The following is a 57,671-nucleotide window of genomic DNA, read 5'->3' on the forward strand; positions in this document are numbered from 1 at the left end:
CATCATCGCGCAACCCTAAATTTAGAGCAGACCCAATCGCACTCCAATAATGGTTTCCCATCGTTTGCTGAACGGCCTTAGGCTTACCAGTCGTACCTGATGTGTACATAATAGTTGCCGTTTGATTAAACGATAAGTTCTTCTTTTCTTCAAATGACTTTGCCTTAGCCTTCTCTAATTGTTCCAGCCTTAGCACGGAAATATCCAGTAACATTTCGTTTTCTGATATGAGAAAATCAGCCTGAGCATCTTCTAATTGCCACTCTTTTTCCCGATCTGTTAAACGAGTATTCAATAGGACAATTTTGGCGCCAATCAGGAGAAGAGCATGTATCGTAAAGACCATCTCCGGCCGATTCTTCATGTTAATTCCAATTACATGACCTTCCGCAACACCCAACTCCGTCAATTTTTGAGCGTATAAATGGGCCATTTCATATAACTCTCTAAACGTCCACTTCTCTCCCTCAAATGAAAGAGCCGTACGCTCCGGAGTCACATACGCCCGTTGAATCAAAAACTGCGGAACAACCGTATCATGCATCAACATCTTTTCAACCTTCCCTCTGAACTCCTTCATGATCTCTCTGACCATCAAAGCGTTTTTAAGTACAAATACAAATTAACCTCTATCACTCTAACTGATACTTACATGTACATAAAAACAGCCTGACGGTAGGCGTCAAGCTGTTTTTCGTTCTCCATTAAGGGAATCGTGGGAATTGGTCAAAGTCTGGATTGCGCTTTTCTTTAAAAGCATCGCGGCCTTCTTTGGCTTCATCTGTTGTATAATAAAGCAATGTTGCATCGCCTGCCAACTGCTGAAGTCCAGCCAGTCCATCGGTATCCGCATTGAAAGCTGCTTTTAGGAAACGAAGGGCAGTTGGGCTCTTTTCAAGCATTTCCTCGCACCATTGCACCGTTTCTTTTTCAAGTTGCTCCAATGGAACTACTTTGTTTACCAAGCCCATATCAAGTGCTTCCTGCGCATCATATTGACGGCACAAGAACCAAATTTCTTTTGCTTTCTTATGGCCTACGATTCGAGCTAAATATCCTGCACCATAACCTGCATCAAAGCTTCCAACCTTAGGACCGGTTTGGCCAAAACGTGCATTTTCAGCAGCAATTGTTAAATCACATACAACATGCAGTACGTGACCTCCGCCAATAGCATAGCCTGCTACCATTGCCACAACAGGTTTTGGAATAACACGGATCAAGCGTTGAAGATCAAGAACATTCAGACGAGGAATTTCGTCTTCACCCACATATCCGCCATGACCGCGAACCTTTTGGTCACCGCCAGAACAGAATGCCATGTCACCTGCGCCTGTTAAAATAATAGCACCTATTTCTTTATCATCCCTGGCACGGGAAAAAGCATCAATCAATTCCATTACTGTTTTTGGACGAAATGCATTGCGTACCTCTGGACGGTTGATGGTAATTTTAGCAATACCGTTATATCTTTCATATAAAATATCTTCATATGTACGAATGGTTACCCAATCAAAAGCCATTTCTAATTCCTCCCTCTAATAAACTCACTTACTATTCTACCAAATATTTTGGGTTCTTCCACGTGTATTGCATGGCCAGTGTCATTTATTGTTTCAAATTGGCATCTATTAAGGCAATTCTGCATTTTTAAGGCCAATTGAACGAACTTTTTATCCAATGCTCCCGCGAGCAATAAAACGGGAAAATCCACCTCCTTTAATTCACTCCAAAATGAGGGCTGTGAGCCTGTACCCATTCCCATTAAACTATTTTGCAAGCCAATACTGGTATGGGATACTCTCTCCTGCCTAATTTCTGCTTTCTTGCCATTCGACAGTCTTTCTTGTGAAGCAAATAACGGAATCTTCTCCCAATCATCTACAAAACTATCTATCCCATATTCTCTGATACGTTCTGCCAATTGTGCATCACTATGTGCCCTCGACAGTCGTTCGCCTTCATGTTCCAGGCCTGGTGATGAGCTTTCTAAAATGAGAGTCCGAACAAATTCAGGATATAAAACAGCAAACCCCAATGCCAGTCTCCCTCCCATCGAATAACCAAGAATATGTGCACTTTGGATATTTAAAGCGATTAAAATGTCCTTAATATCTTTAGCAGCCTTTTGCATTTCATATCTATCAGGATCAATAGGCGCTTCTGTCAGACCATGCCCTAATAGATCCAGACTGATAAACTGAAAACAATGTTTGTAATCCTGAATAAATGTATTCCACGTATTCATGGAACCCGTAAATCCATGCAAAAGAAGTACAGGCTGTCCTACTCCTTGCAATTGCACGTGATACTTTACTCCATTAATGGATAACATGAGTTTATTCGCCATCATTCATCATTCTTATTTCCCGGGAAACATGCTGAACGACTTCCCTGTATCTTTTCACATCATAGGAACGACTTGTACAAACTTCAACAATACAGAAATCCGGATTGGCTACCCAGTCCTGAATGGAATCAGTCACTTCTTCCCAAGTTTCCGGATTTTTATAGTTTGCTCCATACAAAGCAGCTGTATGATTAAAGTGTAAGCCATGAGGCGTACCAAAAAGCTCTTCAAAATGTTTTTCTTCAGCAGACTGAGGCAGGTAAGAAAAGATTCCACCGCCATCATTATTCACAACCAAAACCAGAAGCTTTAATTGATACATTTTAGCTGCCAGGAAACCATTCATATCATGAAATAAGCTGAGGTCTCCAAGTGCCAGTACAGTTGGTATTTCAGAGGAAGCGCTGATTCCTGCAGCAGTTGAGATAAGGCCATCTATCCCGTTAGCTCCCCTGTTTGCCAATATCCTAATCTGCTTAGTTGTTTGAAAGAAAAATGAATCTACGTTTCGAATAGGCATGCTATTGCCAACTACTAAGTTAGCTTTTTCCGGAAGTAAACTTTCCAATAGAGAAAATAATTTACCTTCCTGCATCCCTGTTTCATCCTGTATAGTCAGCAGCCCTTCTTTCGCCACTTCATTCATTCCTTGCCAAAGAGAAAGCCAATCTCTTCTTTCTGTATTTGCATGTACAGTAAGATTTTCTCTAACCGAGTGACAGAAAGCGGCCTCATCACAATAAACCATATGGGTACTTACTCCCGCTGGCTCTCTCCAGCCGCTGCCCCCATCTACTACAATATGATTTGTCTGTTTACACTTTTTCACAAATTGCAATACTGGTTTAGAAACTGGCATTGCACCAAACCGAATAATTAAATCTGGTGTAATTTTCCCGTGTATTGCTTCTTCCTTCAGAAAAGTATCATAGGTTTCAATTACGTGCTGATTTCCACCTGCCCTTAATTGCGATAAAGGATCAGCAAGAATCGGATATCCCGTTGCTTCAGCGAAATTCAAAACAGCTTCCTTAAAATCAGGTTGGTCAATAGGACCGCAAATAATAATCCCTTTTTCGCTTTCCTTAATTAAACGAAGATATGTATTCAACTGAGAATCAGCCAGCTTACGGTGTCCATGTGCAATATCGATACACGCATTTGAATGGTCCGTTCTACGAATCCACTTTTCCATTTCGCTTAAGATTGGAATGAGTGGCTCTCGTAAAGGGAAATTAACATGAACAGGTCCGGCAGGCTCCAGAATTGTATTACTGATGGCTCTGCTTGCTACAGTGCGTGCATACTGGAGCATCATTTCTCCGGAATCAGGCAGAGACATTTCTACAAACCATTTCACATGCTTCCCATAAAGGTTTATTTGGTCGATGGCCTGTGGTGCTCCAACATCTCGTAATTCATGCGGACGGTCAGCAGTAAGAACAATTAATGGCACTCTTGAATAATAGGCCTCTACGATAGCAGGAAAGTAGTTTGCAGCCGCTGTACCTGATGTACATAACAAAGCGACAGGCTTTCTCTTTTCCTTAGCCATCCCAAGCGCAAAAAAGGCGGCCGATCTTTCATCGATATTAATATGAACATTCATATCCGGATGTTCAGCCATACAATAGGCGATTGGTGTAGATCTGGATCCCGGACTAATGATAACATCATTCACTTCCGCTCGGGCTAGTTCATCTACAAAGGATGCTATAAAAGCAGTTAGCTCTTCTTGGTGATTCATATATTCCTTCCCTCCAAAGCAGAAAGCATGGGTTTAAATTTCACTTTTGTCTCCATATATTCACTTTCGGGATTTGATTTTTCTACAATCCCACAGCCCGCATATAGAGATGCTTTATCCTTCTTTAATAAACCTGAGCGGATTCCTACAGAAAAGTCACCGTTTCCGTATATATCCATCCACCCTATTGGAGCAGCATAAAATCCTCTATCCATACCTTCATATTTTTCTATTTTCTCCATAGCAATATTTCTTGGCGAACCTCCCAAAGCAGGTGTTGGATGAAGCAATTCCACAAAGTCCAAAACAGAAGTGCCGGGCAGACTCACACAATTTACCGGTGTATAAAGATGCTGTATATTTTTTAGCTTCATTAATACGGGAGCATCAGGAATATTAATCTCGATGCAATGCTCTTCCATCGCCTCTTTAATCATATTGACCACAAACTGATGCTCGGATCGATTTTTATCATCATTTAATAATTCATTTCCTAGGGCTGAATCAATTTCTTCATCTTCATTTCTTGGCGTTGACCCTGCCAAACATGCAGAAAATACAGCCGGCCCCTCTTTTTTAATCAGCCTTTCCGGAGAAGCACCTATAAAACAATCATCCCCTGATTCAAGCCCAAAAATAAAGCTTCCGTTTTGCTGAATCATTAAATTCTCAAGTACTTTATAAGATGGAACTTCATCTTCAAATTGCAAACTTAATTCACGGGCCAGGACGATTTTCTCCATCTGTCCGTTTCGGATATCCTCGACAGATTTTAGTATAGCCTGTTTCCACTCTTCCACAATATGTTCTTGCCGTTCTATGATAGCTGGCATTTCTTTTTGGCCAGAATCAGACATAGACAAAAAAGCATCTCTATCTTCGATAAATTGGCGTACCTCTTTATCTGACATATGAGGAGTCAAATATATAGAGGAAGTTAAGTATGAACCATGATTTGTTTCTGTAATTAAAAACTTAGGTATATAAAATAAATAACTGCCAAATTGGCTCCAATTGGAACCCGGCTCTGTATTTTTAGAGTTAAAGGAAAAACCGCCAAAGCATAAAGGTCCTGTGCCTTTTCCAGAGTTAACCCCATTCACAATGGCTGACTCCATTAGGGCAGTCCATTTATCCTTAATATCTTTAAAACGTTTTTCTCCATTAGTAAGAGATTGTAGCTTACGTGCTGTTCCAATCCCGGCTAAATACAATTCATTATCCGGATCTTTCCAGTAAAATCGCTCACCTTTATATAAACACTCACTTGATTGATAGATATCGATCGGTTTCTTATTGGTAACGGCCTCAACATGACTGAATAAGATTGGCATAGCAATCCTTTTTACTGTATGTAAGGCTTCAGTCAATTCCTGTTGAATATCTGTCATTTGCTTTATTGCCATTCAAATCCCTCCGTTGCTCCTATTTCCAATAAACCTATTTAAAGATACACCTGTAGAAATTAAGCTGTCAATTTTTGTAGTTTCTTAATTTTCATTTTAAAGCTTATATTCTCATCATCATTTGATAGCGATTCCATTCCGCTTGCTCCCTGTATGGTATCTTCTATCCACAAGAATGCAGTTTATTCCAATAAACAAACCATCATACTTATTTTCCCTATTAATACGGATCCTTACTATTATAATATCTTTTTCTTAAAGCCTGAACCATTATGACTTTCTAACAGGTCTACTATAGAGGATAAATGTATTGACACTTACTATAACATTTACCTACACTGATTTAGTATAGTAATAATAGTGGGAATGATATGAGTTGTAGAACTCTTAAAATATTATATTTTATACTAATAGTTTAACATATTGATTTACCACTATTCGCTAGTAACTTATAACGTAAAGGGGATTAACAAAATGCAAGATCACTCGCATACTCCTGCGAAGACAGGATTACCCAGAAAAAGTTGGCGGGTTTGGTGGAAATTAACCAGGCCACACACATTAACAGCTGGTTTTACACCTGTGTTGGTTGGAACAGCGCTGGCTCATGAACATATACCTTCGCTGAATATCGGGTTATTTGTGGCTATGATGGCTGCCGCACTGCTTATCCAAATTGCCACGAACCTATTTAATGAATATTATGATTTCAAAAAGGGACTCGATAATGAGGAATCCATTGGGATTGGTGGCGGAATCGTACATGAGGGTTTATCACCAAAGTCGATTCTTACATTAGCACTCGTTCTGTATGGTATATCAGCACTGATAGGTGTTTATATATGCGCAAATAGCAGCTGGTGGTTGGTACTCATCGGATTATTATCAATGTCAATGGGATACTTATATACTGGTGGACCGCTCCCAATAGCCTATACCCCATTTGGCGAGATTACATCCGGTTTCTTTATGGGCTGCCTAATTATCTTGATTTCTTATTTTATTCAAACTGGAAATGTGACATTAGATGCATGGCTCGTAACTGTCCCATTCTTTTTGACTGTGGGTGCTATTTTGTTATCAAATAATATTCGCGACAGAGTCGGGGATAAAAAGGGCGGCCGAAAAACATTGGCAATCCTCATTGGCAAGAAAAATGCCATTATCGTACTGGCAGCCATGTTTGCTCTCTCCTATGTATGGGCATTCGTACTAGTGTTCTCAGGTATTACTTCTCCTTGGACATTACTTGTGCTATTGAGCATTCCAAAAGCGGTACAAGCCGTGAAAGGATTTGTTGGCAATGATACTCCACCGGAAATGATGCCTGCCATGAAAGCAACAGGCCAAACGAACACTTTCTATGGTCTTTTATTTGCATTTGGTATGTATATTGGATTCTTCTTCTAAATCTTTTAATAAGCCTCTTAGTAGAGGCTTATTTTTTTCTGCTCTAATCTTGCTATTTCTCTTAAATGTTTTTCTACTGTGTGATGGGGTAAATGTAACAATACAAGTTACTTATTACAGTTAAGGAAGTGGTAGCATGCTAAGTAAAAATCAACTTCAAGCTATAACAGATAGATTAAAAGAACAAAAAGAAGAATTTCAAAGCAAATTAAATACAAAAAGAAACAGCCGACTCGACCTAAGTGAGCGTGAAGCATCCGGAGAACTATCATCCTATGATAATCATCCTGGTGATCTCGGTACAGAATTATTTGAGCGTGAAAAAGATGTGGCTCTGGAAATACATGAAGAAGAGCAATTGAATGAAATTGAAACAGCGTTGTCTGCAATAGAAGAAGGCACATACGGTGTATGTAAAGAGTGCGGAAAGGATATTCCATACGAAAGACTTGAGGCCATTCCATCCACTCTCTATTGTATCGAGCATTCAAAAAAACAGGAATTAAGCAATCACCGTCCAATTGAGGAAGATGTCATTCAGCCACCAAAGCCAGATTCCCTTCAAAGAACATATGATCATCGAATAGAAGACTACACAGACAGTTATCAAGAAGCCGCCCAATACGGAACCTCGGAAACTCCATCCGATATGGTTAGAGATGCAAAAGGATATGAAGATCTTTATCCAGATCAAACAGAGGATGAAGGTTTTGCAGATGAAGTTGAGTCATTCGTTGGTAATGGTCCAGACGGAGAACGTAAAGTATATCAAAGCGATGCAAAAACCGATTATGAAGAACGCCTGGAAGATGAAAACCTAGAGTCAAATTTAGGAGATATTCCTTACCGAAAAAGAGATAGTTATGTGGACAACAAGAACAAATAAGGCAGCCTATTGGCTGTCCTTTTTTCTTTGCTGCTATATATAACTATAACCTTTCAAGAAGTTCCAGTGAGCTGTTTTTCATTTGATAATTATCTAATTAATAGTTCATAACAGTTACATATGACAAAAAGTAGCTTCTACATATTCAAAACATTACACATGGTAAAAAGGCAACCTATATTCCTTTAATCAATGGAATATAGATTACCTTTATCTATTTTACATAATTTATTTGTTTCTTTGATTTATAGGGTTTACGTTCCAGATGTCTGTTGCATATTCCTGAATTGTTCGGTCACTTGAGAAAAATCCTGAATTAGCAATATTTATTACACTTGATGAGTTCCATTTCTTTTTGTCTTGATAAGATGCCTCTACCTTTTCCTGTGTACTTGCATAGGAACCAAAATCCCTTAATACAAAATATTGATCATTTTCTAATAGCAGAGAATCATATATCATATCAAACATTCCAGATGTATTCGGGAAGAATCCATTAATTAATTGGTTTACAGCCTGATGAATTCTTCGATCAAGCATATAATATTCTGAGGAGTGATAACCTCCATGTGCGTTGTAATTCATAACTTCCTCTGACGATAATCCGAATGTAAAGATATGTTCTTCTCCGACTCTCTCAAAGATTTCTACATTAGCCCCATCCATTGTACCGATGGTCAAAGCACCATTCATCATAAATTTCATATTACCTGTTCCTGATGCTTCTTTACTTGCAGTCGAAATTTGTTCACTTAATTCAGCTGCAGGGAATATTTCTTCAGCCAGAGATACCCGATAATTTTCGAGAAATACGACCTTTATATAATCTTTTGTGTCCGGATCATTATTTACTTTATCCGCCACGGTGTTAATCAATTTAATAATTTTTTTGGCATAGTAGTATCCTGGGGATGCTTTAGCTCCAAATATAAAGGTACGCGGATATGGCTTGAAATTTGGCTCTTCCTTCATTCGATTGTATAAATACATAATGTGAAGAACATTTAGCAATTGGCGTTTATACGCGTGCAAACGTTTGACCTGGACATCAAAAATACTATCTGGATTAACGGTTATACCATTTTGTTCTTTAATCCGCTTAGCCAGCTTTTTCTTATTGTCTGCTTTCACTTTCATTAGCTCTTCTAAAAAGGAAGAATCCGTACTAAACCGCTCCAATTCCTTCATATATACCGGATCAATTTGCCATTTATCGCCGATTGCTTGCGAAATTAAACGGGAAAGTCCTGGATTGGATTTCAATAACCATCTGCGATGAGTAATACCATTGGTTTTATTATTAAACTTTTCAGGAAAAACCTGATAGAAATTGTTCATTTCTCTCTTCTTGAGAATCTCAGTATGCAGATGGGCTACTCCGTTTATACTATGGCTGCCTGCAATAGCCAGATGGGCCATTTTAACCTGATCATGAGCAATGATAGCCATATCCTCTATTCTTTGCCACTCACCCGGATACAGCTCCCATAATTGCTGACAGAACCGCTCGTTAATCTCATTCACAATCATAAAGATCCTTGGCAATAATGGTTGGAATAAACGAATTGACCATTTTTCCAATGCCTCAGAAAGCGTCGTATGATTCGTATAAGATATCGTTTTTGTGGTTACTTCCCATGCTTCTTCCCATGACATTTTTTCTTCATCCAATAAGATCCTCATTAATTCCGGGATGGCCAGAACAGGGTGAGTATCATTTATATGTATTGATACGTATTCATGCAATTTGCTCATAGGAATATTCTTTTTGCGGTATGTCTTTAATATGGTATGCAAACTGGCTGAGACAAGGAAATACTGTTGTTTTAAACGCAGAATTTTCCCGCTGTCTTCTGTATCATCCGGATAAAGAAATTCTGATACCAATTCTGTATCACGCTTGTAACGCATAATATCGCGATGATAAGGAGCCGGGGCAGGCTCAGCATTCCACAATCTGAGTGTATTCACCGTTTCATTCTGATAGCCAACAACCGGTATGTCATAAGGTACAGCCATTATTGGCTCTGTATCAATATGACGGAAACCTAAACGGCCATCAGAATCTGTATAGGATTGTACTTCTCCCCAAAAAGGTACCATTACTGCCTGATCGGCTTTTCGAACCTCCCATACATGTCCATTTTGAAGCCATTGCTCTGGATATTCAACTTGTACGCCATCAATGATTTTTTGCTCAAATAAACCATATTTATAGCGAATACCACATCCATGACCAGGCAATTCCAAAGAAGCAATGGAATCCATGAAACAAGCAGCTAATCGGCCTAACCCACCATTACCGAGCGCAGAATCCGGCTCAAGTGTTTCCAGCTCCGAAAAGCTAATCCCTAAATCCTCAAGCCCGTCTTCCACTACTTTTTGTATGCCAAGATTTAAGACATTACTCCCCATAATTCTACCGAGTAAAAATTCAATTGATAAATAGTAGACCTGCTTTGTCTTCGTTTCTCTATATAATTGATTGGTTTTAATCCAATTCTTACTTATATATTCACGAATCATAATTCCTAAAGTATGATATTGCTCCTGCGGAGTCGATTCTGAAAATGTTTTTCCATAAGACATTTCAAGCTTAGATATAAAGGCTTCCTTAAACAGTTCTTTATTATCAAACATCTAAATCAGATCCTCTCAGTCAAGTCTTTATACAAAACCTCATACTCTGCTGCTGAACGTGCCCAGCTATAGTCCTTCTTCATCGAGTTCTTAACAATCTTTTTCCACTCAGAAGGATTATGATAAAAAGATAATGCCCGACGTATTGTATAAAGCATGTCATGAGCATTAAAGTTAGTAAATGAAAAACCATTGCCCTCGCCAGTAAATTCATTATATGGCTGTACAGTATCTCGCAGACCCCCTGTTTCCCTAACAATCGGCAATGTACCATATCTCATTGCTATTAATTGGCTTAATCCGCAAGGTTCAAATTTAGAAGGCATAAGGAACAAATCAGCTCCAGCATATATTTGATGGGCTAAATCTTCATTAAAACCAATATGAACCCTTAATTTATCCTGATACCATTGGGACGTATAACCAAAGAAATGCTCGAATTGCGGATCGCCTGTACCCAGCATGATCATTTGGATATCTTCCTGCAAAATCTCATGGAATACAGCTCTAACCAGATCAAAGCCTTTCTGAGAGGTTAAACGCGATACAACGGCAATCAGCGGCTTGCTATCATCTACCGGTAAATTGAAATACTCCTGGAGATAACGTTTATTCGCTTTTTTGCCTTTCAGAGAATTGACTGAAAACTCGCTGGCAATCGCAGCATCTTTTTTTGGATTATATAAGTCATTGTCAATTCCATTTAAAATCCCATATAAATCTGAGTCTCTTGCCTGAAGCAATCCATTCAGACGCTCACCGTAATAGTCAGTTTTAATCTCCTCTTTATAAGTAGGGCTGACAGTAGTTATTGCATCTGCATAAACCAGTGCTGATTTCATAAAGTTGACGTTCCCGTCAAATTCCAACTGGTTAAAGTAGTCATCATGAATCCCCAGTACATCATCAAGAAAACTTTTTCCATAAATGCCTTGGAATTGCAAATTATGAATTGTAAATATATTTTTGATGTTTGCTAATTTCGTATTCTGGTGCTGAGTTTTCAATAAGAATGGAATCATTCCCGTATGCCAATCATGTGTATGAATAACATCCGGTAAAAATGGAATATGATAAAGTGCTTCAACAGCCGCTTTACAGAAATAAGCAAAACGTTCACCATCGTCAAATTGCTCATAAAGTTTTGGTCTATGGAAATAATATTCATTATCCATAAAGTAATAAATGACACCATCATATTCAGCTTCAAAAATACCGCAATACTGTCTTCTCCAGCTTAACTGAACTTCAAATTCAGCAATTTTTTTCGCTGAATTAAAAAAATGAGTAGGTATCGTCCCATACTTAGGAAGCAACACTCTTACCTCATGACCTAACTTTTTTAATTCTTTAGGAAGAGAGCCGGCTACGTCAGCCAGCCCTCCAGATTTAGCAAAGGGTACACATTCAGATACTACAAATAATACATTCACGAGTTCATCAACGCTCCTTGTTTTACACCTTTTTGAATAACAATTGGTTGGAATGGAGACCCAATCAGAACTGTTCCATCAGCAATTTCTACATCCTTATCGAGGATTACATAATCGAGTTTGCAATTCTTACCGATTTTTGTTTTTTGCATGATAATGGAATTTTTAATGGAAGTACCTTCATCAATATTAACGGCCCTAAAGATGATACTGTGCTCTACTTCACCTTTTATGATAGAGCCGTTGGCAACCATTGATTGGCTTACATGAGACTTCTCACTATACTTGGATGGCGGCTCATCCTTAACTTTTGTATAGATAGGACATTCCTTCATGAATAACTGACTCCAATTTTCTTCTTTAAGAAGATCTATACTTGATTGAAAATAGGCATTAATAGAATTGATATTCGCCAGATAACCTTCATACTGATAAACACAGATAGCGAAGTCGGAATAATGATCTTCCACAACATCCTTTAAACATTTGTACCCAGTTTGTTTCCGCTCGTCAATTAATTTAACAAGCAGTTCTTTTTTAAGGATGAACATTTCAAGTGATTCTTTATCTTTTTTGATTTCCGTAATATCACATTTGTTTTGTATATGATATTTAAGAACAGCATTAAAATCGATATTGCAAACGGTTTGACTGTTAGCAACAATCACATACTCCTGTTTACTTCTTTCAAGATAGGTCATATGATAAGCAAAGTGATCAAACGCATGAACCTCACCAGATACATCTTCTGTATGAGGCACCGGGAGGAAGAATAGTCCATCTCTTTTTCTATTCAAATCCCAGTTCTTACCTGTTCCCAAATGGTCCATTAACGATCTGAAATGTGCTTGTGGATAAACAGCTACATTAGATATTCCCGAATTAACCATGCTTGAAAGAATAAAATCTATTAAACGGAAACGACCAGCTATTGGTAATGCTGCAACATTCCGACTTTTTGTTAAAATATCCAGTGATTCAAAACTATTCGTGGCATCTATAATACCTAATAGTGATTTACTCATATTTTCAACGCCTTTCACTATATCAAGATAATTTTATAACATTTTCTTCTGTTAACAGTTCAGGATTAACCAATATAACATCTTCATCATCAATAGGTCTGATCACCTGGTTATCCGGTATAACAGCACCTGGAGGAATAATAGCCTTTTCAATATAGACATTCTTTCCGATAACTGCATCTGACATGATTACAGAATCTTTAACATGTGCGTCTTTGCCAATCTGTGCTCCATAGAAAACGACTGATTTTTCCACCTTACCTTCAACTATACATCCTTCGTTAATCAGTGATTCTTTAACCTCTGCTTTGTTAGATAGATATTGTGGTGGTCTGTTCGGATTAACTGAATAAATGCGCCATGAATAGTCATAAAGATTTAATTCACACTCTTCATCCAGTAAATCCATATTAGCTTCCCAATAACTTTTCAGTGTACCAACATCTTTCCAATATCCTTCAAATGGATAAGCATATACCTTTTTATCATCATTTAATAATAAAGGTATGATATCCTTACCAAAATCCCTTGTTGAATCTTCATTTTTAGCATCTTTTATCAAATAGTCTTTTAGAACTTTACGATTAAATATATAGATACCCATAGAGGCTAAATTATTTTTCGGATTTTTCGGTTTCTCTTCAAATTCCATTACAGAATAATCTTCTCTGGTGTTCATGATTCCAAATCTGCTTGCTTCATCCCAAGGAACAGGAATAACAGAGATAGTCGCATCTGCTCCTCTTTCCTCATGGAAGCTCAACATTTTATCATAATCCATTTTGTAAATGTGATCTCCTGAGAGAACAATCACATAATCCGGATCATATTGATCGATATAGTTTAAGTTTTGGTAAACCGCACTTGCTGTACCCGTATACCATCTCATTTCCTTTGAAGCAGAATAGGGAGGTAATACAGTTACTCCGCCATCTTTTAAATCGAGATCCCAGGCACTTCCGTTAGAAAGATAGGAATTAAGCAATAACGGCTGGTATTGCGTTAATACCCCTACCGTATCTATTCCAGAGTTCGTACAGTTACTTAATGTAAAATCTATAATTCTATATTTACCGCCAAATGGGACTGCCGGTTTTGCAACATCAGCTGTCAAAGCCTCAAGCCTTGTTCCTTGTCCTCCTGCCAGTAGCATTGCGACTATTTTTTTCTTTGCCATTTTTATTTAACTCCTTCCGTTTTTTAATGGGACGCAGTACAGTAATTCCAAATGGAGGTACCTTAATCTTTACGTGATATGGTCTCCCATGAAAAGAACCTTCTTCTGCGATGATTTTCTTTTTATTAACATGATCGCTTCCACCATATTGGACAGCATCACTATTTATGACCTCTTTGTACTCCTGTTTATCAGGTACTCCAACTTTATATTCTTCATAAGATATATTTTTGAAATTACACAGTACTATCAATGGATTTCCTTCTCGATCACGACGAATAAATGAGAATATGGACTGATCGGTGTTATGAACATCAATCCACTCAAATCCTTCAGGATAATCATCTAACTCATATAACGGCTTTGACCGTTTGTAAAACTTTAGTAAGTCTGCAAAGAAATGATTTAATGTTTGATGAGAATCATAATTTAGTAGATGCCAATCAACCTGTTCTTTATCCTTCCATTCTGAGAACATCCCCAGCTCTCCACCCATAAATAATAATTTTTTCCCCGGGTGGGTTGTCATAAATCCCATGAGTAATTTCAACTGAGAAAATTTTTCTTCGTAGCTTCCTGGCATTTTATCAAGAAGAGATTTTTTACCGTGGACCACTTCATCATGTGACAAAGGTAAAATAAACCGTTCCGTATAAGCATACATTAAGGAGAATGTTACTTTATTATGAAGATCCTTTCGAGAACACGGATCTGATTCCATGTACTCTAAAATATCGTTCATCCAACCCATATTCCACTTATATGTAAATCCTAAACCTCCCTCACTAGCTGGCTTAGTTACGTTAGGCCAATCAGTTGAGTCTTCAGCCATCATAAGAACTGTAGGATCGGATTCTTTTACAACTTGGTTAAGTTTCTGTAAAAAATCTATAGCATGTGGATTAACGTCACCACTATATGTATTGGGCCAATAAATGATATTTGCGACAGCATCCACTCTAAATCCATCTATGTGAAAATACTTCATCCAATATCTTGCGTTGGATATTAAAAAACTATGAACTTCTGGTTTGCCCAAGTCAAAATTTGCTGTTCCCCATACTGGATTCTCTCTGTGTTTGAGATCAGAGTATTCATAAACAGGTGATCCATCAAACATAAATAAACCATGAGCATCTTTACAATAGTGACCAGGTACCCAATCAAGCAATACACCTATGTTATGCTGATGACATTGATCGATAAAATATTTCAAGTCTTCAGGCCTGCCATATCGGCTTGTTGGTGAATAATAACCTGTACTCTGATAGCCCCATGATCCGTCGAACGGATGTTCAGTTAGTGGCATTAGCTCAATATGTGTAAAGCCCTGTTCAACTACATAGGGGATGAGTTCATCAGCCAGGTCACGGTATGTATAAAATTCCTCAATCTTGCATTCATCGCTCGGTATAGACACTTGGCCTTCCTGGATATGTTTTCTCCATGTTCCTGCATGAATTTCATAAATAAACATGGGGTTCTCATCTTGTTGTTTCTTTGTTTTTTTCTTAAGCCAAGACGCATCATTCCATTTATATGAATCATCTATAGGATATACGACAGATGCCGTATGAGGCCTTATTTCTGAATAGAAGGCATACGGATCACTCTTTAGAGCTATGGCTCCAGATGCTGCTTCAATTTCATATTTGTATATATGTCCGTCCAGGTTTTTATCTACCAGAAGCGTCCAAATACCCTGTTCAGAAACTCTTTTTAATTCATAACCGTTACCATTCCAATTATTAAAAGAACCCACCAAGCGTATCTGACGGGCGTTTGGTGCATATACTGTAAACCTTGTATGTATATCATCATTTACCTTTATCAAATGGGAACCGAACAGTTTATATGCATCATAAAGAGAGCCTTCATGAAACAAATGGACCTGATAGTCTGTTGGGATAGCATTAGGCATATTATCACCCTTTCTCGAATTTTCTCAATATACTAATTAAACTACTTATTCTGTAACTAAATCAAATGCAAAAATTGTTAATTTAGCTCTAAAAAGCTTTTTTTCACTACTTTTTGGAATTAGTAAGATAAATTAACAGGTATCAGTATAATATATCCAAAATATAGTATATAGAAACTTAAATACTATTATTTTTATGTTAAATATTTCATTATATTGAGAAAAATATCAATGAAGTGGTCTACCACTCAAAAACGAGTTAATTAATTAAAATGTTTACTTAATAAAGTTGTGTAAGAAAATATTAAATTATTTGTTTATTATAGTATTTATCTATAGTAAACAAAATATTCTCATAATTCAAGACCAAAAAGGGAACTTAGATACTTTGGCATATAATATATCTTTCAACATAGAACTTTAGGAAATACAATCGAGGAAAGGATGATTGTGTTGAGTTAATTCTTCTGAAGGCTTCTTTATAATCTATTGAGGATTTAAGAATTAGTATATTCTCTATAGGAGAACATTATCCGTGAAATTTTTTAAATACAAACCTTTACAATTACTTTCCATTGTCTCACGGATCTACTGATTAAAGCAAGACTTAAATAAATGATACCCTCTCAGAAAACTATAAGAAGATGTCTATGCGAGCTTCAATTGCTTATTTATGTTGATATATGGATCATATGAAGGTTTATCGTGAGGCATATTTAATAGCAGAATTTAATACTTAATTTAGGTGGAGTGGAGGTTCGAACAGTAAAATTAGTATAGGACAAAATGAGAAGGGCTTATAGCAATATTTCCCCAATTCCCAAATGGGGAAAAAATTCAAGAATTGACTCACACATCTATTCAAATTACAGGTAAAAGTAGATTTTCAATTTGGTTGATATAATCCTTACTAAAGAAATCATAAAATTTTACTTGGTATTCCTCTTAAAAGTACTTGATGATCAGTTCGGCTTTATTCTCGTTCTATTTTAGACTTTAACCGTTATTAGAATTTTACCTTTGCTTCTTATAAGGCGTTTAGGAGACAATGTATTGACGGACTGAGCTCTTTTGGCAGTTATGTTTTAATAATTAAGATTTCATTTATTAAAATAATATATAAAAAAACCATGTACATCATGTACATGGTTTTTATGACCCCTACGGGATTCGAACCCGTGTTACCGCCGTGAAAGGGCGGTGTCTTAACCGCTTGACCAAGGGGCCAAATGGCGGAGAAGGAGGGATTTGAACCCTCGCGCCGGTTACCCGACCTACACCCTTAGCAGGGGCGCCTCTTCAGCCTCTTGAGTACTTCCCCAAATATGGCTCCGCAGGTAGGATTCGAACCTACGACCGCTCGGTTAACAGCCGAGTGCTCTACCACTGAGCTACTACGGAATAATGGTATATGGGCCTAAATGGACTCGAACCATCGACCTCACGCTTATCAGGCGTGCGCTCTAACCAGCTGAGCTATAGGCCCGAAGTAAAATTTGGAGCGGGTGAAGGGAATCGAACCCTCATCATCAGCTTGGAAGGCTGAGGTTTTACCACTAAACTACACCCGCACTCTATGGGGCGGCTGATGGGAATCGAACCCACGAATGTCGGAACCACAATCCGATGCGTTAACCACTTCGCCACAACCGCCGTGCATTGTCTTTTTAAAGTTATGGTGGCTCAGGACGGAATCGAACCGCCGACACAAGGATTTTCAGTCCTTTGCTCTACCGACTGAGCTACTGAGCCGTTTTGTATCTTTGTATTTCTCTGATGCTGCTCAATGTCTTACTGATGAGCTAACATTTTATAAATGGCGGTCCGGACGGGACTCGAACCCGCGACCTCCTGCGTGACAGGCAGGCATTCTAACCAACTGAACTACCGGACCATTTATTGCGGGGACAGGATTTGAACCTGCGACCTTCGGGTTATGAGCCCGACGAGCTACCAGACTGCTCCACCCCGCGACAATAATAATTTGTTTCCATATACTACAAGGTATTTAAGGTATATATGGCGGAGGAAGAGGGATTCGAACCCCCGCGCGGTTTAACCCGCCTCCCGGTTTTCAAGACCGGTCCCTTCAGCCAGACTTGGGTATTCCTCCATATATAGTGGTGGACCTTGTAGGACTCGAACCTACGACCGGACGGTTATGAGCCGTCTGCTCTAACCAGCTGAGCTAAAGGTCCTATTTGGTAGCGGCGGAGGGGATCGAACCCCCGACCTTACGGGTATGAACCGTACGCTCTAGCCAGCTGAGCTACACCGCCAAATATTGAATCCTATTAAAGTTTATAATGGTGGAGCCTAGCGGGATCGAACCGCTGACCTCCTGCGTGCAAAGCAGGCGCTCTCCCAGCTGAGCTAAGGCCCCATAAGTTTTAGATGGTCGGGAAGACAGGATTCGAACCTGCGACCCCTTGGTCCCAAACCAAGTGCTCTACCAAGCTGAGCTACTTCCCGCAAAAAGATGGCGCGCCCGAGAGGAGTCGAACCCCTAACCTTTTGATCCGTAGTCAAACGCTCTATCCAATTGAGCTACGGGCGCATTTTTTGCAAAAAACTAGTGCCGAGGGCCGGTCTCGAACCGGCACGGTAGTCACCTACCGCAGGATTTTAAGTCCTGTGCGTCTGCCAATTCCGCCACCCCGGCATATAACTTGGCATTGGAGCGGAAGACGGGATTCGAACCCGCGACCCCCACCTTGGCAAGGTGGTGTTCTACCACTGAACTACTTCCGCATATAAGTGCGGGTGAAGGGACTTGAACCCCCACGCCGTAAGGCGCCAGATCCTAAGTCTGGTGCGTCTGCCAATTCCGCCACACCCGCATTTTGTAAATGGTGAGCCATGAAGGACTCGAACCTTCGACCCTCTGATTAAAAGTCAGATGCTCTACCGACTGAGCTAATGGCTCGTACTGATGGTGCCGGCAAGAGGACTTGAACCCCCAACCTACTGATTACAAGTCAGTTGCTCTACCAATTGAGCTACACCGGCTTAATAGATTTAAATACTTTTCTAAGACACTTAATTATTATAACTTATGTTTTTTATAATTTCACCAAGTATTTTTTGGTAATTTTTAATTTTATAATGGTGGAGGATGACGGGATCGAACCGCCGACCCTCTGCTTGTAAGGCAGATGCTCTCCCAGCTGAGCTAATCCTCCATTTTATTGCCTGGCGACGTCCTACTCTCACAGGGACTCGCGTCCCAACTACCATCGGCGCTGAAGAGCTTAACTTCCGTGTTCGGAATGGGAACGGGTGTGGCCTCTTCGCCATCGTCACCAGACGATTTTGTCAGCGACATTTATTATTATATCGTATTTCTGACATTTTTCAAGAGAAATTTCAAAGAAATTTTATCTTTTTTTCGTTCTCTCAAAACTGGATAATGTAAGTTTGGCAAGTATGCTTGATTCATTTGGTTAAGTCCTCGAACGATTAGTATCCGTCAGCTCCATGTGTCACCACACTTCCACCTCGGACCTATCAACCTGATCATCTTTCAGGGTTCTTACTAGCTTGCGCTATGGGAAATCTCATCTCGAGGGGGGCTTCATGCTTAGATGCTTTCAGCACTTATCCCGTCCGCACGTAGCTACCCAGCTATGCTCTTGGCAGAACAACTGGTACACCAGCGGTGCGTCCATCCCGGTCCTCTCGTACTAAGGACAGCTCCTCTCAAATTTCCTGCGCCCACGACGGATAGGGACCGAACTGTCTCACGACGTTCTGAACCCAGCTCGCGTACCGCTTTAATGGGCGAACAGCCCAACCCTTGGGACCGACTACAGCCCCAGGATGCGATGAGCCGACATCGAGGTGCCAAACCTCCCCGTCGATGTGGACTCTTGGGGGAGATAAGCCTGTTATCCCCGGGGTAGCTTTTATCCGTTGAGCGATGGCCCTTCCATGCGGAACCACCGGATCACTAAGCCCGACTTTCGTCCCTGCTCGACTTGTAGGTCTCGCAGTCAAGCTCCCTTGTGCCTTTACACTCTGCGAATGATTTCCAACCATTCTGAGGGAACCTTTGGGCGCCTCCGTTACTCTTTAGGAGGCGACCGCCCCAGTCAAACTGCCCACCTGACACTGTCTCCCACCCCGATCAGGGGTGCGGGTTAGAATGTCAATACAGCCAGGGTAGTATCCCACCGATGCCTCCACCGAAGCTGGCGCTCCGGCTTCAAAGGCTCCTACCTATCCTGTACAAGCTGTACCAAAATTCAATATCAGGCTGCAGTAAAGCTCCACGGGGTCTTTCCGTCCTGTCGCGGGTAACCTGCATCTTCACAGGTACTATAATTTCACCGAGTCTCTCGTTGAGACAGTGCCCAGATCGTTACGCCTTTCGTGCGGGTCGGAACTTACCCGACAAGGAATTTCGCTACCTTAGGACCGTTATAGTTACGGCCGCCGTTTACTGGGGCTTCAATTCGCACCTTCGCTTGCGCTAAGCGCTCCTCTTAACCTTCCAGCACCGGCAGGCGTCAGCCCCTATACTTCGCCTTGCGGCTTCGCAGAGACCTGTGTTTTTGCTAAACAGTCGCCTGGGCCTTTTCACTGCGGCTCTTCGAGGCTATAAACCTCTAATGAGCACCCCTTCTCCCGAAGTTACGGGGTCATTTTGCCGAGTTCCTTAACGAGAGTTCTCTCGATCACCTTAGGATTCTCTCCTCGCCTACCTGTGTCGGTTTGCGGTACGGGCACCTTCTTCCTCGCTAGAGGCTTTTCTTGGCAGTGTGGAATCAGGAACTTCGGTACTATAGTTCCCTCGCCATCACAGCTCAGCCTTATGTGATGAGCGGATTTGCCTGCTCATCGGCCTAACTGCTTGGACGCGCATATCCAACAGCGCGCTTACCCTATCCTACTGCGTCCCCCCATCACTCAAATGGAAGAGAGGTGGTACAGGAATATCAACCTGTTGTCCATCGCCTACGCCTTTCGGCCTCGGCTTAGGTCCCGACTAACCCTGAGCGGACGAGCCTTCCTCAGGAAACCTTAGGCATTCGGTGGAAGGGATTCTCACCCTTCTTTCGCTACTCATACCGGCATTCTCACTTCTAAGCGCTCCACATGTCCTTCCGGTCATGCTTCACAGCCCTTAGAACGCTCTCCTACCACGCATACCATACGGTATGCATCCACAGCTTCGGTGATACGTTTAGCCCCGGTACATTTTCGGCGCAGAGTCACTCGACCAGTGAGCTATTACGCACTCTTTAAATGGTGGCTGCTTCTAAGCCAACATCCTGGTTGTCTGGGCAACTCCACATCCTTTTCCACTTAACGTATACTTTGGGACCTTAGCTGGTGGTCTGGGCTGTTTCCCTTTTGACTACGGATCTTATCACTCGCAGTCTGACTCCCGAGTATAAGTCTTTGGCATTCGGAGTTTGTCTGAATTCGGTAACCCGATGAGGGCCCCTAGTCCAAACAGTGCTCTACCTCCAAGACTCTAAACTCGAGGCTAGCCCTAAAGCTATTTCGGAGAGAACCAGCTATCTCCAGGTTCGATTGGAATTTCTCCGCTACCCACACCTCATCCCCGCACTTTTCAACGTGCGTGGGTTCGGACCTCCATCCAGTGTTACCTGGACTTCATCCTGGACATGGGTAGATCACCTGGTTTCGGGTCTACGACCACATACTGCAAACGCCCTATTCAGACTCGCTTTCGCTGCGGCTCCGTCTCATCAACTTAACCTTGCATGGGATCGTAACTCGCCGGTTCATTCTACAAAAGGCACGCCATCACCCATAAAAGGGCTCTGACTACTTGTAGGCACACGGTTTCAGGATCTCTTTCACTCCCCTTCCGGGGTGCTTTTCACCTTTCCCTCACGGTACTGGTTCACTATCGGTCACTAGGGAGTATTTAGCCTTGGGAGATGGTCCTCCCGGATTCCGACGGGATTCCTCGTGTCCCGCCGTACTCAGGATCCACTCGGGAGGGAACGAAGTTTCGACTACAGGGTTGTTACCTTCTCTGACGGACCTTTCCAGGTCGCTTCATCTACCCCGTTCCTTTGTAACTCCACAATGAGTGTCCTACAACCCCAGATGGCAAGCCATCTGGTTTGGGCTGATTCCGTTTCGCTCGCCGCTACTCAGGAAATCGCATTTGCTTTCTCTTCCTCCGGGTACTTAGATGTTTCAGTTCCCCGGGTGTGCCTTCATACACCTATGAATTCAGTGTAAGATACTGCCCCATTACGGGCAGTGGGTTTCCCCATTCGGAAATCTCCGGATCAAAGCTTACTTACAGCTCCCCGAAGCATATCGGTGTTAGTCCCGTCCTTCATCGGCTCCTAGTGCCAAGGCATCCACCGTGCGCCCTTATTAACTTAACCGTTAAAAAACTCTTACTCGGTTTTTATTAAAACGCATTTACTTTGCCTTACATTACATTATCCAGTTTTCAAAGAACGATTATTGCGAAGGATTGCTCCTTCAAAACTAAACAAAACTACTGGCCAATAAGTCTATTTTCCTTAGAAAGGAGGTGATCCAGCCGCACCTTCCGATACGGCTACCTTGTTACGACTTCACCCCAATCATCTGTCCCACCTTCGGCGGCTGGCTCCCGTAAGGGTTACCCCACCGACTTCGGGTGTTACAAACTCTCGTGGTGTGACGGGCGGTGTGTACAAGGCCCGGGAACGTATTCACCGCGGCATGCTGATCCGCGATTACTAGCGATTCCAGCTTCATGCAGGCGAGTTGCAGCCTGCAATCCGAACTGAGAGTGGTTTTATGGGATTTGCTCGACCTCGCGGTTTTGCAGCCCTTTGTACCACCCATTGTAGCACGTGTGTAGCCCAGGTCATAAGGGGCATGATGATTTGACGTCATCCCCACCTTCCTCCGGTTTGTCACCGGCAGTCACCTTAGAGTGCCCAACTGAATGCTGGCAACTAAGATCAAGGGTTGCGCTCGTTGCGGGACTTAACCCAACATCTCACGACACGAGCTGACGACAACCATGCACCACCTGTCACTCTGTCCCCCGAAGGGGAACGCTCTGTCTCCAGAGTTATCAGAGGATGTCAAGACCTGGTAAGGTTCTTCGCGTTGCTTCGAATTAAACCACATGCTCCACCGCTTGTGCGGGCCCCCGTCAATTCCTTTGAGTTTCAACCTTGCGGTCGTACTCCCCAGGCGGAGTGCTTAATGCGTTAGCTGCAGCACTAAGGGGCGGAAACCCCCTAACACTTAGCACTCATCGTTTACGGCGTGGACTACCAGGGTATCTAATCCTGTTTGCTCCCCACGCTTTCGCGCCTCAGCGTCAGTTACAGACCAAAGAGTCGCCTTCGCCACTGGTGTTCCTCCACATCTCTACGCATTTCACCGCTACACGTGGAATTCCACTCTTCTCTTCTGCACTCAAGTCCCCCAGTTTCCAATGACCCTCCACGGTTGAGCCGTGGGCTTTCACATCAGACTTAAAGGACCGCCTGCGCGCGCTTTACGCCCAATAATTCCGGACAACGCTTGCCACCTACGTATTACCGCGGCTGCTGGCACGTAGTTAGCCGTGGCTTTCTGGTCAGGTACCGTCAAGGTACCGCCCTATTCGAACGGTACTTGTTCTTCCCTGACAACAGAGCTTTACGACCCGAAGGCCTTCTTCGCTCACGCGGCGTTGCTCCGTCAGACTTTCGTCCATTGCGGAAGATTCCCTACTGCTGCCTCCCGTAGGAGTCTGGGCCGTGTCTCAGTCCCAGTGTGGCCGATCACCCTCTCAGGTCGGCTACGCATCGTTGCCTTGGTGAGCCGTTACCTCACCAACTAGCTAATGCGCCGCGGGCCCATCCCTAAGTGTTAGCCGAAGCCAACTTTCCTTCTAACACCATGAGGTGTTAGAAACTATTCGGTATTAGCACCGGTTTCCCGGAGTTATCCCAATCTTAGGGGCAGGTTGCCCACGTGTTACTCACCCGTCCGCCGCTAATCATTGAGAGCAAGCTCCCTCAGATTCGCTCGACTTGCATGTATTAGGCACGCCGCCAGCGTTCGTCCTGAGCCAGGATCAAACTCTCCGAAAGATGTTTGATCTAGCTAAATTTTAAAGCAAATTGACGAGATTTTAAAAATCTCTTTTTTTAGACTTGCTTGGCGTTTCGTTTTGTTTAGTTTTCAAAGAACAATCTGTATGTCGTGTTAGCGACTTTTATATTATATCAAGATAACTTTTCTTTGTCAACAACTTTTTTAAAAGTTTTTTTGACTTATTTTAACTTGTTATCTCGTTCGCGTTAGCGACTTTTATAATATATCAGAATAACTTATTTTCGTCAACAACTTTTTTTAAAGTTTTTTTAACGAATGTTCAACGAAGTGAACGATAGTTAATATATCATGGACAACTATTAGGATGCAAGTACTTTTTTACTTTTTTTCGCTTTTTTATATTATTTCTACATAACATCATAAAAATCACATATATCCAATACATTGACATACAACTCTTCATTAAGATTAGCAGTGTTCGTTTGCCTAACCATCCTGATCACTAAGCACGCCCTTTAATGTTCATAAGAATAAATTCCTTCAACAATACACTAAAAATCGGAAAAAGTTCAACACCAATTATATTTAAAAAAAACAGAGACATCCTTCTTGGATGCCCTACAATGCAATTAATAGTTAACTTCGCTATTCTCTATTGCGTCTCTTCTTCTATTCATTAATATAAATAAAGATAACCCCACCAATACTAATGATGCACCAAACAATTGTATAGCCGATAGGCTTTCATTAAATAAAAAGTACGCCAATACTGCCGCACCTATTGGTTCAAATAATATAGCCATCGATATTTTTGTTGCACTAACCCATTCAATTGCCCAATTAAAAAGTGAATGCCCCAACAATGTAGGAATGATTGCAAGCAAGATAAATAGGTACCACTCTTTTTTAGGATAATCGAATAACTCCTGGCCGCTCCCCAATACATAGATCAATAATATAATTGCGCTAATACCGTATACAATAAAAGTGTAAGCAGTTAACCCCATTCTTTTACGTACCATTTGTCCAATCAAGAAATAAGCTGTTGCAAGAGCACAAGCTACTAAGGCAAGTACATCTCCGAACAAAGCTCCCTTATTATGCGAAAAATCGCTGGCACTAATCAATATACTGCCTGAAATCGCCACAATAATACTTACGACTCCACCGATAGATACTCGTTCCTTAAATAAAAAATAGGTACCTAAAAAAGCAAATATAGGCTGCATTGTGACTAGGACAGTTGAATTAGCCACTGAAGTATACCGAAGAGACTCAAACCAAAAAATAAAATGAAAAGCAAGAAACGCTCCGGCCGCTGCACATAATACCCAATCTTTTTTATTAATCCTTCCTATCTCTTTAACAGCCTCCCTACAAAAGTACGGAATTAGAATTAAACAGGAAAATAACATGCGGTAAAAAGCAATGACACCAGACTCGGCTTCCGAATAGCGAACAAGTATCGCTGAGAAGGATACAGCAATCACTCCTACAACAATGGCAAGATAAGGTTTAAAAAGTGACTGAGTCATATATTATTCCACCCTTTAACTGTAATTTAAACAAATAAATATTCATAATTCATAATTCTGGAACAGATCCGTCTCATATTCTATTCTATATAGAAGAACTTATAAAGGCAGGTTAGCAATATGGATTTCTCAATTGATATACAGATGATTATTAAATTATGCATATCAGCAGTATTAGGGCTTATCATAGGACTGGAACGGGAAATCAAAAGAAAACCTGTTGGTCTGAAAACATCTCTAGTAATCTCAATCGTTAGTTGTTTATTAACTATTGTCTCTATTGAATCTGCATATAATGCAAAAGGATCAGCATATGGAGTCACAGTAACAATGGATCCGCTCCGTCTTGCAGCCCAGATAGTATCCGGAATTGGTTTTATTGGAGCTGGCGTTATATTAAGGAGAGGCAATGACAGTATATCTGGTTTAACTACTGCAGCATTAATTTGGGGAGCAGGCGGAATAGGGATTACAGTAGGTGCAGGTTTTTATATGGAAGCAATAGCAGGTGTAGTTTTGTTAATCATCAGCGTTGAATTGCTGCCCATGTTATTTAATTATATTGGGCCAAAAAAGTTTAGAGAAAAAGAGTTAAACCTCCATTTAATTATTGCAGAAAAAGACAGTATAGCGCCAATTATAAATTTAATTGAACAAAAAGAGATTTCAATTAAGTCTGTTCGCATAAAAGATCTGACTAACAGTCATCAAATTCGTTTAAGAACCACAATAGACAGCAAAAGGCTAATTACAGATGTTTATTATTCCGTTTCTTCTATCGATGGAGTCATGAGCATTGAAATTGAAAATGCATAATCAATAGGAGCAGGAAAGAAGCATAGGCAGTTTCTTTCCTACTCATTTTTACCCTGCATTATAGCTTGGTTAAGTTAGAAGATTCAGCAAAAATACTTCATACAAGATTGACATTCGTATTAAATTAGTTAAAATAAGGTTGTACATAATTTTATTACTTATTATGGGGCTATAGTTCAGCGGGAGAATGCTTCGCTGGCAGCGAAGAGGTCAGGGGTTCGAATCCCCTTAGCTCCATACCGGAAAACCCTTGTGTAGCAAGGGTTTTTTCTTTTTTTACAGGAGACATCTATGCAAAGAATCGGTTGAGTTGCACAACTAGTGCACAATTTGTTAACTAGGCGTTTGACCTTAGAACTTCAAAGATGACCTCCATAACAATTATGAGTGAAGATGTACTACTGTATAGTTAGAATTTATTAAGTTATTTTCTATTACAGCCATAATGATCAGCGAGTACATTTCCATTCCCCCCAAATAACATAAAAAACAATTAATAATGATTTGTTAAGGAGCTACAGTCGTTGCTCCTTTTTCTTCTGCTTGAAAGAAGGTTTCTGAGAGTCAAATTCAGAATACAGGTTTTAACTCCTAAGACTTTCTAAGCACTTAAAAAAAGACCTTAATTTAAGTTAAGGTCTAAAATTACATATCCATATCCTCATTTATAAATAATTCATCTACTGTTGTATCTAATACAGCAGCTATACTAAAAGCCAATTGTAATGTAGGGTCATATTTATCGTTTTCAATCGCATTTATCGTTTGTCGTGATACATTGCAAAGTTTAGCAAGTTCTTCTTGAGATAGCTTTGCTGATTTTCTTAATTCTCTAATATGATTTTTCAACTTAACCACCATATTTCTTTTTGCAAAATAGTAGTGAGATTAAATACACTAAAGAAATACCTATAAGAGCAGTAAATGGATTTATGCCTTCGTAAGTGTTGTCTGTCCAGAAAGTTACATAAATAGATTCAACAAGATTAATCAATAAATATCCAATAACACCTGCAAATGCAAACGACTGAGCTTTCATCTTAATAAAATCTTTTCTTTCATCACCCAGTTGAGGTAATGACACAAGAGTAACGATGATGAGTAAAACACAAATTGCTAAAATCACAAACAACAGCAAGATAGCTAACCAATCCATTAATGACAGCTCCTTTGAAAATGTAAAAACCTTTTGACATTTTCATTGTATCCATACTCATCATAAATGTCAAAAAGTTTTTACATATCGGACTTCTAAATAATATAGATTATTCAAAGGCAGTGATCTAATGTATCTCAATTCTATAGGTTAACTCCCTGCTATCATCATCACTCTTGCAGTTGTGTTAAAATCAAATCCACTATCTCGGTATGTGTTAAATGACCTGTTACTTTCACTTCATTTTCCACTTCCAAATAATCATTTGGGGTCCACCATTTTCGTAAAGCATCTACACCGAACTCTTCCTTTTTATCACGTGAGAGATGACGTTTTACCGTTTCTTCGAATGACAAGTCAAAATAATAGATATATGCCTTTCCGCCATAGAACTGGATTAAGTCATTTAGCATTTGACCATAGCGACTTTTATTCAGAATTCCTTCAACAATGGTGTGTTCACATCTCCCTTTCCCATACTCAGCAATTTGACGAATCAAATCAATCGAAAGATTCCCTTCTCTATCCTCGACCTTCAACATCTCACGCCGAACATTATCTTGAGAAACTAACAGGGTACCTTTTCCTAACTGATCTTGAATGCTTTTAGCAATGGTTGTTTTTCCACTTCCGGAGTTTCCTCTTAGAATAATTAAGTTTGATTCCATCGATCCCATTCCCTATTATGTTTTTTATTTCTCTATAAGCCTCTTATGAAAATAATAATTCGGTATGATTAATCATTTTCCTTTTTATCATCTAAGTAAAAAAGTCGCCTCCTATAAATTAGGAAAGCGACTTTATGTCTCTACTGCTTAAACGGTCTTTTAAATTTAGATCAAAATCCTTACTTAAGTGAATATGTATAGTCTTTAGATACTCTGAACGAAGCTCACTATTAAATAAACAGCAATACAAACCACAATACTTTGTAAGTAAAGGCCTGCTTCCTTCTTTGCAGATTCATCTTTACTATTTTGATTTTTCACGGAACGTACGGAACCATAAAGAATACCTGCAATAACAGCAATTATTAAGGGAACTGTATTCATAGCATCTGCCTCCTTTGTGATTATTCTAACATAGAAGTTTTTCTTATATTATCTATAATGCTTTTGTGTATCAAATCTATTTACTATCCATAAAATAAGTATTACATTAGTTAATTTACCAAAATCTTCAGTATATATTTTTCGGTGAATATTTAGATACTACCTATTAAATTTGTTACGTTAATAAAAGATTAATTACATCTCAGGGGGTTCATAATGAAAAGTGGTAAACTGCTCTTTCTATTAGTATTGAGTATTATGCTGGTTGCTTGCTCATCAAAGGATGAGGAAAATAAAAATTCCGATAATGTGGATGTCAATAAGGGAATGGTAAATGTTGAAGTGACATTACCTGCATCATTTTTTGAAGACACAGATATGGTGAAACTAAAGAAAGAGGCTAAAGAGGACGGGGTAAAAGAAGTAATTGTAAATGATGATGGATCGGTTACATATAAAATGTCCAAATCTAAGCATAAGGAAATGCTGAAAGAGATGGGAGATACAATAGACACTTCCATTAAAGAAATAGAAGCCGATGAAGACTTTCCTTCAATTAAAAAGATAGAACACAATAAATCATTTACAGAGTATACGATTAAAATGGATCAGGAGCTTTATGAAAACAGCAGTATGGACGGATTTGCCTTCTTCAATTTAGCTTATCAATCACTGTACTATCAATTATTTAATGGTGTAAATGAAGATGATTATAAGGTTACCTTCCAGCTAAAGAACGAAGAAACCTCCAAAACATTTGATACCATCGTTTATCCGGATGATATCCAAACAGATGAGAATAAAACAGAAGAGAATAAGTAAGCCAATTTTAAGCTGTCTTCCCGATGAAGGCAGCTCTTTTCATGAATGAATAGTATTTCCACTATACAAATTCTGCTTTTCGTAAAACAATTCAATTGGTTCCCTCTCTTATACTATTTCCTCTTCGGAGCAATTTATTTTAAAAAAATTTCATCTCGATAAAACACCGAGAATCTTCAGTTAAGGGGAGATAATAACTTATTTTTAAAGAAGGTATAAATAGCCTTTCCCCAGATTTGAATACAATTGATTAATTATCTTTCTTCACTTTTATGACCTACTGCTTGCTCTTCCATAAGCTTTTTATAGAAAATCAGTGTTGTATTCTCATTTAATTTTCGGAGTTCACCGGTATTTATATAACCCATTTTTTCATATAGATGACAATTCCGTTCTTCTTCTTTTATCGTGGCCAGTTCCCAGCTTTTTGCTTTGCAATAATAATCTTCAATGATTTTTATTGTTTCCTGTGCAATTCCCATCCCCTGATATTCAGGTAAAATGAACATGGGACTGATTTTATATTCTTCGGTCCCCTCTCTCCACAGAATATTAATGGCTCCAACTAGCTGTTTATTGAACATAATTTTATAAAATACACCATTAGGATTGTTTAATCGTAGGATCAGCCGATCTACTTTTTCATTTGCAGGATTCGTATCGTAATCCTTATATTTTTCTAATAAAGGCATGAACGATTTGCGTTGGATGGCAAATAAAGCTGCTGCATCCTTTTCATCTGCCTTGAGCAATTCAATACTCAAATTATCACTCTCCACTTGCTTCTAATTATTTAGATATGTATCCTGCCACGCTCTTTTCCTACGCCCTTTGTCTCAGCAAAAACGCACTTCTTCATTTATTTCGAATACGATGATAAAAAAACGGAAGGGACTGTAAGAATGGAATCTGAAAATGACTTAAATATATTGGATTTCGCCCTCCCGCTGCTGGATATTATTGTGATTATGCTGACAGACGAACATCCTGTAAACGGGGTCATCCTTTTAGTGCTATTAAAAGCCGTAACAAACGATCCTTTAATGGAAATATTGTTTATGATATTAGCCATTGTTCTATGGGCTGCCCGACAGAGTGAAGAAGATTGAACTGTTTTTTAATATAAGACAGGCTATCTTGATTCCCACGTTCATCATAGGCTTAAATAACAAAATAATATTCTTGACTGCAAACTTGAAAAAGGCGCTATGTTGTTTAGCCCTTTTTCTTCATATTTAGGTAACATGGTTATGCAGTAATACTACTACACTTTTATAAATATGGGATGGCGTTGATCGGCATGATTATCTAGCCCAAAATGGAACAGATGAAATAAAAACACGGATTTTATTAAATCTAAGTGTTTTTTGAACATATTATAGGAGTATCATATAGTGAAACGACCGACTGCCTCTCACAATTGTTACATACTTTCCGATTTTATTTTCTTGGTGGTAGGGTTTATATAGGATTTATAGGATTTCCAGTAAACAAAAGCAACAAGAATAGATCCGCCTATGGCATTCCCCAAAAAGACAGGTACAAAGTTATTAAAATAATCCATCCAGGTAAAATAACCTTCAAATATTGCTGCCGGAATCACAAACATATTCGCTACTACGTGCTGAAAGCCAATTGCTACAAATGCCATGATTGGAAACCATATCCCTGCTATTTTTCCTGCGATATCGTTTGCACTGTATGAAAGCCAAACACCTAATGCCACAAGCCAGTTACAACCAACACCTGAAATAAGAGCCGGCCAAAAATCAACATCTATTTTATGAGCAGCCACGTCCACCGTTTTTTCGAGAAAGACACCGCTGGCTGTAAACTCTCCTAAGTGGCCAAAGAAATAAGCTACAAAAATAGCACCTGCGAAGTTGCTAATCGTAATCCAAAACCAATTGTGAACTAATCGTGAGAAAGGAATCCGTTTGGCAAGCCAGGCCATTGGCACTGCCATCATATTACCAGTCAATAATTCTCCGCCTGCAATTAAAATTAAAATAAGTCCAAGTGGGAAAACAGATGCACCAATAAATGTTCCAAAGGTCCCCCAGTCTTCAGGCAAGCTTGCGGTTACTCGGATATATAGTAAATAACCCACAGATATATAAGCACCGCCCAAAAATCCCAATAGTAATAAATTTGTTAAAGGTAAACTGGTCTTCTTCACACCTGCTTCTACTGCTGCTATGGCAATTTCCTGTGGAGTTTTGAAACTCATGTATGTTCTCTCCAATCTATGTAATACGTCTTCCACATCATCATATGGAAATAATTATCAATCTATCCAAGTTTATTATATTCGTATTTTAGAAATGCTTAAAGAGAACATTTTATGAATAATTCAAATTCTAATGATGTTAACTAAAAAATCCCCTCCGTTTTTTACAGATGGGGATTTAATTTATATCATTTTTTTATGTTCTTTTAATTCTTCATCAATCATGGAATCGAGTTTTATAATACTGGCTTTCGCTCTTTCATACTCAATCTTCCGATAATGGTGAAGGCCGCCTTCCTCTTCATCTTTTTCATCTGCCCATTTAACAATCTGTTGAAGAGGTGTTCTAACAATATCATTTGAAGGTAAAAAGGAATCTGTATGAAATAAAATTGCGAGGGAGATCGTTTTCGCCTGAACCGGATTTTCACCAAGCCTTATTAATAATTTATGCGCTCTTTCAGCGCCCTTAATTGGATGTATATCGTTCTTTCTATATAAATCATAATCCCATTTACCATTACGGTACCAAGTAAAATGTCCAATGTCATGGAGCAGACCTGCTTTTGCTGCAGAATCGACATCGATATTCTGTTCTTTCGCTAAATGAAAGGCATGGTAAGCAACGGCAATTGCATGTGCCAATCCAGAACGATTTAAATATTTTTGAGCAATGCGATGCTCAAATATATCAAGTAAAGTTACTTCTCTCATAAGGTCTCCCTCCCTGGTTATTTTTGTATATTTATAGAGATAAATATATATTTTTGTGCATTATAGCATGGATACTTCACTGTTTAAAAGGAATTTATTATTCTATAAAATTATCTTGTTTCTGTACTTTTAAACGAAATTTTACAATCAGCCTTCCTTTACACCCTTATTCGCATTCATTCTTTTGCACTTTATGGCTAGTATTATCGCTAATCTTGGAAAACCGTGGCAGCTTGTCAAGATATTAACATGGACCAAGTTATTATTCATTATTGTATGTTCATGCCCTGTCTTTAAAAACGGCAAAATTCGTAGTTGGGCAGATACTAGTTTAGAAAAAACATAAGTATTTCCGAAAAACTCCCACACAAAAATATCCAGGTTGACTTGTTTATCATCATCTAAAAAGGGAATTTTGTGAATACAGGAGGAGGAGTACAAATGAATCAGTATCAAACTTTTTTCTTCGAGGATGATGGTAGGATACCTAATAATCCAAACTTACCAGTCATTCTATATAATCAAGCTGTAGACAGCCCTGAATCCACTATGGAAAGCCTATTTAATGAAAATCAATGGCTAAATAGTTGGACAAATGGGGTATTTGACTATCATCATTATCACAGTAATTCTCATGAGGTACTAGGGGTTATTAGAGGTGAAGCCACCCTTATGATTGGCGGTGAAACAGGAAGGAAGATTCATGTTCAGTCAGGTGATGTGATTATTCTTCCAGCCGGAACCGGCCATAAACGCCTTAGAGCCAGCTCTGACTTTTCTGTCGTTGGAGCTTATCCAAATGGGATGGACTATAACACTAAATACGGGAAAGAAAATGAACGTCCTGAAGTATTAGAGGAAATTAGCAAGGTTCCCATCCCAAAGACTGATCCTATTAACGGTAAGGATGGTCCTCTGATAAAAGAGTGGCAGGTATAATTTCAAAAGAAGATATGCATGTTATACCGTTTGATAAAGTAGTGTGACTTTAAATTGTTCAGCGATTAATCTCCTGATTTTTTAGCGTTCTGCAAAACAATATTTTACTGTCTTTCAAAATGTTTCAAAGACTATTAATAGGGAATAAAGAACTTACTAAAATGAATATATAGGGGAATTATTATATGCCGGATACAAAAACAAATTTAAGTTTATTAGAAAAACAAGATATGACCAATCCACAAATCGTACCACAATGGGTAACAGAAGAATACCAAACATTTCATAACATTGTTACAAACCCAACATTTCCATGTTACTTTGGTATGAAAGCAGAAAATAAAGGAGAACTCCGTTATGCGTATATGACTCATAATGATTGGTCCTCTCTTCCAAAAGCAGTAGAAAGCTTTCTTGAACTATTTAAGAATCCACCTCATATAAGACACGGTTTATTTGTTTTTGTTGAACCTGAAAAAGAGGAACGCGATATCCCTTACTATAGAGATTATTTTTGGAGAATCCTACAGTATTTACACGAGCATGATCCGAAGCTTTGGCCTGAGGATAAACCGAAGGATCCTGAACATTTCCTTTGGGACTTTCACTTTGCCGGTGAACCATTCTTTATCTTCGGCAATTGCCCTGCCTACAAGCAACGGAAAACCCGTGACCTCGGTAATAGTTTAGTTCTTGGCTTTCAACCGCGAATGATTTTTGAAGGACTTGAAGGGACTGAAAAAGGCGGAATCATGTCCAGAGAGAAAGTTCGTGAACGAGTAGAGAAATGGGATCAGCTCCCTAAGCATCCGGATATCAGTCATTATGGGGATCAAAACCATAATGAATGGAAGCAATACTTTATCGGTGATGATATAGAACCAATCGCTGGGAAATGTCCATTTCACCATAAAGATTCATAATCATATAAAAAAGAAGCTGATCATTGAATCAGCTTCTTTTTTATAGAGTGGGAGCTTGTACGCCTTCAAGATTCGATACATTATTTAATAATCTGCTGAACCCGTCCTACCTGGCCATCCGTTAACCGTACTTTAATTCCATTCCTCTTGCCAAAAAAATCGCCACAAACCCTTATATATCAATGTTTGTAGCGATTTTCGAAAAATTGTTTAGTTTGCATAATACCAATTTCAACGCATTAACCCATTCCAGCCGATCCGTTTTACTGGATATTAAACCGAAGTAATGCCAACATGCATGGGAGAAAATTAGAATCCCGGGATAAAGCGATTATCCCGGGATTCTTTACATCCACTCATCATACATTTGCTTTTGGGCTTCGTTATATAAACGTGTATAAATTTGAGTATTCCTTGGTTCTTCATGCCCTAGTAACACTTGAATGTTTGTTAAAGGCATCCCTTTCATGGCTAGGTGGGCAGCAAATGTATGTCGTATTATATGAGGAGATACATAAAAATCAAGTGTTTTACTGTACTTTCTGAAGAAATGTTGAATACCATAACCGTTTGTTGGCCCAGTCTCTGCATGGTTTAAAAATATGAAAGGTATGTCATCCTGTCTATTTTTTAAATATGCATTCAAATACTCCTCACATTCTTTCGTAAAAAGGACGATTCGCTCTCTCTTTCCTTTTCCTTTTTTAATCTGAATAGATCGCTCAGACCAACTAATATCTTCCTTCTTTATCATACACAACTCGCTTACACGAACACCGGTTGCATATAAAACCTCAACTACTGCTTGCTCCTTCAATTTTCCTGAAACATGTTGCCTTAATTGTGTTAATTGCATCCTTGTTAGGTAACGAGGAAGCTCTTCTGGTATTTTTGGTGCCGGAATAGATTGAATGGGATTATTAATTTTGATTAACATTGCCCTTAGTAGCAGTTATTGGATTATTGGTGTATTTATCGCTAATACTCTTTCAATTGCTATGACGACTTCATGGAAGTCACTCTCGAAAGATAATAAGGAGATGATAGGGATGACAATGATAACTATTTTTACCCTGCTAATAACCTTTGCGGCTTCCGAGGAGTTAGTTTAATTGGTAAAACGGTTGATATAGGAACCGAGGTTATTAGCAAAACATAATGAATTTAGAGGCATTATTAGGTTCATCTCCATTAAGAGAGATGGGCCGTTTTTTTACGTCTTATTTGGTCTTCAGCTATCGGGGGCGTTAATCAAGGAGGATGTGTATACACTTTTGAACAAAAAAAAGGGGGAATCCCCCTTTTCACAATTGTTACGGTCTTTATAAGTGTTTTACCATTTATTATCAACCCATTTGAAACCATTATATTCAAGGTTAGCTACATTTGTATAAGCATATGGCAAAATTCTACTAGGTATTCCATATACTCTTGCTGTTGAGTTATAAGCTTTATAACTTTTCCCGGCTTTATAGTAACTATACCAAACTAGTTCGCTACAATAAGTCGAGCTGATGTTAGTTACTCCTGATGTTAGACTATATGGGATTTTTTTATCTTTGAAGTATGTTTTTGCTTTATTTGCAGCCTTTTGGCCTAATGTACTAGAATTTGGTCTAACAACTTTTGATCCTTTTTCATAACGTTCATGCCATTTTGATTCAGAAATAACCCTTGGATACGGTTCTGATTTCCAACCAGAAGTATGTAAAATGTTTGTTGAATCAATATATATCCCTATATGTCCTGTTATGCCACTTGCACTAGTATCACGAGTTATTATTATGTCTCCCGGTTTGTTATTTATTGCTGCTTTTGTTGATGTTAATTGAGTGCTGAAGATAAAAAATGTTACTAATAAAAATGCAAATGCTGTTTTGTAAAATTTACGCATCAAAAATCCCCCTTATATGTTATAGTTAAATTATACACTATTTGGAAAATAATAAATACAAAATTTTTCAAAAATAGAAAAAAGACCCATTTTTATGTCGTGATTGTGAAATAAAGGAAAATGGATGATGTTAAAATCGGTCTTTATTATTGTGAAAGGGAGCTTTGTATGAAGAGGTTAAAGAAGTTAGGGATTACTTTATTAATTCTAGTTAGTTTAATTGGTAGCATATTTCTTTATATTAGTTTTAAAAAAAATAGTTTAGAAAATGATGTAATAGAATATTTAATAGAAGAAAAGAACCTTAGTAAAGATGATATTATTTATAGAGAATCATTTATTTCCAATCTTAGTGGGGACAAAAATTTTATGGTTAGTATAAAAATAAAAGATGATAATAAATCTTACTTTTACTACAAAACTGATGGAAAAATTATTTTAGAATCTTATACTGAAAATGGAGTAGAATATTAGGAGAATCTCCCTTTTTACATACGGTTAATTCCGAACATTTCAGCTAACTACCAGCTGAAAAACGGAGCAGTTTAGCGGAATAAAGAAAGATTCTTATGGAAGTATAGGGGGCAGCATTCCTTTACTAAATGGAAGTGTAGTTCTAGTTTGTGAAGAAACGTACTTAAACTAATGGGGGCTTTAGTTGAAGAAGCGGTACATCCACCAATATTCTGAGGTAGATATTCTCAAACTTAATATAAAATATTTAATCCTAATGAAAAAGCGACGTAGTTAAAACTACGTCGCTTTTTCATGGACATACTAATGGATCTCTAATAACTCTAGCTATTATTTTATCCTTTTCACTTAAAATTATTCATATTTAGGTAACCAATACTCTCCAATCATTTAGCATTTAATAAACAATAGTCTAATCAATTACTGTAAATATAAGAATAATCTATATATTTTAAAAGGAAATCCTAAATGAATCTTGATTCCATTAGCCACTGGTATTTCCAGATTCCCCTATTATCTAATGATATTTTGAACCCGTCCTACCTGACCATCCGTTAACCGTACCTTAATGCCATGCGGATGTGTTGCTGAATTGGTTAAAATATCTTTAACGATACCGCGAGTTAATGCACCTGAGCGCTGGTCTTTTTTTAACACGATATCGACTTCCAGTCCTGCTCGTATATCACTACGATTCTTTCCATTGTTCATTTTTCTAACCTCCCTTATTTATCTCGATCCATAAATACATTCATTGAGCATAACGTAATCTATCCACTAATGGTATAATGGACAAATAGTAAAATCCACTTTTTTGGAGGCAATATGTTAACTTTTGAAGAAAAAATTGCAATTATAGAGTCCTTTAAGGAACTCGAACGTAAAAATGTTTCACTTGGGCGTATCAACTATCAATATCCTGAAAGCAAATTAGATAAATCGAATGTTGTTTATCACCTGCATCCAAACGGTAATGGTTTCGTTTATGCAGAAGGCATTCCTGGGTACCGTGTGGGTCAAAAGGGATTGGTGAATATCAAGGATTTTTCCGCTGAGCAATTAGAAACTATCATAGCTAAATCCATAGAGCTTCTATCTACTGATCCTTATGAAGATTATGCTGGCGATATAGCAGGTGAAGAAGAAATCTGGAGGAATAACGAAGGACATACTCTTACCGTTATAGCAGAAGAGGATATGTGGAATGTATATGCTGGCTTAAACCTAGATGGCACATTCCCATCCTACAATGAAGCAAAATCTTATTTAATGGAAGAAGGATTCCATAAAGTAAAGTAAACGAACCTAACAGCCCGTTGGTAATCCATAATCCAATGGGCTGTTCCTATTTAATCCAACAAATAAACGGACCATGCAGACACTATCTAATTTATTTACCTGAAAACTCTGCCTTTCGCTTCATAAAGAAGGCACTGATTCCCTCCATCGCATCCTCCGAACGGGCTATTTTCAGCATATTCTCTAGTTCAATTGAGATTCCATCTTCTAAGGAAACTTCTGTACCTCTCCCCACAGAATCAAGGATCCCTTTAAGCGCAAGCGGCGGCCCTTCAGCTAAATTGGCTGCAATCGCTAAAGTTTCATACTTCAGCATTTTAGCAGGCACAACTTTGTTGATTAAACCATACTCCAATGCTTTTATCGCCGAAATTTTTTCACCACTTAAGATTAATTCAAGAGCCCGCCTGCGGCCAATCAATCTTGGCAGCCGTTGGGTCCCCCCATAGCCAGGCATAATTCCGAGCTTTATTTCTGGAAGAGCAAACTCTGCTGTGTCTGCAGCTATTACCAAGTGGCAAGCCATTTGCAATTCATTCCCACCACCCAGCGCACGACCGTTTATGCTTGCAATGATAGGTTTAGAGAAAGACTCAATTCGGTTAAATAGATCATGCATCCCTTGAATCGTTGCCCTCGCTTTTTCCGGATCCGCTAAATCTGCAAATTCATTTACATCTGCACCAGCTGAAAAAGATTTTTCTCCTGCTCCGGTTATTATAATAGCTCTAATTGTATGATTGTTTTCGATATCATCCAAATAGGTGCCAATCTCATATAATGTATCTCTGCTCAATGTATTTAGGGGAGGTCGATTGATCGTAATGATTGCCACCCTATCTGTTACTTCCAACAAACAATTTTGCCCCATTACCCTACCTCCCTTTCCAGTATTACGGCAATTGCCTGACCAAAACCGATACACATGGTTGCAAGTCCGAATCTTCCGTTTGTTCTTTCCAATTCATTAAGTAAAGTAGCTATAAGACGAGCTCCGCTTGCGCCCAGAGGATGGCCCAATGCGATCGCTCCTCCATTCGGATTTACTTTATCCATGTCTGGTTTCAGCTCTTTCGCCCATGCTAATACAACTGAAGCAAAGGCTTCATTCACTTCAAAAATATCGATATCATCCATGGAAAGACCTGCCTTATCCAATACCTTTTGTGTTGCCGGGATAATAGCACCGGTAACAAGAGCTACTTTTCCTTCCAGTGAAAATGACATACTAATTAATCTCCTTTCGATTTAGGCAATGACAGGCCAACTGCTACTTCATTAGCAGCTACCTCGATCTCTGCATATGCGTCTTCTTCATACATTTGTTCAATAACTTCTTTATACTTTTCTTCTATTTCTTTAAAACGTACCTTTAAGGACGGAGTCATCTCCCCACCCTCCACAGTCCATTCTTTCGTTACAATGATTAGTTTTTTGGGCTGTTCATAGCGTGCGAATTTATGAGTATTGGATTTTACTTCTCTCGTAATCAATTCCTGTACTTTTTTATTCGTAACCAACTCATTGACAGAACCACGAATGCCCTTCCTTTTGCACCAGCTCTTAAGATTTTCATAATTTAGAGTTAATAAGACGATTACATACTTCTGATTTTGTCCAACCAAAACGGCATTTTCTATATAAATACTTTGGTGAAGTGCATTTTCCACAGGCTGTGGAGCCACATTTATCCCCGAAGTAAGTACTATAATCCGCTTCTTTCGATCCACAATTCTTAAGAAGCCATCTTCATCAAACTCGCCTATATCGCCAGTCTTGAACCACCCATTTTCAAAGTGTTCCTTGGTAGCCTCTTCATCATGATAGTAACCTTTCATGATACTTGGGCCTTTAACAAGTACCTCACCATCATCTGAGATATGGACGTCCAGGTTCGGCAATGGTTTTCCTACTGTTCCAACTTTGGTTCTGGAAAACGGATTTACGCAGATAACGGGGGAGGTTTCTGTCAGGCCATATCCTTCAAGGACCGGAAGATCAACACTCCAGAAAAACTTCCCGATTTCTGGATTTAAAGCTCCTCCGCCTGATATAAAGCCTCTGATTCTTCCACCCAATTGTTTTTTTACTTTTTGGTAGACAAGTTTATCAGCTATTTTCCACTTTCTCCTAAACTCTTTCGGTAGTTCACTTTTACGAACCATTACATCTGTAGCACTGGATAAATAATATTTATATCTTGTATTTCCGACTTTAAGTGCCCAGTCAAAAATTTTTCTGCGAATAGGGGTACCGGATTCGACCATCTTTTGAGCCTGGGCATATACTTTTTCAAATAACAATGGGACACTGACTAGGATGGTAGGTTGTACTTCTAGAAGGTTTTGTTGTACGGTATCAATATTTTCTGCATAAGCAATTGTTGCACCAACTGACAAAGGAAAAAATTGACCTGCCATACGTTCAAATATGTGGGATAGTGGTAAGTGGGATAACATGATGTCGTCAGGCCGGGCTTCCAACACCCAAAATTGAACGCCTTCAACATTTGATAAAATATTTCCATGCGTTAACATTGCACCTTTTGGATAACCAGTTGTTCCCGAGGTATGAATAATCGTTGCTAAATCATCTCTTGTTATTGCCTGGAACTCATCTTCCCAGTTAAATAAAGGATGTTTTTCACCTGCTGACATTAATTGTTCCATTGTCAGCATATCTTCTTTCTTTTCTGCTAAGGAATCACCGGGATAAAAGATAATCAGTTTATCGAGAGTAGAATTAGCAAGAATCTTTTGCAGTTGCTTTTGATTTTCTACAAAAAGAAACTTACAGTCTGCATTACTGAGAATGTAAGAAATCTGATCAGATGGTAAAGTTGAATGGATTGGCACACTGACTGCACCCAAACTCATAATCGCTATATCGCTTATAGCCCAGTAAGGATTATTATCAGATAATATGGCTACATGATCACCAAAGCCAACCCCATAATGTGCCAGTCCGGCAGCCGTTTGTGAAACCTGTATCCAAAAATCCCTGTATGTGATCCCCTTATATTCACCTGCTACTTTAACCAAAAAACCATTCTTTTGTGAATTTTTTTCGGCTGTTCTCCAAACCATCTCTACCAAATTTGCAGGTTTCATAAAACACCTCCCTTAGGCCTACACGTCGCAGGGTCACGAAGACGTTGCCACACGATGTGGCGTTTTTAGTCTTTGGTCCACCTTACATGGTCTCCGTTTTTAGCGAGATCTAGCTTCCGTGGCTAAAAGCTCGGACATAAGCATAGCCTCTGCGGGGAAAGTTCATCCCCTACGAGCCTCTGTCTTATGCTCCTCGCTTTTGAGCAAGCCACTCCAGCCTTTCTTGAGATCTAGCTTCGGCTCCTAGCTCCTCGATTCATAAGTGTAGCCACTGCTGGAGGGAGAACACCTCCCTACGTGACTCCTCTTATGCTTGTCGGAGCTGAACAGTCGCCGCAGCCTTTCTTATAAATATTCCTTTACGTTATATTGTTTCAGTATTCCTTCTAGTTTGATTGCTTTTCCGATGTCGCCTTTGATTTTTAGTTTGCCGGACATGAAGGCTACGGTTCCGTTTAGTTTGCCGAGAAGGAATTGGCGGAAGTTTTCGACAGACATGGTGAGTGTACAATCCGCTGGTGTTTCTTCTCCTTCGACTACCTCTGCCTGACCATCGTGTATATTAAGCTGATAGATTCCTTCTTCGGAACCGGTGATTGTGAATTGATAGCGTGTCGTAATTCCTTGAATTGGCTGAGGATCGTTTTTAAGTGCTTCCTCAATTTTTTCAAAAGACTCTCTTAATGTATAATCTTCAATTGCTTTTCCCATTTTAAAATTCCTCCCTTTATTATTAAAGGATTTTTTTGATTTTTCAGTTTTATTTAGATGCAGCATTTTTGTCCTGTCGTTTCACCACCTCCCGAACGTATTTATAAAATCATTACACACGAAGACCATATGGTTCATACAGATGACGCGCAATAATTAATTGCTGAATTTGATTAGTCCCTTCAAAAATGTCATAAATTTTTGCGTCACGATATAATTTCTCGACTAGATGTCCCTCAAGACCATATGGACCGAGTATTTCCTGACAGGCTGAAGTAACCTCCAAAGCAATCTTTCCACCATAGGCCTTACACATGGCTGCTTCTTTTGCATTCGCTTTTCCCAAATCTGCTTTCCAGGCAGCTTCCCAGGTTAACAGACGAGCTCCCTGAATTTTTTGCTGCATCTCTGAGAAGAGTCTCAGGGCTTGATGATAATGATTGCCGTGCTGAGGATATTCTCTTTTTACAAAATCCAATGTATATTCATAGGACGCTCTTGCAATTCCGGTAGCCATGGCTGCTATTATGGGTCTTGTGTTGTCGAATGTTTTCATAGCAACCCTGAAGCCACCTGATCCATTCGCTTTATTGACATAGGCCTCTTCTCCACCTAAAAGGTTTTCATCCGGAACAAAGCAATCCTCAAACACAAGTTCTGCTGTTTCAGAAGCACGAAGACCCATTTTTTCCGCCAATCTCGAGCATGAGAAGCCGGGTGTACCTTTTTCTATAACAAATGCCCGGTGACCAGCCCTACCTAAATTGCGGTCTACCGTAGCAAATACAACAACCCAGGAAGCTCTTTTGCCATTTGTAATAAATATCTTCTGCCCGTTTATCACATAACCGCCGTCCACTTTAACAGCTGTCGTCTGTAAACCGGATACATCAGAACCTGCCTCTGGTTCAGTCAAAGCATATGCTCCCCACTTCGGTTTCTCATCTCTGGAGAAAATGGATAAAAAACGTTCCTTTTGTTCCGGTGTGCCGCTATGCTGAACAGGCGGACCTCCAAGCCCTGGCCCGGGTAGCGTCAAGGCAATCGCGCAATCTCCCCAGCCTAATTCCTCAGAGGCAATGACTCCCAATCGATTTCCTTGGCGCTCCTTCGCTTTTTTAAAATCTTTTTTCTTTTTATCATCATTGGACTCTCCAAAAGAAGACATGCTTAAAGAAATTCCGAGTAGATTTACTTTATCCAGCCAATCATCCGGTACTTTCTTTAATTGATCGGCAATCATGGATACCGGTCGCATTTCATTTTCAGCAAACCAATGGACCACTTCCTTAACTTGACTTTGATGTGGCGTCAACTCGTATGTGATCATTACTCATCCCCCTCTCCTTACCATACATGATCCAGTTTCCTGCCCTGATTTCTAAATCGCCCTCTTGTTCAAACCAACCGACTTGTGCCTGAGCGTCCCTCATCCACTTCTCAACAGGATGGTCCTGAACATATCCATGCCCACCAAGGAGCTGTACAGCTGAATCTGTTACATATCGAAGCGATTGATGGGCTTTTTTAAGTGCCTGGATACTGTGGAAAACAGCATCAGTTTCACCTTCATCAATTTGTTTTGCCGCATATAAAACAAGATGCCTTGCTGCACCCGTCTGGATAGCCATTTGTGCAAGGTTAAAAGAAACACCCTGGAATTTTGCGATTTCTACCCCAAACGCTTTTCTCTGGGAGGTATATTTAACTGTGTAATCAAGCGCAGCTGCCATAACACCAATTTCTTTGGCAGCCTCTAATGTTCGTACACGGCTCATTGCTTCATTCATCCAAGTTTCAGCATCTATTCCACTAGCCAAAATATTATTATTGGAAACGCTTACTTCATTAAGCTGAATTCTCGAAAAGCCAGCACTCAATAGCCCCAAACGATAATCACCGTCAAGCACTTTCCAAGAATGGTTATTTTCTTGATCTATCCAGAGCAATACCGCTTCACCATTAGTGGCAGTTCCTGCAATTAATAGATATTCAGCCTTTCTGACATTTTTCAGCGGACTCGTTTCTCCATCAACGATGTATCCATTGTCTATTTTTTTTATTTGGAGTTTATGTTGATTTGGATAAAGAAAGGCGACTGTTGGGCAAATTCCCGTTCCACATTGAGTTTGGTAAAAAGAAAATGCATTATGATCCTCTTTTAGTCGAATAAACGATGCTCCCTCCCCGGCTCCTGGAAGCCCCTGAATAGTATCAAGGTCACCATAAGCAAGCGCCTCAACAATCTGTACCTGGGAAACGAGCGGCAATTCCAGGCCACCGAATGATTCAGGCAGTTCCAGATTTAATAATCCAAGGTCACTCAACTTTCTGACCACGTCCTCACTTACCCCCTGATTCTTTTCCGTTTGCCTGGCATAGGGACGAATCTTTTGAATCGCAAAATCCTTAGCTACATCAACAAATGCCTTTTCTTCCTCACTTGGTAAAAAAGAAACCAACTTTCTCCCTCCTTCATATCAATAGTTTATTAATTTGAGAGACTGCTAAATGAACGCATGACCAATCGGTTTAATAATCTAGCAAGATATTCTACATCTGTCTTTTGGTGATTTGGTTCCCGGAATTTTTGAATGACGACCTCATTGATTGCTCCAACCATTGCCTGAGAGATGATCCTAACTTCCTGTTCATTCACATTCTCCGGAAACTCCCGATAGGCAAAAACAAAGATGAGATCTGCGAAACTTTTAAGTGCTTCTCGTCTGACCAGTTCTACTTCGAATGAAACTCCGACTGATTCGAGTAAAATAAAATTGGCAACAGCCTTATTGGAAAAGCAAATTTCCAAATAGCGAAAAATTCCGGCATATGCTTTATAACCAATTCGTGGTTCCCGTAAAGCCGCAAGCTTAATCTCTTCTGCAACTTCTCCAATCAAACTTTCACAAAGCGCAACAATCAAAGTCTCTTTATTGCCGAATTGTTGGTAGAACGTTGTTTTCGAGACATGTGCATACTCAACTATGTCCAGAACTGATGTATTCTTGTAACCTCTTGTAGTGAATAATTGGAGGGCTGCATATAGCATTTTATCTCTTGCTTCGGTCGGCAGGTCATTTACATATAACATTCTTATCATTCCAATCCCATGTGTGAGTACGAATACGTATTGGTATCATCATACCTACTCAAAAGGGAAATTTCAACAAAATTGTTAGAAAATTTAATTTATTTTCTTCGACAAAAAAAGAGCCTCCCAAAGTAAAATGGGCACGGCTCTTAAATGAAAATGTTTATTTAAATATTTCAGGATAGATTTCTTCAGCTATCAATTGCAAGCCTTCTGTTAAACGTGGTCCCGGTCTTGACACTGTGTCATTATCTACATCATAAACCTGCTTATTTTGAACGGCAGGTACCTCGGACCAAGCTTTTCTTCCATATACCTTTTCTTCTGGATTTTCAATATAATAGCCATATGTAGTAAGAATAACATCAGGATTGCGATCAATGACTTGTTCTTCATTCATTGTTACCCAACCCTCTTGATCAGCGGCAATATTCTCTGCCTGAATGATATCAAGCATTTCGTCTATATAGGTTCCGTTAGCCGCTGTATATAAATCCGGTGAGGAAGATACTTCAATCCAAACCTTCTTCTTATCTTTTATAGCACTTGCTTTCTCTTTAATTTCTGCTACTTCTTTTTTCATATCCGAAATAATTTCATCAGCTTTGTCTGATGTTCCGGTTGCTTTAGCAATCAATTCAATTGTTCCATATGCACCATCAAACGAATTGGCGTCAGGTACGATAATAACATCAATACCAGCTGTCTGGAATTGTTTAATGGTATCCTTAGCATTATTAAAATGACTGGCAGAAAGCAATAAAAGATCCGGATTTAATTCCAACACTTTTTCAATATTGATTTCTAACCCGCCGACCTTAGGTTTGTCAGCAGCTTCTGTAGGAAAATTACAATAATCTGATACACCAATGATTTTCTCTCCAAGACCTAGTGCATAGGCCGTTTCAGTATTGCTTGGCAGCAAGGATACGATCGTGTCCGGCTTTTCCTCAATCTTGATGCTTTCTCCGGATCCATCCCTTACCTCAACAGGAAAGGCTGTGGACGTTGATTCAGAAACCTCTTTCTTCTGGTTTGAGTCATCTTCAGTTGACGAACACCCAAACATTAACATAGATAGCGTAAGCATTAGCATAAATAAAAATAAATAGTTTTGCTTTTTTAGCATAGTTATTCCCCTTTCCAACATAATAAAAAAGCCTTAGCTCGAAAAAAGCTAAGGCGAAAATCCACATTAAAATAACAGGATTGGACGCCTACTTTTCCCTCCGAAAAATAGTACATACAAAAGAAAGAGCAGGTCTCCTGGCTGACGCATCAATTTACTCTGATTTACCTTCCCATGCTCTAAACAAAGAGCCGGTGGTTTACAAATCATTTCATCCGCGTATACAGTAGCGGGGGCTGCACCGGATTTGCACCGGTTTCCCTATTATCCTAATAAATAAGGCACTCTTACACTATTCAATATTTATATTTTTTATATAATCAGCTATCTTCATTCTTCTTCATATTCAACATCAGTATGTTCCCTGCAAAATTGTAAAACCATCGATAATTCATCTTCCTCAAGCTCAAAATCCAAAATACTTTGTGTTTCACTTTCTATAAACTCATATTTTGAAATTTGGTCCTGATTTTCATCCATTACATATATAACACGCAACAGAAGACCCTTATCGGTATATAGTTCATCTTCCTCGGGAACGGAAATCTCCAGTACATATTCGAACCTTTCTCCAGAAAGGATACCAAACGGGTCTTCCAGTTTCTCAACTGTATAACTTTGTATCTCGATCATCTTTATCAACCTTTCTAAAATGCTTATGTCTATTATACATGTTCAATCTCTTTATTAAACATTTTACCCAATTATTCAACTCCGTTTAGGAATATTTTTTAACAAGAATCAAAAACTATATTAAAATCACTTAATCCATAGGAGTTTATTATGCGTACTCTATCTGTTCTCACATTGCTCATTATCCAGCTTCTTATTCCGTCTGAAACATTTGCAAAGACAGCCTACCTCAGTTTTGATGATGGTCCCTCAAACATCACACAGGAAATCCTCGATATCCTCAAAGTTCAGGATGTTAAGGCAACCTTTTTTGTAACGGGAACAGCCAGCCCGGGACATATGTATTTATATAAAGATATCGTAAAAAATGGACACGCTCTTGGACTGCATTCCTATTCTCATAATTATTCCAAAATCTATCGATCCAAGGATACTTTTTTTAAAGACATTACTCAACTGGAAGAATTTTTGGAAAGGGAAGTAGGCGTAAGCCCGAAAATCCTACGATTCCCCGGCGGCTCCAATAACTATGTCGCAAAACAATATGCCGGGACTGATTTAATGGATCAATTAAAGACTGAGGTAATAAAAAGAGGATATAAATATTATGATTGGAACTGCGATGCTAACGATGGATTAAATCCTCCAATTCCAGAAAAAAAATTACTTAAATTAATTATGCAAGGGGTAGGTGAAAAAGAAAATCTCTATATCCTCCTGCATGATTTTAACGGCAATACAACAATCGTGGATGGGCTTCCGGAAATCATTCGCCGTCTGAAACATAAGGGATACACCTTTAAAATAATGGATGAGTCCACACCAACTTTTGAATTTTAAAAATGATAAATACTCCTATCAGTTCAAATCGCAAATGCTGTCCATTATTCTGTAACGCTTCTTTTCTAACCTGAAATAAGGTTTACATTATAAAACAAACGCCCTTTCAGGTAGGGGCGTTTTGTTTTTTATTATTCGACTACAAGGTAATTGCCATGTTCCATATTGATTACGTATTCTGGCTTTGGGGGCTTACCTCCGTGCTCCTTGATTTTCGCTTTATGGCCAGCGATATGCTCAGGGCTCTTTTCCCATGCTTTCCATGCTTCCTCTGATTCCCAGCGGATAATCATGACAACTTCTTCTTCCCCACGCGTTGTTTTTTTCACTAATAACTCCCGACTTATAAAGCCTTCACGCTGCTCAATTAACGACGGACCTTGATCTGGCTTCTTTTTGAAGCGTTCCAATATCTTGTCTGAATTTCCCTCTGTCACTATCCACTTACGGATTTGAACAAACATACATAATCGCCCCTTATTAAAGGAGCATGCCCCACTTGAGACATGCTCCTTGTTATGAAGATTATTTTAATTCATTTAAGATTTCATCTAATTTTTCTGCTTCAGTCGTTACACCGTTACTTGAGAAGTACCAGTTAACACCGTCTAAGTAGACAATTTTGCCTTCTTTGTAAGCACTGGTTTTTTTGATAATATCATTTTCAATATCTTTTTTAATTGTTTCTACATCAGAAGCAGTACGGTCGATAATTAACAATACTTCTGGATCAACAGAAAGGATTGACTCATAAGAGAAATCAGAACCGTGGGAAGATGCTTCGATATCAGTTGTTGCTGGCTTGAAGCCAAAGTCATTATATACATATGCGAAACGTGAATCTTCACCATTGTCGAAACCGGAGATTTTCTTGTCATTGTACATCGCTACCAATGCATTTTCATAACCAGCAGCTTTTTCTTTTACTGCATCAACTTTTTCTTGTAATGAAGCTTTCAATTCTTTGCCTTTTTCTTCTTTATCAAAGATTTGAGCTGCTAAATCAACTGTTTCATATACAGCCTCTATGTAATTATCATTGTCAGAACCAATGAAAATAACGTTAGGTGTGATTTCTTTTAATTGTTCATAAAATGGTGTTTGACGACCAGAGATGAAAATAACATCCGGCTCAGCAGCTGCTACTGCTTCAAAATCGATTTGCTTTAGTGTACCAACATCGGCAACACCCTCAGCAACATATTTTTCTTTTAAATGCGCTGGCATATTTCCTTTACCGCCACCAGCAGCTACGCCTACGATTCCTTCAACACCTAATGCATCAAGTGTATCTAAAAAGCCATAATCCAGAGCAATAATGCGTTCTGGCATTTTATCTAATTTTACTTCTTCAAATGTAGTTGTCGTACCCTTTTCTTCATCTTCACGTGATTCTGTTAAGGAAGATACTGTCATTGGAAATTTAGAACTTTCGACAGTTTCTTTTTCTTCTGTTGGTTTTGTCTCAGAAGACTCCCCTGTTGTTGACTCGTCACCTGAGTTACAAGCTGTCAACATTAATGTTAACGCTGCCAAAGCAGTTAAAGTTTTCCATTTCTTCATCCTTTGTTCTCCTCCTAAAATACGCCGTTGGTAATTGAAAACGATTATCATTTTCAATCGACATTATCATTCTAAATGAGAATCACAAAATATGTCAACTCTTTTGAAGTGTTTGATAAATAATTTTATTTTTCCTATCTGACCTAACGAGAATTAGACATGGATGATTTCGTATCATTCTCGAGATATTCTCTCCTTGAAAAGTTAAATATCAGTTAGAAATGTGCTCAGCAAAAGAAATACTATAAAAAAAGACTCCAAAATAACAGCTATTTTGGAGTCTTCGCGAAAACTTAAGTATACGACCCTTAACTTGAACAAGATTTTGCTGCTGTCAATTGTTCCAAAAATATAAGGCCAGAATCTATTTTAGAATCTAATGTGAATTAAAGTATACACATATACGACATCCATCTTGCTCTTGTACAGGAATATGCATGTCATATACATCACGCAAGGATTCTGAGTTAATAATCTCATGCGCTGGACCGTCCTTTATCAGACGCCCATCCTTTAACGCCACTATGCGATCAGAGTATACAGAAGCAAAGTTGATATCATGCAAGACAATTACAACCGTTTTCCCTAACTCATCTACCAGCTTGCGCAGTATTTTCATAATTTGCACAGAGTGTTTCATATCCAGATTGTTTAATGGCTCATCTAATAAAATATAATCCGTATCTTGTGCAATAACCATTGAAATAAAGGCACGTTGTTTTTGACCGCCTGATAACTCATCCAACAGCTTATCCTGCATATCTGTTAAATTTAAATACTCCAGTGCTTGGTCTACAATTCGTTCATCATCTGCATTCAGCCGCCCTTTTGAATATGGATAGCGTCCAAAAGAAACAAGCTCGCGTACGGTTAAACGAATATTCAAGTGATTGGTCTGCCTTAAAATAGCCACCCGCTTTGCAAAAGCATCTGATTTCATTTTCTTAACGTCAGTTTGATCTAAAAATACTTCACCTGTATCAGCATCTAAGAGACGGCTCACCATTGATAATAACGTTGATTTACCAGCGCCATTTGGACCAATAAAAGAAGTGATAGCTCTTGGTTGGATTTGCAATGTTACATTTTCAATAACAGATTTTTTCCCAAAGCTTTTAGAAAGCCCTTTAATATCAATCATCCTGCTTTCCTACTTTCCCTTAGTAATAAGTAAATAAAGTAAATCCCACCGACAAAGTTAATAACGACACTAATCGTTGTATTCAAATGGAAAACATGCTGAACAAGAAATTGTCCTCCGACAAGCGCAATAATACTGATCAAGCTTGCCCCAATGATTAATATCGAATGCTTATATGTAGCCAAATATTGATAGGCTAAATTCGCCACAATTAATCCTAAAAATGTTACAGGTCCAACCAGTGCGGTAGAAGTAGCGATTAAAACAGACGATAGAATCAGCACTTTCAGCACGATTTTATCATAGGCGACACCAAGATTAATCGCGTTATCTCGACCTAGTGATACAACATCTAAATCACGTAATAACCGATAGCCATATATAAAGGCGGTACATAAAATAACAATAGCAATGCTCAGTAATTCCGTCTTCACGTTCATAAAGCTGGCAAACAAGCGAGCTTGCAAACTTTCATATTCCACAGGATCAATTAGAACTTGCATGAACGTTACCAGACTTCCGAGTAATGTTCCAAGTATCATACCTGCTAATAATAGAAGAAAAATTGGATATTTATCTGCCCTGAATAAAAAACGATACAAAATCAATGCGAATACTACCATCGCAATGATTGCTACACTAAAGTTTAAGTAACGGCTTACAACGAAGATTGAAGCCGACCCTGCCGTAAAATAAATGACAGTTTGAACGACTTCATACATCGAGTCGATCCCCATAACAGATGGTGTTAATAAACGGTTATGTGTAATGGTTTGGAATATAACACTTGCATACGCAATTGCCGTTCCGGTAATAACCATAGCAACTATGCGCTCAATACGCTTTGGAAAGGCGTAACTAAAACCGCCCTGAATATTATAGAAAGCAAATAAAGCCATACATCCAATTGCAATAACAGCTAAAATAATTAGCTTTACACTATTTTTTCGCATATGCTTTCCCCCTAAACAACATAATTAAGAAGATCGCACTGCCAATTACTGCAACTGTAGTATTTACAGGTATCTCATATGGATGGACAATCAATCGGCTTAGAATATCACATGCCAATAAGAATGCCGCCCCCATGAATATTGTATGAGGGATTGTTTTACGTAAATTATCGCCCAGATAAAGGGAAACCAGATTTGGTACAATCAACCCTAAAAACGGAATAATCCCTACCGTTAAAATGACTGTTGTAGAAATTACCGCTACGATAACTAGACCAATGTTTAACACTGTACGATAACTTAAACCCAGGTTTTTCGCAAAATCCTCACCCATACCAGCTACTGTGAATTTATTTGCATATAGATAAGCAATGATAATTGCTGGAACCGCTACATACAACAGTTCATAGCGTCCTGAAACGATCAAGGTAAAACTCCCCAAGAAAAACGTATCTACATTTTGCAGAACATCCGCTTCATATCCAATGAATGTTGAAATCGCCCCGATGATATTACCGTACATAATTCCGATAAGAGGGACGAATATGACATCTTTGAATTTAATGCGCTCAAGTAAATTCATAAAAATAAATGTACCAATTAATGCGAATGCAAAACTAAATAGTATTTGCCCCATATAGGACATATTAGTAAAAAACACCATAGAGACAATGACACCTAGTTTTGCTGCATCTAGCGTACCAGCCGTTGTCGGTGATACAAACTTGTTTCGGCTTAAGCTTTGCATAATTAAGCCCGCAATTCCCATTCCTGCACCAGCTAAAATAATGGCCATTAACCGTGGTAATCGACTCATCAAGAAGATTTGCGTCTTGTCTGAATCTAAATCTAGTAAATCACTCGGTTTAATATCAATAGCCCCTATAAATAGCGAAATAAAGGATAGGATAATAGTTACTAATACTAACATCCATAGTCTCATTGCAATCCCCGTCAAATTAGTTTCTCAACAACATTACTGATAATGATAATCATTATTGAGTCGTCTTTAATTATAGTCAATGAAAATAGTAAAATCAACATCTAGTGATAATCATTACCAATGATAAAATGAAAATTCAGGAAAATTGTAACGATTTTAAGCACCTGTAAAATTGCTTCTAAAATAATATTCCTTTAACCCAACGATCGCTGAAAGGTTTCATCAACTTAGGCTTTTGTAATAAAAACTCAAAAAAGGCATTCCTACTAAGTTACAGGTGAAATCCATTTAAACTCCTACTTAAGAATCATTTTTATACAATCTTCCTTTAATTCGTAGTAATCTTATAAGGTTTATTGTAATATACATCTATCCAAACAACGGAGGGATCTCATCATGATACAAATTATTAGTTATGGCCTTATCGTCGGACTTCTCTTAGGCTTTGTCTTACAAAGAGGACGTTTTTGTGTTGTCGGAGCATACCGTGACCTGCTTCTCGCTAGGGATGGACGCATGTTTCTCGCAACCATGATCGTTATTGCCATTCAGGCAATTGGTGTATATGCACTTGCAGCTAACGGAATCATCACCATCCAAGCGGATGCATTTCCGTGGTTAGGAACGATTGTTGGCGGATTTATCTTCGGAATTGGTATGGTTCTAGCCGGAGGATGTGCTACTGGTACTTGGTATCGGGCTGGTGAAGGGTTAATTGGGAGCTGGATTGCATTAGGCGGCTATGCACTTGGTGCCGCAATGACTAAGTTTGGGATATTAAGCGCTGTGGGCGGAAATGTACTATCCTATAGAACCAGCGATACGTATATCCATGAAACTTTCAACCTATCTCCATGGGTACTTGTCATTGCTTTTGCATTACTTATTGGATTTTTCGTATACCGTAACTTAAAACAGCCTAAGCTGCCATCCTTTAAAATGAAACAACAGAAAACAGGGATTGCCCATATTTTATTTGAGAAACGCTGGCATCCATTCATCACGGCGCTGCTCGTTGGCCTCATCGCTATTCTTGCATGGCCTTTAAGTGAAGCAACAGGGCGAATGGCCGGTCTTGGGATCACAACTCCAACCGCACAGTTGTTAACATTCTTTGTTAATGGTGATACATCCCTATTAAACTGGGGAGTTTTCCTTGTACTTGGTATTGGCCTTGGATCCTATATTGCCGCTCGCGGCAGCAATGAATTCAAATGGCGCCTTCCGGATAAAAGAACACTTGCATACAATGCTAGCGGTGGACTTATCATGGGCTTTGGTGCATCGCTTGCAGGCGGATGTACCATCGGAAATGGGCTTGTAAATACTGCTCTGTTTACTTGGCAAGGCTGGGTTGCTGTTGTCTTCTTCTTATTAGGAACATGGACGGCTACTTACTTTACAATTATCCGAAAACAAAAAAAACAAAAAGCAGGTACCGGTAATACAGCGGTGGCCTAATTTAATAGGAGGGTATACATTATGGCAAAAGTACTCGAGACAAACGGAATGGTTTGCCCCTTCCCACTAGAAGAGGCGAAAGTGGCAATGGTAGAAATGGCTGTTGGCGAAGAATTAATCATCAATTTTGATTGCACCCAAGGAACAGAAAGCATTCCGCGCTGGGCCGCAAAAGAAGGTCATGAGATTACTAATTTTGAACAAACAGGCAGTGCCGAATGGCAAATCGTCTTGAAAAAAGGCCAATAAATTAAACAAGGGGCAGTCGCATAAATATATTAGCGACTGCCCCCTTGTTAATTCCCCCACAAAGTCTCTCCTATTAGTAATGCCTTCAATTGTTCTTTCTGCAACTGTCTCCTGCTCCACTCATCCAACAATCGCTCTAATGCTTCTGGTCCTGTATCATCAGCCAATCGATAGGCACCGTAATGCATAGGGATAAAATAGTCCCCCTTCAATTCTAAAAATGCTTTGATAGCATCTTCAGGATTAATATGAGAGCTTGCCATAAACCATTCAGGCTCATATGCTCCAATTGGCATAAGTACATAATTGATTTGGAACTTCTCCGCTATATCTTTAAATCCTCTGAAATAACCTGTGTCTCCAACAAAATAGACCTTTTCAGATGTATTGACTTTTTCAATCACCCATCCTCCCCAGTGGGAAGTATTCATATCAAAAGCCCCTCGTCTTGTCCAATGCTGCGCAGGAACAAAATGAAAAGATACATCTCCATGTACGAATGTCTCCCACCAGTTTGCTTCATGAACTTTCCCATACCCTCTTTTTAAGAAAGCTTTTCCCAGACCAATGGGTACATAATAAACCGGGTCACCCTTCAATTTTTGGATGGTCGGGAAATCCAGATGATCATAATGTCCATGAGAAATTAAAACGGCATCGATTGATGGTAGGTCATCTATCTTCAAACCCGGTTCTGTCAGTCGGGTTTGAACACCCATCCGCCTCGCCCAAACTGGGTCAGTCAAAATATTTATCCCTGCCATTTGAATTAAAAAGGTTGAATGGCCAATCCAGGTTATAGAAGTTCGGGATTGATTTCTTTTTAGCTCCTCAATCTGCGGGTTATCAACACGGCTAATTTGAGTTTTTAAATCCTTTTGTTTTCTCCGCCGTTCTTTATTCCACCGATACATATCCAGAAATGTATGATCATTCCCTACGCGATCAAGATTTTCAAATTTTTTCATCATATAGATACAATCCCTCACTCTTCTTTATAAACCCAGTGAAATGTATTTAATCTCTAAATATTCATCTATTCCATAATGGCTTCCTTCTCTGCCCAGTCCACTCTCTTTAAATCCTCCAAAAGGTGCCTGCGCTGTTGAAGGCAACCCATCATTAACTCCAACAATCCCATATTCCAGGTTTTCAGCTATCCAAACAGCCTCCCGAATATTATCCGAGAAAACATAAGCAGCCAATCCAAATGGTGTATGATTTGCACGTTCTACCGCTTCTTCAACTTGATCAAACACTGAAATTGGAGCAATTGGGCCAAAGGTTTCTTCTTTCATACACAGCATATCATCAGTCGCACCCGAGATAATTGCAGGAGTTATAAAATGTCCCGGCATGTTTTTCGGAACATATCCACCTGTAAGAATGGTTGCGCCCTTTTCTTTCGCATCATCGAGGTGTGACATAACCTTTTTTACAGCTTCCTCATTTATGAGCGGGCCAATATTATTTCCCTTTATCAATCCATTGCCTACCTTTAATTGTTTGACTTTTTCCGTGTATAGATTAGTAAATTCATCCATAATTGATTGTTGGACAAATATCCGGTTGGCGCATACACACGTCTGACCCGCATTACGGAATTTGGAATCGATTGCTCCCTGAACTGCTTTTTCAATATCAGCATGCTTTGTTACAATAAAAGGCGCAAGTCCTCCTAGTTCGAGAGAAATCTTCTTCACCGTATCTGCAGCATCTTTCATTAAAATCTTCCCTACTTCAGTCGAACCGGTGAATGTAATTTTGCGGACTCTTGAATCCTTCTGCCAAACAGACACGATACGCTTTGCATCACCTGTAACAATATTAATGACTCCGGCAGGGATATCAGCTTTTTCAGCCAACTCAATCAATTTCAAGGCTGTGAATGGTGTTTCTTCAGATGGCTTCAGAACAACCGTACATCCTGCTGCCAATGCCGGTGCCACTTTTCTCGTAATCATGGCAGCCGGAAAATTCCAAGGTGTAATCGCTGCTATCACCCCGACAGGCTGTTTTTGAACGAATATCCGTTTATTAGGTGAAGATGCCGGGATTGTCTCGCCGTATACACGTCTACCCTCTTCAGCAAACCAGGTAATAAAACTGTTGGCGTAGCGTAATTCCCCTTTCGCCTCTTCAAATGGTTTACCCTGCTCAAGCGTCATAATTTCTGCTAATTCATCTATATGTACATCTATTAATCTGGACCATTCCCGGAGTTTTGTACTCCGCTCCTCTGCAGTAAATTTTGACCATGCCACTCCACTCTTATAAGCTGCCTCAACCGCATCCTTTGCATCAGATTCAGATCCATTCGGAACGCTTCCTATCACCTCGCATGTAGCTGGATTATATACATTTATTGTATTTTCACTGTCTCTCCATTCTCCATTAATATACATTTGTTGTGGAAAGCATATACTCTTCATCCCTATATTCCCCTCCCTAAAGTAAAAAAGATACTATTTACTAGTTTCCCATTCTTTTTCATCTAAAAACAATCATTTGTTTCGCCCTTGCGAATTGAATATGAAAATAGAACAAAATCAATAGTAATATCCATATTAATCCATTAAAATGAAAATAAGACAGTTTTTATAATTTTTGGAGGTTGAGAGATTGAAGAATCCCCAACGAAAGAAAAAGAAAAAAAAGCAATCCGTTAATACGCGAACAAATATATTACTTTTTGTTGTCTTTTTACTATTCACAGCCTTAATTTTACGATTAGGATTTTTACAGATTGCTCATGGTGAATCCTTCAAGAAAGAAGTCGAAAGGACAGAGGATATCACCATTAACAAACCTGTACCACGCGGCCTGATTTATGATAAAAATCATAAATTAATAGTTGATAATCAACCTGTCAATGCAATCACCTATACGCGCAGTAAAACAGCAAAAACAAAGGAAATGGTAGAGACAGCCGAGAAACTATCTGAATTAATCGATATTAGTAAAGATGACCTGGAAGATATAAAAGAACGGGACCTCAAGGACTTTTGGATTATTATGAATCCGAAGGTAGCAGGGAAAAAAGTAACAAAAAAAGAGCTTTCTGATAAGAAGGATAAAGAATTATATAAACTTCAGCTCGAGCGTATCACTGAAGAAGAGTTATCTTCATTCACAAAGGCAGAGTTAAAAACTCTCGCTATTTTCCGTAAGTTTAACAGCGGAACATACTTGACTCCACAAATTGTTAAGAATAAGGATGTCACCGATGAAGAAATGGCTCGGGTCACTGAAAATCTGGATGAATTGCCTGGAGTCGATACCTCAGTCGATTGGAATCGTGCATATCCGCTTGACAGTACTTTAAGATCTATCCTTGGCAGAACAACCTCATCTGATGAAGGTCTCCCAAAGGAAAAGGTCGAATATTATTCTTCCCGTGGATACAGTCTTAACGAGCGTGTCGGTGTTTCAAACCTTGAACTTCAATATGAAGATATTTTACATGGCCAAAAAGCTAAGTCAAAAAACAAACTCGATAAAAGCGGAAATATTTTATCCATAGAAGAACTTAGTGATGGTCAACGTGGAAAGGACCTAGTTCTGACAATTGACATAGATTTCCAAAAGAAAGTGGAAACCATTATTGAAGAAGAGTTAAGAGCTAAAAAAGCAGCGTATTATGCACCTTATCTTGATCGAGCATTTGTTGTAGCCATGAATCCTAATACTGGCGAAATATTAGCGTTAGCAGGCAAACAATATGTTTGGGATGACGAAAAAAATAAATATGAAATGAAGGACTTTGCCCAAGGGACTTATACAACTGCATATGCAATGGGGTCGGCAGTCAAAGCAGCCACCGTATTAACCGGTTATCAGGAAGGGGTTCTTAATCCCGGAACCACTCTATATGATGCTCCAATGATCATAAAAGAAACACCTATAAAAAAATCCTATACAAATATGGGGTACGTTTCTGACTTAACTGCCTTACAGC

Annotated in this window: 50 protein-coding genes, 22 tRNA genes, 3 rRNA genes, 1 pseudogene and 1 riboswitch (2 of these 77 only partly in view); of the genes and pseudogenes, 14 read left to right on the forward strand and 62 right to left on the reverse strand. The window is 39.1% G+C overall.

All coding sequences use genetic code 11. The features are described 5' to 3' along the window. The 5 genes from F7984_RS15730 to F7984_RS15750 all read right to left on the reverse strand — a co-directional run. Positions 1–580, reverse strand: the beginning of a protein-coding gene (locus F7984_RS15730; protein ID WP_225983620.1) for an o-succinylbenzoate--CoA ligase. It extends 899 nt beyond the left edge of the window; only the first 580 of its 1,479 coding nucleotides appear in the window; it begins with the start codon at positions 578–580; the stop codon falls past the left edge of the window. Positions 581–704: 124 nt separating this feature from the next. Beyond that, positions 705–1,523, reverse strand: a complete 819-nt coding sequence (menB, locus tag F7984_RS15735) for a 1,4-dihydroxy-2-naphthoyl-CoA synthase (protein WP_066109208.1) — start codon at positions 1,521–1,523, stop codon at positions 705–707. A 2-nt stretch (positions 1,524–1,525) separates the two neighbouring features. Continuing rightward, entirely contained in the window at positions 1,526–2,353 is an 828-nt protein-coding gene (gene menH, locus F7984_RS15740; RefSeq protein WP_225983621.1) for a 2-succinyl-6-hydroxy-2,4-cyclohexadiene-1-carboxylate synthase, read from the reverse strand. Then, positions 2,340–4,097, reverse strand: a complete 1,758-nt coding sequence (gene menD, locus F7984_RS15745) for a 2-succinyl-5-enolpyruvyl-6-hydroxy-3-cyclohexene-1-carboxylic-acid synthase (protein WP_140462212.1) — start codon at positions 4,095–4,097, stop codon at positions 2,340–2,342. The genes menH and menD overlap by 14 nt, the downstream gene beginning before the upstream one ends. Further along, on the reverse strand, positions 4,094–5,503 hold the full coding sequence (locus tag F7984_RS15750) for an isochorismate synthase (protein ID WP_066109218.1): 1,410 nt from the start codon (positions 5,501–5,503) through the stop codon (positions 4,094–4,096). The genes menD and F7984_RS15750 overlap by 4 nt, the downstream gene beginning before the upstream one ends. Before the next feature lie 474 nt (positions 5,504–5,977). Between F7984_RS15750 and F7984_RS15755 the strand changes: the two genes are divergently transcribed. Beyond that, positions 5,978–6,913, forward strand: a complete 936-nt coding sequence (locus F7984_RS15755; RefSeq protein ID WP_066109220.1) for a 1,4-dihydroxy-2-naphthoate polyprenyltransferase — start codon at positions 5,978–5,980, stop codon at positions 6,911–6,913. 136 nt (positions 6,914–7,049) lie between these two features. Continuing rightward, positions 7,050–7,799: a TraR/DksA C4-type zinc finger protein gene (locus tag F7984_RS15760; protein ID WP_066109223.1), complete on the forward strand. Its 750-nt coding sequence runs from the start codon at positions 7,050–7,052 to the stop codon at positions 7,797–7,799. Positions 7,800–8,027: 228 nt separating this feature from the next. On the opposite strand, the gene F7984_RS15765 is transcribed toward F7984_RS15760, so the two are convergent. The 30 genes from F7984_RS15765 to F7984_RS15910 form a co-directional block, all read right to left on the reverse strand. Next, positions 8,028–10,439 (reverse strand): glycogen/starch/alpha-glucan phosphorylase, encoded by a 2,412-nt coding sequence (locus F7984_RS15765; protein WP_066109224.1) that lies wholly within the window; start codon positions 10,437–10,439, stop codon positions 8,028–8,030. Between the two features lie 5 nt (positions 10,440–10,444). Then, positions 10,445–11,872: a glycogen synthase GlgA gene (gene glgA / locus F7984_RS15770; protein ID WP_066109225.1), complete on the reverse strand. Its 1,428-nt coding sequence runs from the start codon at positions 11,870–11,872 to the stop codon at positions 10,445–10,447. Then, a complete protein-coding gene (locus tag F7984_RS15775) occupies positions 11,869–12,897 on the reverse strand; it encodes a GlgC family sugar phosphate nucleotidyltransferase (RefSeq protein ID WP_066109229.1) in 1,029 nt (342 codons plus the stop codon). The genes glgA and F7984_RS15775 overlap by 4 nt, the downstream gene beginning before the upstream one ends. A gap of 22 nt (positions 12,898–12,919) precedes the next feature. Next, on the reverse strand, positions 12,920–14,074 hold the full coding sequence (locus F7984_RS15780; RefSeq protein WP_066109232.1) for a glucose-1-phosphate adenylyltransferase: 1,155 nt from the start codon (positions 14,072–14,074) through the stop codon (positions 12,920–12,922). Then, on the reverse strand, positions 14,016–15,995 hold the full coding sequence (gene glgB / locus F7984_RS15785) for a 1,4-alpha-glucan branching protein GlgB (protein ID WP_066109235.1): 1,980 nt from the start codon (positions 15,993–15,995) through the stop codon (positions 14,016–14,018). The genes F7984_RS15780 and glgB overlap by 59 nt, the downstream gene beginning before the upstream one ends. A 1,155-nt stretch (positions 15,996–17,150) precedes the next feature. Then, a tRNA-Glu gene (locus F7984_RS15790) sits at positions 17,151–17,222 on the reverse strand. Between the two features lie 3 nt (positions 17,223–17,225). Further along, positions 17,226–17,316 (reverse strand) — tRNA-Ser (locus F7984_RS15795). Between the two features lie 5 nt (positions 17,317–17,321). Next, positions 17,322–17,396 (reverse strand) — tRNA-Asn (locus F7984_RS15800). Positions 17,397–17,407: 11 nt separating this feature from the next. Continuing rightward, positions 17,408–17,481: transfer RNA gene (locus F7984_RS15805), tRNA-Ile, on the reverse strand. 11 nt (positions 17,482–17,492) lie between these two features. After that, positions 17,493–17,566: transfer RNA gene (locus F7984_RS15810), tRNA-Gly, on the reverse strand. 6 nt (positions 17,567–17,572) lie between these two features. Beyond that, positions 17,573–17,648, reverse strand: a tRNA-His gene (locus F7984_RS15815). A gap of 23 nt (positions 17,649–17,671) precedes the next feature. Next, positions 17,672–17,747, reverse strand: a tRNA-Phe gene (locus tag F7984_RS15820). Positions 17,748–17,812: 65 nt separating this feature from the next. Then, positions 17,813–17,889, reverse strand: a tRNA-Asp gene (locus F7984_RS15825). A 5-nt stretch (positions 17,890–17,894) separates the two neighbouring features. Further along, positions 17,895–17,968 (reverse strand) — tRNA-Met (locus F7984_RS15830). A gap of 47 nt (positions 17,969–18,015) precedes the next feature. Continuing rightward, positions 18,016–18,108: transfer RNA gene (locus F7984_RS15835), tRNA-Ser, on the reverse strand. Between the two features lie 8 nt (positions 18,109–18,116). After that, positions 18,117–18,193 (reverse strand) — tRNA-Ile (locus F7984_RS15840). A gap of 4 nt (positions 18,194–18,197) precedes the next feature. Further along, positions 18,198–18,274, reverse strand: a tRNA-Met gene (locus tag F7984_RS15845). Between the two features lie 28 nt (positions 18,275–18,302). Further along, a tRNA-Ala gene (locus F7984_RS15850) sits at positions 18,303–18,378 on the reverse strand. 12 nt (positions 18,379–18,390) lie between these two features. After that, a tRNA-Pro gene (locus tag F7984_RS15855) sits at positions 18,391–18,467 on the reverse strand. A gap of 8 nt (positions 18,468–18,475) precedes the next feature. Further along, positions 18,476–18,552: transfer RNA gene (locus tag F7984_RS15860), tRNA-Arg, on the reverse strand. 19 nt (positions 18,553–18,571) lie between these two features. Further along, positions 18,572–18,657: transfer RNA gene (locus F7984_RS15865), tRNA-Leu, on the reverse strand. 14 nt (positions 18,658–18,671) lie between these two features. After that, a tRNA-Gly gene (locus tag F7984_RS15870) sits at positions 18,672–18,746 on the reverse strand. Positions 18,747–18,753: 7 nt separating this feature from the next. Next, positions 18,754–18,835: transfer RNA gene (locus tag F7984_RS15875), tRNA-Leu, on the reverse strand. Positions 18,836–18,845: 10 nt separating this feature from the next. After that, positions 18,846–18,921, reverse strand: a tRNA-Lys gene (locus F7984_RS15880). 7 nt (positions 18,922–18,928) lie between these two features. Further along, a tRNA-Thr gene (locus F7984_RS15885) sits at positions 18,929–19,004 on the reverse strand. Positions 19,005–19,101: 97 nt separating this feature from the next. Further along, positions 19,102–19,177 (reverse strand) — tRNA-Val (locus tag F7984_RS15890). An 8-nt stretch (positions 19,178–19,185) separates the two neighbouring features. Continuing rightward, a 5S ribosomal RNA gene (gene rrf, locus F7984_RS15895) occupies positions 19,186–19,302 on the reverse strand. Between the two features lie 132 nt (positions 19,303–19,434). Continuing rightward, positions 19,435–22,369: ribosomal RNA gene (locus F7984_RS15900) — 23S ribosomal RNA — on the reverse strand. 145 nt (positions 22,370–22,514) lie between these two features. Beyond that, a 16S ribosomal RNA gene (locus F7984_RS15905) occupies positions 22,515–24,067 on the reverse strand. Together the 16S, 23S and 5S rRNA genes with 21 tRNA genes alongside form the textbook arrangement of a ribosomal RNA operon. Positions 24,068–24,661: 594 nt before the next feature. Continuing rightward, the gene (locus F7984_RS15910; protein WP_140461687.1) at positions 24,662–25,567 is read right to left on the reverse strand and encodes a DMT family transporter; all 906 of its coding nucleotides are present in this window, start codon (positions 25,565–25,567) and stop codon (positions 24,662–24,664) included. A 120-nt stretch (positions 25,568–25,687) separates the two neighbouring features. Here F7984_RS15910 and F7984_RS15915 point away from each other — a divergent pair, with 120 nt between their 5' ends. Together F7984_RS15915 and F7984_RS15920 are read left to right on the forward strand one after the other, a co-directional pair. Next, a complete protein-coding gene (locus tag F7984_RS15915) occupies positions 25,688–26,383 on the forward strand; it encodes an MgtC/SapB family protein (RefSeq protein ID WP_140461688.1) in 696 nt (231 codons plus the stop codon). A gap of 165 nt (positions 26,384–26,548) precedes the next feature. Further along, positions 26,549–26,620, forward strand: a tRNA-Ala gene (locus F7984_RS15920). A gap of 408 nt (positions 26,621–27,028) precedes the next feature. On the opposite strand, the gene F7984_RS15925 is transcribed toward F7984_RS15920, so the two are convergent. The 4 genes from F7984_RS15925 to F7984_RS15940 form a co-directional block, all read right to left on the reverse strand. Then, on the reverse strand, positions 27,029–27,244 hold the full coding sequence (locus tag F7984_RS15925) for a helix-turn-helix transcriptional regulator (protein WP_187393488.1): 216 nt from the start codon (positions 27,242–27,244) through the stop codon (positions 27,029–27,031). Continuing rightward, the gene (locus F7984_RS15930) at positions 27,234–27,539 is read right to left on the reverse strand and encodes a hypothetical protein (RefSeq protein WP_066106813.1); all 306 of its coding nucleotides are present in this window, start codon (positions 27,537–27,539) and stop codon (positions 27,234–27,236) included. The genes F7984_RS15925 and F7984_RS15930 overlap by 11 nt, the downstream gene beginning before the upstream one ends. 170 nt (positions 27,540–27,709) lie before the next feature. Next, a complete protein-coding gene (locus F7984_RS15935; protein WP_375138413.1) occupies positions 27,710–28,207 on the reverse strand; it encodes a kinase in 498 nt (165 codons plus the stop codon). Positions 28,208–28,411: 204 nt separating this feature from the next. Beyond that, entirely contained in the window at positions 28,412–28,591 is a 180-nt protein-coding gene (locus F7984_RS15940) for a hypothetical protein (protein WP_066106805.1), read from the reverse strand. A gap of 216 nt (positions 28,592–28,807) precedes the next feature. Between F7984_RS15940 and F7984_RS15945 the strand changes: the two genes are divergently transcribed. After that, on the forward strand, positions 28,808–29,413 hold the full coding sequence (locus F7984_RS15945; RefSeq protein WP_139892338.1) for a hypothetical protein: 606 nt from the start codon (positions 28,808–28,810) through the stop codon (positions 29,411–29,413). Between the two features lie 254 nt (positions 29,414–29,667). Here F7984_RS15945 and F7984_RS15950 read toward each other — a convergent pair whose 3' ends face one another. Then, entirely contained in the window at positions 29,668–30,177 is a 510-nt protein-coding gene (locus tag F7984_RS15950; RefSeq protein ID WP_180349988.1) for a GNAT family N-acetyltransferase, read from the reverse strand. A gap of 138 nt (positions 30,178–30,315) precedes the next feature. Between F7984_RS15950 and F7984_RS15955 the strand changes: the two genes are divergently transcribed. After that, positions 30,316–30,522 carry a hypothetical protein gene (locus F7984_RS15955; protein ID WP_140461690.1) on the forward strand — a complete coding sequence of 69 codons (207 nt, stop codon included), beginning with the start codon at positions 30,316–30,318 and terminating at the stop codon, positions 30,520–30,522. Positions 30,523–30,836: 314 nt separating this feature from the next. On the opposite strand, the gene F7984_RS15960 is transcribed toward F7984_RS15955, so the two are convergent. Both F7984_RS15960 and F7984_RS15965 read right to left on the reverse strand, forming a co-directional pair. Further along, the gene (locus tag F7984_RS15960; RefSeq protein ID WP_140461691.1) at positions 30,837–31,643 is read right to left on the reverse strand and encodes a formate/nitrite transporter family protein; all 807 of its coding nucleotides are present in this window, start codon (positions 31,641–31,643) and stop codon (positions 30,837–30,839) included. Positions 31,644–31,826: 183 nt separating this feature from the next. Continuing rightward, complete coding sequence (locus F7984_RS15965) at positions 31,827–32,357, reverse strand: HD domain-containing protein (protein ID WP_066106793.1); 531 nt, start codon at positions 32,355–32,357, stop codon at positions 31,827–31,829. A gap of 441 nt (positions 32,358–32,798) precedes the next feature. On the opposite strand from F7984_RS15965, the gene F7984_RS15970 reads away from it, so the two are divergent. Together F7984_RS15970 and F7984_RS15975 are read left to right on the forward strand one after the other, a co-directional pair. Beyond that, positions 32,799–33,296, forward strand: coding sequence for a cupin domain-containing protein (locus tag F7984_RS15970; RefSeq protein ID WP_139892336.1), 498 nt, complete (start codon positions 32,799–32,801; stop codon positions 33,294–33,296). Positions 33,297–33,481: 185 nt separating this feature from the next. After that, on the forward strand, positions 33,482–34,219 hold the full coding sequence (locus tag F7984_RS15975) for a YqcI/YcgG family protein (protein ID WP_139892335.1): 738 nt from the start codon (positions 33,482–33,484) through the stop codon (positions 34,217–34,219). A gap of 80 nt (positions 34,220–34,299) precedes the next feature. Here the strand turns inward: F7984_RS15975 and F7984_RS19710 are convergent, their stop codons facing one another. The 3 genes from F7984_RS19710 to F7984_RS15990 all read right to left on the reverse strand — a co-directional run bounded on the left by F7984_RS19710 (position 34,300) and on the right by F7984_RS15990 (position 36,113). After that, entirely contained in the window at positions 34,300–34,395 is a 96-nt protein-coding gene (locus tag F7984_RS19710) for a DUF2196 domain-containing protein (protein WP_140461919.1), read from the reverse strand. Between the two features lie 170 nt (positions 34,396–34,565). After that, entirely contained in the window at positions 34,566–35,156 is a 591-nt protein-coding gene (locus F7984_RS15985; protein ID WP_140461692.1) for a tyrosine-type recombinase/integrase, read from the reverse strand. Positions 35,157–35,552: 396 nt separating this feature from the next. Further along, positions 35,553–36,113, reverse strand: coding sequence for a peptidoglycan amidohydrolase family protein (locus F7984_RS15990; protein WP_140461693.1), 561 nt, complete (start codon positions 36,111–36,113; stop codon positions 35,553–35,555). Between the two features lie 120 nt (positions 36,114–36,233). On the opposite strand from F7984_RS15990, the gene F7984_RS15995 reads away from it, so the two are divergent. Next, positions 36,234–36,587 (forward strand): hypothetical protein, encoded by a 354-nt coding sequence (locus tag F7984_RS15995; protein ID WP_225983622.1) that lies wholly within the window; start codon positions 36,234–36,236, stop codon positions 36,585–36,587. A gap of 513 nt (positions 36,588–37,100) precedes the next feature. On the opposite strand, the gene F7984_RS16000 is transcribed toward F7984_RS15995, so the two are convergent. Beyond that, entirely contained in the window at positions 37,101–37,298 is a 198-nt protein-coding gene (locus tag F7984_RS16000; RefSeq protein ID WP_140461695.1) for a YwbE family protein, read from the reverse strand. A gap of 114 nt (positions 37,299–37,412) precedes the next feature. Between F7984_RS16000 and F7984_RS16005 the strand changes: the two genes are divergently transcribed. Beyond that, on the forward strand, positions 37,413–37,886 hold the full coding sequence (locus F7984_RS16005; protein WP_139892333.1) for a hypothetical protein: 474 nt from the start codon (positions 37,413–37,415) through the stop codon (positions 37,884–37,886). Positions 37,887–37,977: 91 nt separating this feature from the next. Here F7984_RS16005 and F7984_RS16010 read toward each other — a convergent pair whose 3' ends face one another. The 9 genes and pseudogenes from F7984_RS16010 to F7984_RS16050 form a co-directional block, all read right to left on the reverse strand. Continuing rightward, on the reverse strand, positions 37,978–38,757 hold the full coding sequence (locus F7984_RS16010) for an enoyl-CoA hydratase/isomerase family protein (RefSeq protein ID WP_140461696.1): 780 nt from the start codon (positions 38,755–38,757) through the stop codon (positions 37,978–37,980). Then, a pseudogene (locus tag F7984_RS16015) lies at positions 38,757–39,083 on the reverse strand (steroid 3-ketoacyl-CoA thiolase); the annotation flags it as partial. The pseudogene F7984_RS16015 and the gene F7984_RS16010, both read right to left, overlap by 1 nt. Before the next feature lie 35 nt (positions 39,084–39,118). Beyond that, complete coding sequence (locus F7984_RS16020) at positions 39,119–40,996, reverse strand: AMP-dependent synthetase/ligase (protein ID WP_140461698.1); 1,878 nt, start codon at positions 40,994–40,996, stop codon at positions 39,119–39,121. A gap of 345 nt (positions 40,997–41,341) precedes the next feature. Further along, positions 41,342–41,707 carry an SCP2 sterol-binding domain-containing protein gene (locus F7984_RS16025; RefSeq protein ID WP_066106771.1) on the reverse strand — a complete coding sequence of 122 codons (366 nt, stop codon included), beginning with the start codon at positions 41,705–41,707 and terminating at the stop codon, positions 41,342–41,344. Positions 41,708–41,819: 112 nt separating this feature from the next. Continuing rightward, positions 41,820–43,037 (reverse strand): acyl-CoA dehydrogenase family protein, encoded by a 1,218-nt coding sequence (locus tag F7984_RS16030; protein ID WP_140461699.1) that lies wholly within the window; start codon positions 43,035–43,037, stop codon positions 41,820–41,822. Continuing rightward, positions 42,997–44,169: an acyl-CoA dehydrogenase family protein gene (locus F7984_RS16035; RefSeq protein WP_140461700.1), complete on the reverse strand. Its 1,173-nt coding sequence runs from the start codon at positions 44,167–44,169 to the stop codon at positions 42,997–42,999. The genes F7984_RS16030 and F7984_RS16035 overlap by 41 nt, the downstream gene beginning before the upstream one ends. 29 nt (positions 44,170–44,198) lie before the next feature. Continuing rightward, entirely contained in the window at positions 44,199–44,810 is a 612-nt protein-coding gene (locus F7984_RS16040; protein WP_077248123.1) for a TetR/AcrR family transcriptional regulator, read from the reverse strand. A 154-nt stretch (positions 44,811–44,964) separates the two neighbouring features. After that, positions 44,965–45,930, reverse strand: a complete 966-nt coding sequence (locus F7984_RS16045) for an ABC transporter substrate-binding protein (RefSeq protein ID WP_140461701.1) — start codon at positions 45,928–45,930, stop codon at positions 44,965–44,967. A gap of 109 nt (positions 45,931–46,039) precedes the next feature. Beyond that, a riboswitch (cobalamin riboswitch) is annotated at positions 46,040–46,234 on the reverse strand. Between the two features lie 26 nt (positions 46,235–46,260). Then, positions 46,261–46,563 (reverse strand): DUF6509 family protein, encoded by a 303-nt coding sequence (locus tag F7984_RS16050; protein ID WP_139892327.1) that lies wholly within the window; start codon positions 46,561–46,563, stop codon positions 46,261–46,263. A 150-nt stretch (positions 46,564–46,713) separates the two neighbouring features. On the opposite strand from F7984_RS16050, the gene F7984_RS16055 reads away from it, so the two are divergent. Then, complete coding sequence (locus F7984_RS16055) at positions 46,714–47,403, forward strand: polysaccharide deacetylase family protein (protein ID WP_066106751.1); 690 nt, start codon at positions 46,714–46,716, stop codon at positions 47,401–47,403. 131 nt (positions 47,404–47,534) lie between these two features. On the opposite strand, the gene F7984_RS16060 is transcribed toward F7984_RS16055, so the two are convergent. The 5 genes from F7984_RS16060 to F7984_RS16080 form a co-directional block, all read right to left on the reverse strand. Beyond that, positions 47,535–47,867 (reverse strand): antibiotic biosynthesis monooxygenase family protein, encoded by a 333-nt coding sequence (locus F7984_RS16060; RefSeq protein ID WP_066106747.1) that lies wholly within the window; start codon positions 47,865–47,867, stop codon positions 47,535–47,537. 61 nt (positions 47,868–47,928) lie between these two features. Then, positions 47,929–48,966, reverse strand: a complete 1,038-nt coding sequence (locus F7984_RS16065) for a siderophore ABC transporter substrate-binding protein (RefSeq protein ID WP_066106744.1) — start codon at positions 48,964–48,966, stop codon at positions 47,929–47,931. Positions 48,967–49,342: 376 nt separating this feature from the next. Further along, the gene (locus F7984_RS16070; RefSeq protein ID WP_066106739.1) at positions 49,343–50,107 is read right to left on the reverse strand and encodes an iron ABC transporter ATP-binding protein; all 765 of its coding nucleotides are present in this window, start codon (positions 50,105–50,107) and stop codon (positions 49,343–49,345) included. Beyond that, positions 50,104–51,060, reverse strand: a complete 957-nt coding sequence (locus F7984_RS16075; RefSeq protein ID WP_140461702.1) for an iron chelate uptake ABC transporter family permease subunit — start codon at positions 51,058–51,060, stop codon at positions 50,104–50,106. The genes F7984_RS16070 and F7984_RS16075 overlap by 4 nt, the downstream gene beginning before the upstream one ends. After that, entirely contained in the window at positions 51,047–52,003 is a 957-nt protein-coding gene (locus F7984_RS16080) for an ABC transporter permease (RefSeq protein ID WP_066106731.1), read from the reverse strand. The genes F7984_RS16075 and F7984_RS16080 overlap by 14 nt, the downstream gene beginning before the upstream one ends. A 396-nt stretch (positions 52,004–52,399) precedes the next feature. On the opposite strand from F7984_RS16080, the gene F7984_RS16085 reads away from it, so the two are divergent. Next, a complete protein-coding gene (locus F7984_RS16085) occupies positions 52,400–53,464 on the forward strand; it encodes a YeeE/YedE family protein (protein WP_139892325.1) in 1,065 nt (354 codons plus the stop codon). Positions 53,465–53,485: 21 nt separating this feature from the next. Then, on the forward strand, positions 53,486–53,713 hold the full coding sequence (locus tag F7984_RS16090; RefSeq protein ID WP_139892323.1) for a sulfurtransferase TusA family protein: 228 nt from the start codon (positions 53,486–53,488) through the stop codon (positions 53,711–53,713). 47 nt (positions 53,714–53,760) lie between these two features. Here the strand turns inward: F7984_RS16090 and F7984_RS16095 are convergent, their stop codons facing one another. Together F7984_RS16095 and F7984_RS16100 are read right to left on the reverse strand one after the other, a co-directional pair. Beyond that, entirely contained in the window at positions 53,761–54,684 is a 924-nt protein-coding gene (locus F7984_RS16095; protein ID WP_373925484.1) for an MBL fold metallo-hydrolase, read from the reverse strand. A gap of 24 nt (positions 54,685–54,708) precedes the next feature. Next, entirely contained in the window at positions 54,709–56,145 is a 1,437-nt protein-coding gene (locus F7984_RS16100; RefSeq protein ID WP_140461703.1) for an NAD-dependent succinate-semialdehyde dehydrogenase, read from the reverse strand. A gap of 190 nt (positions 56,146–56,335) precedes the next feature. On the opposite strand from F7984_RS16100, the gene F7984_RS16105 reads away from it, so the two are divergent. Continuing rightward, positions 56,336–57,671, forward strand: the 5' portion of a protein-coding gene (locus tag F7984_RS16105; RefSeq protein WP_225983623.1) for a penicillin-binding transpeptidase domain-containing protein. The gene runs 746 nt beyond the window's last position; 1,336 of the gene's 2,082 nt are visible here — the first part of the coding sequence; the start codon lies at positions 56,336–56,338; its stop codon lies off the right edge, out of view.

This window comes from Pradoshia sp. D12 (genome assembly GCF_008935075.1).
Classification (GTDB): domain Bacteria; phylum Bacillota; class Bacilli; order Bacillales; family Pradoshiaceae; genus Pradoshia.

Bases quoted from the DNA above. Each gene is read 5' to 3' on its own strand.
- menB (WP_066109208.1), bottom strand. From the start codon at position 1,523: ATGGCTTTTGATTGGGTAACCATTCGTACATATGAAGATATTTTATAT.
- menH (WP_225983621.1), bottom strand. From the start codon at position 2,353: ATGATGGCGAATAAACTCATGTTATCCATTAATGGAGTAAAGTATCAC.
- menD (WP_140462212.1), bottom strand. From the start codon at position 4,097: ATGAATCACCAAGAAGAGCTAACTGCTTTTATAGCATCCTTTGTAGAT.
- F7984_RS15750 (WP_066109218.1), bottom strand. From the start codon at position 5,503: ATGGCAATAAAGCAAATGACAGATATTCAACAGGAATTGACTGAAGCC.
- F7984_RS15755 (WP_066109220.1), top strand. From the start codon at position 5,978: ATGCAAGATCACTCGCATACTCCTGCGAAGACAGGATTACCCAGAAAA.
- F7984_RS15760 (WP_066109223.1), top strand. From the start codon at position 7,050: ATGCTAAGTAAAAATCAACTTCAAGCTATAACAGATAGATTAAAAGAA.
- F7984_RS15765 (WP_066109224.1), bottom strand. From the start codon at position 10,439: ATGTTTGATAATAAAGAACTGTTTAAGGAAGCCTTTATATCTAAGCTT.
- F7984_RS15775 (WP_066109229.1), bottom strand. From the start codon at position 12,897: ATGAGTAAATCACTATTAGGTATTATAGATGCCACGAATAGTTTTGAA.
- F7984_RS15780 (WP_066109232.1), bottom strand. From the start codon at position 14,074: ATGGCAAAGAAAAAAATAGTCGCAATGCTACTGGCAGGAGGACAAGGA.
- glgB (WP_066109235.1), bottom strand. From the start codon at position 15,995: ATGCCTAATGCTATCCCAACAGACTATCAGGTCCATTTGTTTCATGAA.
- F7984_RS15910 (WP_140461687.1), bottom strand. From the start codon at position 25,567: ATGACTCAGTCACTTTTTAAACCTTATCTTGCCATTGTTGTAGGAGTG.
- F7984_RS15915 (WP_140461688.1), top strand. From the start codon at position 25,688: ATGGATTTCTCAATTGATATACAGATGATTATTAAATTATGCATATCA.
- F7984_RS15925 (WP_187393488.1), bottom strand. From the start codon at position 27,244: ATGGTGGTTAAGTTGAAAAATCATATTAGAGAATTAAGAAAATCAGCA.
- F7984_RS15930 (WP_066106813.1), bottom strand. From the start codon at position 27,539: ATGGATTGGTTAGCTATCTTGCTGTTGTTTGTGATTTTAGCAATTTGT.
- F7984_RS15935 (WP_375138413.1), bottom strand. From the start codon at position 28,207: ATGGAATCAAACTTAATTATTCTAAGAGGAAACTCCGGAAGTGGAAAA.
- F7984_RS15940 (WP_066106805.1), bottom strand. From the start codon at position 28,591: ATGAATACAGTTCCCTTAATAATTGCTGTTATTGCAGGTATTCTTTAT.
- F7984_RS15945 (WP_139892338.1), top strand. From the start codon at position 28,808: ATGAAAAGTGGTAAACTGCTCTTTCTATTAGTATTGAGTATTATGCTG.
- F7984_RS15955 (WP_140461690.1), top strand. From the start codon at position 30,316: ATGGAATCTGAAAATGACTTAAATATATTGGATTTCGCCCTCCCGCTG.
- F7984_RS15960 (WP_140461691.1), bottom strand. From the start codon at position 31,643: ATGAGTTTCAAAACTCCACAGGAAATTGCCATAGCAGCAGTAGAAGCA.
- F7984_RS15965 (WP_066106793.1), bottom strand. From the start codon at position 32,357: ATGAGAGAAGTAACTTTACTTGATATATTTGAGCATCGCATTGCTCAA.
- F7984_RS15970 (WP_139892336.1), top strand. From the start codon at position 32,799: ATGAATCAGTATCAAACTTTTTTCTTCGAGGATGATGGTAGGATACCT.
- F7984_RS15975 (WP_139892335.1), top strand. From the start codon at position 33,482: ATGCCGGATACAAAAACAAATTTAAGTTTATTAGAAAAACAAGATATG.
- F7984_RS15985 (WP_140461692.1), bottom strand. From the start codon at position 35,156: ATGTTAATCAAAATTAATAATCCCATTCAATCTATTCCGGCACCAAAA.
- F7984_RS15990 (WP_140461693.1), bottom strand. From the start codon at position 36,113: ATGCGTAAATTTTACAAAACAGCATTTGCATTTTTATTAGTAACATTT.
- F7984_RS15995 (WP_225983622.1), top strand. From the start codon at position 36,234: ATGGATGATGTTAAAATCGGTCTTTATTATTGTGAAAGGGAGCTTTGT.
- F7984_RS16000 (WP_140461695.1), bottom strand. From the start codon at position 37,298: ATGAACAATGGAAAGAATCGTAGTGATATACGAGCAGGACTGGAAGTC.
- F7984_RS16005 (WP_139892333.1), top strand. From the start codon at position 37,413: ATGTTAACTTTTGAAGAAAAAATTGCAATTATAGAGTCCTTTAAGGAA.
- F7984_RS16010 (WP_140461696.1), bottom strand. From the start codon at position 38,757: ATGGGGCAAAATTGTTTGTTGGAAGTAACAGATAGGGTGGCAATCATT.
- F7984_RS16020 (WP_140461698.1), bottom strand. From the start codon at position 40,996: ATGAAACCTGCAAATTTGGTAGAGATGGTTTGGAGAACAGCCGAAAAA.
- F7984_RS16025 (WP_066106771.1), bottom strand. From the start codon at position 41,707: ATGGGAAAAGCAATTGAAGATTATACATTAAGAGAGTCTTTTGAAAAA.
- F7984_RS16030 (WP_140461699.1), bottom strand. From the start codon at position 43,037: ATGATCACATACGAGTTGACGCCACATCAAAGTCAAGTTAAGGAAGTG.
- F7984_RS16040 (WP_077248123.1), bottom strand. From the start codon at position 44,810: ATGATAAGAATGTTATATGTAAATGACCTGCCGACCGAAGCAAGAGAT.
- F7984_RS16045 (WP_140461701.1), bottom strand. From the start codon at position 45,930: ATGCTAAAAAAGCAAAACTATTTATTTTTATTTATGCTAATGCTTACG.
- F7984_RS16050 (WP_139892327.1), bottom strand. From the start codon at position 46,563: ATGATCGAGATACAAAGTTATACAGTTGAGAAACTGGAAGACCCGTTT.
- F7984_RS16055 (WP_066106751.1), top strand. From the start codon at position 46,714: ATGCGTACTCTATCTGTTCTCACATTGCTCATTATCCAGCTTCTTATT.
- F7984_RS16060 (WP_066106747.1), bottom strand. From the start codon at position 47,867: ATGTTTGTTCAAATCCGTAAGTGGATAGTGACAGAGGGAAATTCAGAC.
- F7984_RS16065 (WP_066106744.1), bottom strand. From the start codon at position 48,966: ATGAAGAAATGGAAAACTTTAACTGCTTTGGCAGCGTTAACATTAATG.
- F7984_RS16070 (WP_066106739.1), bottom strand. From the start codon at position 50,107: ATGATTGATATTAAAGGGCTTTCTAAAAGCTTTGGGAAAAAATCTGTT.
- F7984_RS16075 (WP_140461702.1), bottom strand. From the start codon at position 51,060: ATGCGAAAAAATAGTGTAAAGCTAATTATTTTAGCTGTTATTGCAATT.
- F7984_RS16080 (WP_066106731.1), bottom strand. From the start codon at position 52,003: ATGAGACTATGGATGTTAGTATTAGTAACTATTATCCTATCCTTTATT.
- F7984_RS16085 (WP_139892325.1), top strand. From the start codon at position 52,400: ATGATACAAATTATTAGTTATGGCCTTATCGTCGGACTTCTCTTAGGC.
- F7984_RS16090 (WP_139892323.1), top strand. From the start codon at position 53,486: ATGGCAAAAGTACTCGAGACAAACGGAATGGTTTGCCCCTTCCCACTA.
- F7984_RS16095 (WP_373925484.1), bottom strand. From the start codon at position 54,684: ATGATGAAAAAATTTGAAAATCTTGATCGCGTAGGGAATGATCATACA.
- F7984_RS16100 (WP_140461703.1), bottom strand. From the start codon at position 56,145: ATGAAGAGTATATGCTTTCCACAACAAATGTATATTAATGGAGAATGG.